Origin of the sequence: Gilvibacter sp. (assembly GCF_965601605.1) — a bacterium.
Taxonomy (GTDB): domain Bacteria; phylum Bacteroidota; class Bacteroidia; order Flavobacteriales; family Flavobacteriaceae; genus Gilvibacter.
The window spans coordinates 1-55,149 of sequence record NZ_CBFCWJ010000020.1 but is presented as its reverse complement, the minus strand read 5'-3'; the positions used below and the strand labels follow the sequence as shown (position 1 = coordinate 55,149).

Annotated in this window: 61 protein-coding genes (1 of these 61 only partly in view); 36 read left to right on the top strand and 25 right to left on the bottom strand. The window is 43.8% G+C overall.

The window, feature by feature from the left end:
• The 6 genes from ACSLP7_RS05675 to ACSLP7_RS05650 all read left to right on the top strand — a co-directional run.
• Positions 1–135, top strand: the 3' portion of a protein-coding gene (locus ACSLP7_RS05675) for a thiamine-binding protein (protein ID WP_291186227.1). Its footprint begins 126 nt before the window's first position; only the last 135 of its 261 coding nucleotides appear in the window; the start codon falls outside the window, past its left edge; the stop codon is at positions 133–135.
• A complete protein-coding gene (gene pnuC / locus ACSLP7_RS05670; protein ID WP_435578411.1) occupies positions 119–748 on the top strand; it encodes a nicotinamide riboside transporter PnuC in 630 nt (209 codons plus the stop codon). Before ACSLP7_RS05675 ends, pnuC begins: the two co-directional genes overlap by 17 nt.
• Positions 712–1,284, top strand: a complete 573-nt coding sequence (locus ACSLP7_RS05665) for an AAA family ATPase (protein WP_435578410.1) — start codon at positions 712–714, stop codon at positions 1,282–1,284. The genes pnuC and ACSLP7_RS05665 overlap by 37 nt, the downstream gene beginning before the upstream one ends.
• Positions 1,244–2,806, top strand: coding sequence for a DUF4301 family protein (locus ACSLP7_RS05660; RefSeq protein WP_435578409.1), 1,563 nt, complete (start codon positions 1,244–1,246; stop codon positions 2,804–2,806). The genes ACSLP7_RS05665 and ACSLP7_RS05660 overlap by 41 nt, the downstream gene beginning before the upstream one ends.
• Entirely contained in the window at positions 2,806–3,216 is a 411-nt protein-coding gene (locus ACSLP7_RS05655) for a peptide chain release factor-like protein (RefSeq protein WP_435578408.1), read from the top strand. Before ACSLP7_RS05660 ends, ACSLP7_RS05655 begins: the two co-directional genes overlap by 1 nt.
• A 482-nt stretch (positions 3,217–3,698) precedes the next feature.
• Complete coding sequence (locus ACSLP7_RS05650; protein WP_435578407.1) at positions 3,699–5,873, top strand: TonB-dependent receptor; 2,175 nt, start codon at positions 3,699–3,701, stop codon at positions 5,871–5,873.
• Here the strand turns inward: ACSLP7_RS05650 and ACSLP7_RS05645 are convergent.
• Positions 5,870–6,307 (bottom strand): Rieske (2Fe-2S) protein, encoded by a 438-nt coding sequence (locus tag ACSLP7_RS05645; protein ID WP_435578406.1) that lies wholly within the window; start codon positions 6,305–6,307, stop codon positions 5,870–5,872. The genes ACSLP7_RS05650 and ACSLP7_RS05645 overlap by 4 nt on opposite strands.
• 177 nt (positions 6,308–6,484) lie before the next feature.
• On the opposite strand from ACSLP7_RS05645, the gene greA reads away from it, so the two are divergent.
• Both greA and ACSLP7_RS05635 read left to right on the top strand, forming a co-directional pair.
• A complete protein-coding gene (gene greA, locus ACSLP7_RS05640; protein ID WP_272831339.1) occupies positions 6,485–6,964 on the top strand; it encodes a transcription elongation factor GreA in 480 nt (159 codons plus the stop codon).
• A gap of 83 nt (positions 6,965–7,047) precedes the next feature.
• Positions 7,048–7,440 carry an HIT family protein gene (locus ACSLP7_RS05635; protein ID WP_435578405.1) on the top strand — a complete coding sequence of 131 codons (393 nt, stop codon included), beginning with the start codon at positions 7,048–7,050 and terminating at the stop codon, positions 7,438–7,440.
• Here ACSLP7_RS05635 and ACSLP7_RS05630 read toward each other — a convergent pair.
• Positions 7,428–7,778 (bottom strand): hypothetical protein, encoded by a 351-nt coding sequence (locus ACSLP7_RS05630; protein WP_435578404.1) that lies wholly within the window; start codon positions 7,776–7,778, stop codon positions 7,428–7,430. The two genes, ACSLP7_RS05635 and ACSLP7_RS05630, sit on opposite strands and share 13 nt — an antisense overlap.
• Before the next feature lie 11 nt (positions 7,779–7,789).
• A complete protein-coding gene (locus ACSLP7_RS05625; RefSeq protein ID WP_435578403.1) occupies positions 7,790–8,944 on the bottom strand; it encodes a sensor histidine kinase in 1,155 nt (384 codons plus the stop codon).
• Between the two features lie 108 nt (positions 8,945–9,052).
• Here ACSLP7_RS05625 and ACSLP7_RS05620 point away from each other — a divergent pair, with 108 nt between their 5' ends.
• From ACSLP7_RS05620 to ACSLP7_RS05595, 6 genes are all read left to right on the top strand, one after another.
• The gene (locus ACSLP7_RS05620) at positions 9,053–9,919 is read left to right on the top strand and encodes a flavin reductase family protein (RefSeq protein ID WP_435578402.1); all 867 of its coding nucleotides are present in this window, start codon (positions 9,053–9,055) and stop codon (positions 9,917–9,919) included.
• A 4-nt stretch (positions 9,920–9,923) separates the two neighbouring features.
• Positions 9,924–10,298: a DUF3127 domain-containing protein gene (locus ACSLP7_RS05615; protein WP_272831344.1), complete on the top strand. Its 375-nt coding sequence runs from the start codon at positions 9,924–9,926 to the stop codon at positions 10,296–10,298.
• Between the two features lie 16 nt (positions 10,299–10,314).
• Complete coding sequence (locus ACSLP7_RS05610; protein WP_435578401.1) at positions 10,315–11,691, top strand: short-chain fatty acid transporter; 1,377 nt, start codon at positions 10,315–10,317, stop codon at positions 11,689–11,691.
• Between the two features lie 155 nt (positions 11,692–11,846).
• Positions 11,847–12,494, top strand: a complete 648-nt coding sequence (gene aat / locus ACSLP7_RS05605; protein ID WP_435578400.1) for a leucyl/phenylalanyl-tRNA--protein transferase — start codon at positions 11,847–11,849, stop codon at positions 12,492–12,494.
• Positions 12,495–12,549: 55 nt separating this feature from the next.
• A complete protein-coding gene (locus ACSLP7_RS05600) occupies positions 12,550–14,292 on the top strand; it encodes an agmatine deiminase family protein (protein ID WP_435578399.1) in 1,743 nt (580 codons plus the stop codon).
• Positions 14,293–14,489: 197 nt separating this feature from the next.
• Positions 14,490–14,849, top strand: coding sequence for a hypothetical protein (locus ACSLP7_RS05595; protein ID WP_435578398.1), 360 nt, complete (start codon positions 14,490–14,492; stop codon positions 14,847–14,849).
• Here the strand turns inward: ACSLP7_RS05595 and ACSLP7_RS05590 are convergent.
• Positions 14,833–15,420 carry a DNA-3-methyladenine glycosylase I gene (locus ACSLP7_RS05590; protein WP_435578397.1) on the bottom strand — a complete coding sequence of 196 codons (588 nt, stop codon included), beginning with the start codon at positions 15,418–15,420 and terminating at the stop codon, positions 14,833–14,835. The genes ACSLP7_RS05595 and ACSLP7_RS05590 overlap by 17 nt on opposite strands.
• Positions 15,421–15,494: 74 nt before the next feature.
• Between ACSLP7_RS05590 and ACSLP7_RS05585 the strand changes: the two genes are divergently transcribed.
• Positions 15,495–16,109 carry a thioredoxin family protein gene (locus tag ACSLP7_RS05585; protein ID WP_435578396.1) on the top strand — a complete coding sequence of 205 codons (615 nt, stop codon included), beginning with the start codon at positions 15,495–15,497 and terminating at the stop codon, positions 16,107–16,109.
• On the opposite strand, the gene ACSLP7_RS05580 is transcribed toward ACSLP7_RS05585, so the two are convergent.
• Genes ACSLP7_RS05580 through ACSLP7_RS05555 form a run of 6 tightly spaced genes read right to left on the bottom strand, consistent with a single transcriptional unit; the run spans position 16,106 to position 19,826 of the window.
• Positions 16,106–16,783, bottom strand: coding sequence for an energy transducer TonB family protein (locus ACSLP7_RS05580; protein ID WP_435578395.1), 678 nt, complete (start codon positions 16,781–16,783; stop codon positions 16,106–16,108). The two genes, ACSLP7_RS05585 and ACSLP7_RS05580, sit on opposite strands and share 4 nt — an antisense overlap.
• A gap of 51 nt (positions 16,784–16,834) precedes the next feature.
• On the bottom strand, positions 16,835–17,527 hold the full coding sequence (truB, locus tag ACSLP7_RS05575) for a tRNA pseudouridine(55) synthase TruB (RefSeq protein ID WP_435578394.1): 693 nt from the start codon (positions 17,525–17,527) through the stop codon (positions 16,835–16,837).
• Between the two features lies 1 nt (position 17,528).
• Positions 17,529–18,320: an undecaprenyl-diphosphate phosphatase gene (locus ACSLP7_RS05570; protein ID WP_435578393.1), complete on the bottom strand. Its 792-nt coding sequence runs from the start codon at positions 18,318–18,320 to the stop codon at positions 17,529–17,531.
• A gap of 3 nt (positions 18,321–18,323) precedes the next feature.
• Positions 18,324–18,581: a DUF3098 domain-containing protein gene (locus ACSLP7_RS05565; protein ID WP_435578392.1), complete on the bottom strand. Its 258-nt coding sequence runs from the start codon at positions 18,579–18,581 to the stop codon at positions 18,324–18,326.
• Positions 18,582–18,938: a hypothetical protein gene (locus ACSLP7_RS05560; protein WP_435578391.1), complete on the bottom strand. Its 357-nt coding sequence runs from the start codon at positions 18,936–18,938 to the stop codon at positions 18,582–18,584.
• A 9-nt stretch (positions 18,939–18,947) separates the two neighbouring features.
• Entirely contained in the window at positions 18,948–19,826 is an 879-nt protein-coding gene (locus ACSLP7_RS05555; RefSeq protein WP_291182799.1) for a cell division protein FtsX, read from the bottom strand.
• A 206-nt stretch (positions 19,827–20,032) separates the two neighbouring features.
• Between ACSLP7_RS05555 and leuS the strand changes: the two genes are divergently transcribed.
• The 3 genes from leuS (at position 20,033) to ACSLP7_RS05540 (ending at position 24,170) form a co-directional block, all read left to right on the top strand.
• Positions 20,033–22,870 carry a leucine--tRNA ligase gene (gene leuS / locus ACSLP7_RS05550; protein WP_435578390.1) on the top strand — a complete coding sequence of 946 codons (2,838 nt, stop codon included), beginning with the start codon at positions 20,033–20,035 and terminating at the stop codon, positions 22,868–22,870.
• Positions 22,870–23,394: a hypothetical protein gene (locus ACSLP7_RS05545; RefSeq protein ID WP_435578389.1), complete on the top strand. Its 525-nt coding sequence runs from the start codon at positions 22,870–22,872 to the stop codon at positions 23,392–23,394. Before leuS ends, ACSLP7_RS05545 begins: the two co-directional genes overlap by 1 nt.
• A gap of 83 nt (positions 23,395–23,477) precedes the next feature.
• Positions 23,478–24,170: a zinc metallopeptidase gene (locus ACSLP7_RS05540; RefSeq protein ID WP_291182805.1), complete on the top strand. Its 693-nt coding sequence runs from the start codon at positions 23,478–23,480 to the stop codon at positions 24,168–24,170.
• On the opposite strand, the gene ACSLP7_RS05535 is transcribed toward ACSLP7_RS05540, so the two are convergent.
• Positions 24,167–25,537 carry a saccharopine dehydrogenase family protein gene (locus ACSLP7_RS05535; protein ID WP_435578388.1) on the bottom strand — a complete coding sequence of 457 codons (1,371 nt, stop codon included), beginning with the start codon at positions 25,535–25,537 and terminating at the stop codon, positions 24,167–24,169. The two genes, ACSLP7_RS05540 and ACSLP7_RS05535, sit on opposite strands and share 4 nt — an antisense overlap.
• A 59-nt stretch (positions 25,538–25,596) precedes the next feature.
• Between ACSLP7_RS05535 and ACSLP7_RS05530 the strand changes: the two genes are divergently transcribed.
• Positions 25,597–25,989, top strand: a complete 393-nt coding sequence (locus tag ACSLP7_RS05530; protein ID WP_435578387.1) for a DUF423 domain-containing protein — start codon at positions 25,597–25,599, stop codon at positions 25,987–25,989.
• A gap of 82 nt (positions 25,990–26,071) precedes the next feature.
• Positions 26,072–27,679, top strand: coding sequence for a phosphoenolpyruvate carboxykinase (ATP) (pckA, locus tag ACSLP7_RS05525; RefSeq protein WP_435578386.1), 1,608 nt, complete (start codon positions 26,072–26,074; stop codon positions 27,677–27,679).
• A 48-nt stretch (positions 27,680–27,727) separates the two neighbouring features.
• Here the strand turns inward: pckA and ACSLP7_RS05520 are convergent, their stop codons facing one another.
• Positions 27,728–28,477, bottom strand: coding sequence for a uroporphyrinogen-III synthase (locus ACSLP7_RS05520; protein WP_272831364.1), 750 nt, complete (start codon positions 28,475–28,477; stop codon positions 27,728–27,730).
• A gap of 26 nt (positions 28,478–28,503) precedes the next feature.
• Positions 28,504–29,163, bottom strand: a complete 660-nt coding sequence (locus ACSLP7_RS05515; protein ID WP_435578385.1) for a DUF4271 domain-containing protein — start codon at positions 29,161–29,163, stop codon at positions 28,504–28,506.
• Between the two features lie 101 nt (positions 29,164–29,264).
• Between ACSLP7_RS05515 and ACSLP7_RS05510 the strand changes: the two genes are divergently transcribed.
• From ACSLP7_RS05510 to ACSLP7_RS05500, 3 genes are read left to right on the top strand one after another with little or no spacing between them, the layout of a single operon-like run.
• Positions 29,265–29,996, top strand: coding sequence for a polyprenol monophosphomannose synthase (locus tag ACSLP7_RS05510; protein ID WP_435578384.1), 732 nt, complete (start codon positions 29,265–29,267; stop codon positions 29,994–29,996).
• Between the two features lie 23 nt (positions 29,997–30,019).
• On the top strand, positions 30,020–31,360 hold the full coding sequence (locus ACSLP7_RS05505; RefSeq protein ID WP_435578383.1) for a dihydroorotase: 1,341 nt from the start codon (positions 30,020–30,022) through the stop codon (positions 31,358–31,360).
• Complete coding sequence (locus tag ACSLP7_RS05500) at positions 31,360–31,914, top strand: DUF4296 domain-containing protein (protein WP_435578382.1); 555 nt, start codon at positions 31,360–31,362, stop codon at positions 31,912–31,914. Before ACSLP7_RS05505 ends, ACSLP7_RS05500 begins: the two co-directional genes overlap by 1 nt.
• Here the strand turns inward: ACSLP7_RS05500 and ACSLP7_RS05495 are convergent.
• Positions 31,892–32,905, bottom strand: coding sequence for an NAD-dependent epimerase/dehydratase family protein (locus ACSLP7_RS05495; protein ID WP_435578381.1), 1,014 nt, complete (start codon positions 32,903–32,905; stop codon positions 31,892–31,894). The genes ACSLP7_RS05500 and ACSLP7_RS05495 overlap by 23 nt on opposite strands.
• 99 nt (positions 32,906–33,004) lie before the next feature.
• Between ACSLP7_RS05495 and tyrS the strand changes: the two genes are divergently transcribed.
• Positions 33,005–34,303 carry a tyrosine--tRNA ligase gene (gene tyrS, locus ACSLP7_RS05490; RefSeq protein WP_435578380.1) on the top strand — a complete coding sequence of 433 codons (1,299 nt, stop codon included), beginning with the start codon at positions 33,005–33,007 and terminating at the stop codon, positions 34,301–34,303.
• 165 nt (positions 34,304–34,468) lie between these two features.
• On the opposite strand, the gene ACSLP7_RS05485 is transcribed toward tyrS, so the two are convergent.
• From ACSLP7_RS05485 to ACSLP7_RS05470, 4 genes are all read right to left on the bottom strand, one after another.
• Positions 34,469–34,981: a DUF350 domain-containing protein gene (locus ACSLP7_RS05485; RefSeq protein WP_291182827.1), complete on the bottom strand. Its 513-nt coding sequence runs from the start codon at positions 34,979–34,981 to the stop codon at positions 34,469–34,471.
• A gap of 6 nt (positions 34,982–34,987) precedes the next feature.
• Complete coding sequence (locus ACSLP7_RS05480; protein WP_435578379.1) at positions 34,988–36,031, bottom strand: hypothetical protein; 1,044 nt, start codon at positions 36,029–36,031, stop codon at positions 34,988–34,990.
• Positions 36,032–37,006 (bottom strand): acyl transferase, encoded by a 975-nt coding sequence (locus ACSLP7_RS05475; protein ID WP_435578378.1) that lies wholly within the window; start codon positions 37,004–37,006, stop codon positions 36,032–36,034.
• An 88-nt stretch (positions 37,007–37,094) separates the two neighbouring features.
• Positions 37,095–38,051, bottom strand: a complete 957-nt coding sequence (locus ACSLP7_RS05470; RefSeq protein ID WP_435578377.1) for a T9SS type A sorting domain-containing protein — start codon at positions 38,049–38,051, stop codon at positions 37,095–37,097.
• A 314-nt stretch (positions 38,052–38,365) separates the two neighbouring features.
• Between ACSLP7_RS05470 and ACSLP7_RS05465 the strand changes: the two genes are divergently transcribed.
• Positions 38,366–39,049, top strand: a complete 684-nt coding sequence (locus tag ACSLP7_RS05465) for a response regulator transcription factor (protein ID WP_435578376.1) — start codon at positions 38,366–38,368, stop codon at positions 39,047–39,049.
• Between the two features lie 9 nt (positions 39,050–39,058).
• The gene (locus ACSLP7_RS05460; RefSeq protein WP_435578375.1) at positions 39,059–40,105 is read left to right on the top strand and encodes a sensor histidine kinase; all 1,047 of its coding nucleotides are present in this window, start codon (positions 39,059–39,061) and stop codon (positions 40,103–40,105) included.
• Here ACSLP7_RS05460 and ACSLP7_RS05455 read toward each other — a convergent pair.
• Complete coding sequence (locus ACSLP7_RS05455; protein WP_435578374.1) at positions 40,088–41,140, bottom strand: glycosyltransferase; 1,053 nt, start codon at positions 41,138–41,140, stop codon at positions 40,088–40,090. The two genes, ACSLP7_RS05460 and ACSLP7_RS05455, sit on opposite strands and share 18 nt — an antisense overlap.
• A gap of 76 nt (positions 41,141–41,216) precedes the next feature.
• Between ACSLP7_RS05455 and trmB the strand changes: the two genes are divergently transcribed.
• From trmB to ACSLP7_RS05420, 7 genes are all read left to right on the top strand, one after another.
• Entirely contained in the window at positions 41,217–41,894 is a 678-nt protein-coding gene (trmB, locus tag ACSLP7_RS05450; protein WP_435578373.1) for a tRNA (guanosine(46)-N7)-methyltransferase TrmB, read from the top strand.
• A gap of 31 nt (positions 41,895–41,925) precedes the next feature.
• The gene (locus tag ACSLP7_RS05445; RefSeq protein ID WP_435578372.1) at positions 41,926–42,555 is read left to right on the top strand and encodes a lysine transporter LysE; all 630 of its coding nucleotides are present in this window, start codon (positions 41,926–41,928) and stop codon (positions 42,553–42,555) included.
• On the top strand, positions 42,555–42,890 hold the full coding sequence (locus ACSLP7_RS05440; RefSeq protein ID WP_435578371.1) for an MGMT family protein: 336 nt from the start codon (positions 42,555–42,557) through the stop codon (positions 42,888–42,890). Before ACSLP7_RS05445 ends, ACSLP7_RS05440 begins: the two co-directional genes overlap by 1 nt.
• A 115-nt stretch (positions 42,891–43,005) precedes the next feature.
• Complete coding sequence (locus ACSLP7_RS05435; RefSeq protein WP_435578370.1) at positions 43,006–44,145, top strand: P-loop NTPase; 1,140 nt, start codon at positions 43,006–43,008, stop codon at positions 44,143–44,145.
• Between the two features lie 2 nt (positions 44,146–44,147).
• Positions 44,148–44,384, top strand: coding sequence for a NifU family protein (locus ACSLP7_RS05430; protein WP_272831382.1), 237 nt, complete (start codon positions 44,148–44,150; stop codon positions 44,382–44,384).
• Between the two features lie 71 nt (positions 44,385–44,455).
• Positions 44,456–45,514, top strand: coding sequence for an NAD(P)/FAD-dependent oxidoreductase (locus ACSLP7_RS05425; protein ID WP_435578369.1), 1,059 nt, complete (start codon positions 44,456–44,458; stop codon positions 45,512–45,514).
• Between the two features lie 4 nt (positions 45,515–45,518).
• Complete coding sequence (locus ACSLP7_RS05420) at positions 45,519–45,851, top strand: ferredoxin (RefSeq protein WP_435578368.1); 333 nt, start codon at positions 45,519–45,521, stop codon at positions 45,849–45,851.
• On the opposite strand, the gene ACSLP7_RS05415 is transcribed toward ACSLP7_RS05420, so the two are convergent.
• From ACSLP7_RS05415 to ACSLP7_RS05405, 3 genes are all read right to left on the bottom strand, one after another.
• Positions 45,848–46,744, bottom strand: coding sequence for a serine/threonine protein phosphatase (locus tag ACSLP7_RS05415; RefSeq protein WP_435578367.1), 897 nt, complete (start codon positions 46,742–46,744; stop codon positions 45,848–45,850). The genes ACSLP7_RS05420 and ACSLP7_RS05415 overlap by 4 nt on opposite strands.
• An 85-nt stretch (positions 46,745–46,829) precedes the next feature.
• A complete protein-coding gene (locus ACSLP7_RS05410) occupies positions 46,830–48,008 on the bottom strand; it encodes an acyl-CoA dehydrogenase family protein (RefSeq protein WP_272831386.1) in 1,179 nt (392 codons plus the stop codon).
• Between the two features lie 86 nt (positions 48,009–48,094).
• Positions 48,095–49,186, bottom strand: coding sequence for an aromatic ring-hydroxylating oxygenase subunit alpha (locus ACSLP7_RS05405; RefSeq protein WP_435578366.1), 1,092 nt, complete (start codon positions 49,184–49,186; stop codon positions 48,095–48,097).
• A gap of 99 nt (positions 49,187–49,285) precedes the next feature.
• Here ACSLP7_RS05405 and ACSLP7_RS05400 point away from each other — a divergent pair, with 99 nt between their 5' ends.
• Positions 49,286–50,569, top strand: coding sequence for an amino acid permease (locus tag ACSLP7_RS05400; protein WP_435578365.1), 1,284 nt, complete (start codon positions 49,286–49,288; stop codon positions 50,567–50,569).
• A 2-nt stretch (positions 50,570–50,571) separates the two neighbouring features.
• On the opposite strand, the gene ACSLP7_RS05395 is transcribed toward ACSLP7_RS05400, so the two are convergent.
• From ACSLP7_RS05395 to ACSLP7_RS05385, 3 genes are read right to left on the bottom strand one after another with little or no spacing between them, the layout of a single operon-like run.
• On the bottom strand, positions 50,572–51,282 hold the full coding sequence (locus tag ACSLP7_RS05395; RefSeq protein ID WP_435578364.1) for a tRNA1(Val) (adenine(37)-N6)-methyltransferase: 711 nt from the start codon (positions 51,280–51,282) through the stop codon (positions 50,572–50,574).
• The gene (gene rimM, locus ACSLP7_RS05390; RefSeq protein ID WP_435578363.1) at positions 51,282–51,812 is read right to left on the bottom strand and encodes a ribosome maturation factor RimM; all 531 of its coding nucleotides are present in this window, start codon (positions 51,810–51,812) and stop codon (positions 51,282–51,284) included. The genes ACSLP7_RS05395 and rimM overlap by 1 nt, the downstream gene beginning before the upstream one ends.
• Before the next feature lie 19 nt (positions 51,813–51,831).
• Positions 51,832–52,344, bottom strand: coding sequence for a 30S ribosomal protein S16 (locus tag ACSLP7_RS05385; protein WP_435578362.1), 513 nt, complete (start codon positions 52,342–52,344; stop codon positions 51,832–51,834).
• 128 nt (positions 52,345–52,472) lie between these two features.
• Between ACSLP7_RS05385 and ACSLP7_RS05380 the strand changes: the two genes are divergently transcribed.
• Both ACSLP7_RS05380 and ACSLP7_RS05375 read left to right on the top strand, forming a co-directional pair.
• Positions 52,473–53,285: a DUF6252 family protein gene (locus ACSLP7_RS05380; RefSeq protein WP_435578361.1), complete on the top strand. Its 813-nt coding sequence runs from the start codon at positions 52,473–52,475 to the stop codon at positions 53,283–53,285.
• 136 nt (positions 53,286–53,421) lie between these two features.
• Positions 53,422–55,149: PHP domain-containing protein (locus ACSLP7_RS05375; RefSeq protein WP_435578360.1), on the top strand; the 1,728-nt coding region annotated here is incomplete at its 3' end.

Genomic DNA, 55,149 nt, shown 5'->3' with positions numbered 1-55,149 from the left:
GTTTACGGTCCTTATGATGAGGTCATGGAGCTTTTAAATGGAGCCATTAAGGATGCTTTTATAGATCTGAATCAGGTGGTGCTTTATTTGAAAATGGTAAAAACGGATCGCAGCGATTATGAACCCCATTTTTGATTTTTTCCTTTCGCCTTATTACGAGCGCGAACCCTATTTGATCGTCTTAGAGGCCATTGCCTTTGTCTTCGGGATAGCCAGTGTGGTCTATGCCAAACGCCGAAATATATTGGTCTATCCTACCGGCTTGGTCGCTACGGTGATCACCGTTTATATCTTCTTGCAAGACGAGCTTTTGGGAGACATGATGATGAACTTCTACTATTCTGCCATGAGTATTTACGGTTGGTGGAACTGGGCGCGGCGTAAAGATGATGCGTTGGTGGTTCAGGTGAGCAGAACCAATTCTAGAGAGAAATGGATCGGTGTAGGACTTTGTTTTTTGACCATGGGAATTACATATGGAGTCTACAATCTGGCGGGAACCGCCATTGACACCTCCAACTATATAGACATCTTTACCTCAGGGCTCTTTTTTACCGCCATGTGGTATATGGCTACTAAGAAAATTGAGAATTGGACCCTTTGGATCATTGCTGATATAATCAGTGTTCCGTTATACGCATACCGCGGATGGGGAATGTTGGCATTGCAGTATTTAATCTTTACCTTCTTGGCTATTCAAGGCTATCACGCGTGGAAAAACTATTTAGACAAGAGCAAAGCGAGCTGATTAAAATCGCCATTGTAGGGCCAGAGTCTACCGGTAAGACTACTTTGGCTAGAGCTTTAGCGAGCCATTTTGGGACCACTCTTGTGCCAGAATTCATGCGTACTTATTATGAGGAACTCGTGGTCCGGGATCCTTTTTATTCAGAAATTGAGGATATTTTGCCCATAGCTCAAGGCCAAATTAAGGCGGAAAACGCCGCCCTGAAAACCGCTTCCGAACTGTTGATATGCGATACCAATCTGTTAGAGGTTGCCTGTTATTCTCAGTATTATTTTGATGAAATTCCCCCGCTTTTAGAGGCCAGTTTAACCCATATGCATTACGACCTGTGTTTATTGACCTACATCGATGTGCCTTGGGAAAACGACCCCTTAAGAGATCGACCTTTCGATAGACAAAAACTATTTTCTATTTTTGAGGAACGATTGAATGCACAAGATACTCCCCATCTCGTGCTCAAAGGTGATGAACAGGCAAGGTTGCAAACCGCGATCCATGCCATTGAAAAATATCGTGAAGGACAGCATGGAATTTAACCAGCAAGATGAAGCACAGATTGAAGAACACGACCTAAGCATGGCGCAAGTTCTCGGTCAATTGGAAATGTTTAAAAGGGGATTTCCACCTACAAGGATCAACACTCCAGCGGTGATTGGAAATGGAATCAGCAACTTTAGCGCTGATGAAAAGAAAAAGTACATTCAGTACTTTGACAGCCACAAGAACAAAGCAGACATCGTCAAATTTGTGCCGGCTTCTGGAGCTGCGACACGTATGTTTCAAAGCTTAAACAGCTTACTTACGCATTACGATCCGCAGCGCGAAAAACTCAAAGACTTCATTGCCCATCACCGATTGAACAACTTGGAAGAATTCTTGAATTCTTTTTCTGACTTTGCCTTTGCTAACCATTTGCGCAAAGCTGTTCGAGAGCAATATCCAGACTATAAATTCAAGACTCGTGGAGAGCGAGCCCTCATTGTTGCTGAGGTTTTGTTGTCTCCAGAAGGGTTAAATTTCGGAAGACTGCCCAAAGGGCTTATACCATTCCATAAATACAACAAACACTTCACGACGGCTTTTGAAGAGCAGCTTTTTGAAGGTTGCTACTATGCTGCCAATAGAGATGAGGTGTTTGTACACTTTACCTTTGCGCCTGTGCATGTGGAATACTTCAAGGCAGCCTTTGAGAGTATTAAGAATCGGGTGCAGAAAAAGACCAAAAAAGAGGTTCATGTATCTTACTCGTTTCAAAAGAGTGCTACGGATACCATTGCTGTAAACAGTGAGAACCAACCTGTACGAGATAAAGCAGGGAAATTGGTGTTTCGACCAGCAGGTCATGGAGCGCTTTTGGAAAACCTCAATGAGATAGATGCGGATTTGGTATTTATCAAAAATATTGACAACGTAATTGCTGAAGAGTACGTTGAGGAGATATCCTCTTACAAAAAAATGCTCGGTGGAAAATTGTTGTGGTTGCAGCACAAGATCCATCATTATGTAAAAGAACTCAGACAGGAAGAAATTGATCCGGAACTGGTCACAGAGGTTAAGTCATTCATGTGGAACGAACTCAACATTAAAGATGTTAGCAACAGCATCCTTCACCTATTGAGTCTTTTGAATCGTCCAACCCGCGTTTGCGGCATGGTTAAAAACACGGGCGCTCCGGGAGGAGGACCGTTTTGGGTTGTTGATGCAGAAGGAACTCAGTCGCTTCAAATTGTGGAATCGGCCCAGATCGATCTTAAAGACCCTTCACAACGCAATGTTTTTAGTGAATCAACACACTTTAACCCTGTAGATCTTGTTTGCGGAGTTCGTGACTACAAAGGAGATAAGTTTGACTTGAGCGCTTTTACAGATCCCAATACGGGCTTCATCACCCAAAAAGATAAAGATGGCAACATCATTAAAGCTTTAGAACTTCCCGGACTGTGGAACGGATCTATGGCGCAGTGGAACACGGTTTTTGTAGAAGTTCCGCTGATCACCTTTAATCCGGTGAAAACAGTCAACGACCTCTTGCAGCGCGAGCATCGCCCCAATATGTAATGGACAGACCTCAGTTACTTAGTGAGTTGCACTTTAAAATGGCCCGATCTAGCGGGTCTGGAGGACAGCACGTCAATAAAGTAGCGACCAAGGTAGTTCTCAGTTTTAATCTTCCAGATTCTCAAGGTTTATCTGATCAGCAGAAGGAACTACTCAGTCAACGTCTTGCGAGCCGACTAACTAGCAGCGGGTATTTGCAATTGCATTGTGGAGAAACGCGGAGCCAACTGCGCAATAAACGCTTGGTCATCCAACGCTTTTTTGCACTTTTAGAACAAGGTCTCAAGCAGGATAAAGTGCGCAAGCCTACACGTATTCCTAAAGGGGTTTTGAAAAAAACGTCGGGAAGACAAAAGACGGCAATCTCAAAAAAAAAGCCAATCGGAAGCCGCCTCAGTTCTAGAATTTAGTCCTTATCTTTGCACCAATCTCAACAAAGGGGTGCTTTGTACTAGTACAAGGCTGAGATTATACCCATTGAACCTGGAACGGGTAATGCCGTTTAGGAAAGCAAGCGTCAAAATTTGTCCAGTGGACAAATTTAGCGCGCTTTAGGCCTGCCGCGCTGGAAGTTTCAGCTCAGTTAAAATTAAATGGTCTAGAGTGTTGACTTGCGCAGATTATACCTGCTGCTCAATAAGTAAAAGGAAAGAAATATAGTTCTGGAGTACTTTTAGTCTGGTAGCCTTGGTCTGCTGCGCGTGACATGATCTGCTAATTGGTCTTAATTAAGACGGACTGTTGATCCTCATTGCTTTTGTTGAAGCCCACTGTGCTTTTTTCCAGTGTCACCTTCTACTTCAATGGACTGCATTCGCAGTAAACACTTTTAACCAACATCGAATAATTACCTCTTTTTATTCCTCTAAAACGGATAGATATCCACAGACGAATGAAACGTTTAATGGTCGTGCTAATCGCAGGAATGACTACCTGGATGGCACAAGCGCAAACAGTAATTGACACAACCAAAGTAGAGGCTCTTGATGAGGTTCTTGTAAAATCTGTACGTGTAGAGGCAGACTCGCCAATCACGCACAGCAATGTCACCAAAGAGGAACTTGCTCCGAGAAACTTAGGGCAAGACATCCCAATTTTATTGAATTATTTGCCAGGTGTAGTCACCAATAGTGACGCCGGAGCCGGAGTCGGTTATACGGGTATTCGCGTGCGTGGTAGCGATGCTTCTCGCGTGAATGTTACCCTTAACGGTATTCCTTTTAACGATGCGGAGAGTCAAGGAACCTTTTGGGTGAACCTCCCTGATTTTGCATCTTCCGTAGAAAATCTACAGCTACAACGTGGAGTAGGAACATCTACTAACGGTTCGGGAGCATTTGGAGCGAGTTTGAACATTTTGACCGATGCAGTCTCTGAGGAGGCTAACGGAGAATTTGCAAACTCTTATGGGTCATTCAACACCCGCAAACACACTTTGAAATTCTCAACTGGCTTGCTCAATGGCAAGTGGGAGATCGCAGGACGTTTGTCTAATATTACCTCAGACGGCTATATTGATCGCGCCACTTCTGATCTAAAGTCTTACTTCCTTCAAGCTGCTTATGTAGGTGAGAATACCTTGGTAAAAGCAATCGCTTTCGGAGGTCGTGAATTGACCTATCAAGCGTACTTTGGTATTGATAGAGAAACTTTGGAAACAGATAGAACCTTTAACCCTGTGGGTCAGTTCACTGACGCCGACGGAAACATTCAGTTCTATGATAACGAGGTTGACGACTACGCTCAAGACCACTATCAATTGCACTGGAACCAACGTTTTGACAACAACTGGTCTGCAAATGTTGGTTTGAACTACACTTACGGTCGCGGTTTCTTTGAGCAGTATCGTGAGGATGAAGACTTTGAAACTTACGGATTCACTCCTATTGAATTGGGTGGTGAGGTGATAAACACCACAGATTTGGTGCGTCGCCGTTGGTTGGATAACGACTACTATGTGGTCAATACTTCTGTAAACTACAAAGACAATACAGTCGATGTTATTGGAGGTTTCTTTTACAGCTACTACGGAGGAGATCACTTTGGAGAAGTGATTTGGGCTCAGAATGCCGGAGGTTCTCAAATTCGTGATCGTTATTACTTCGGAACAGGAACTAAGAATGAATTCACCACTTTCGCCAAAGCGACTTACAGAGTGAATGATCAGTGGACGGTATTTGCAGATCTTCAAGGAAGATTTTTAAAATACGATGCAGACGGAACTACTTCAGACTTGGTTGAGCTCAATGTTGATGATAGTTTTAACTTCTTCAACCCAAAAGCTGGAGCGAGTTATAAGCTCAACAGTAACAACCAGCTTTATGCTTCTTATGGACGTGCGAATCGTGAGCCGCGTCGTGCGGATTATGAAAACGGAGTGACTACTGCAGAGACCCTTGACGATTTTGAATTGGGATGGCGTCATACGGCAACTAAGAACAGTTTTAGCGCCAATGCATATTTTATGAATTACCGCAACCAGTTGGTATTGACTGGAGCTTTGGATGACGTAGGGCAGCCTATTCGTGCAACCAGTGGTAAGAGTTATCGTTTAGGTTTGGAAGTGGAAGCCAATTTGCAAATTGCTCCTAAACTTAACTGGCGTCCTAACATTGCCTTGAGTAGCAACAAGAACCAAGACTTTACAACTTCTAGAGACGGAGAGCTGGTAAACCTAGGAACTACAAACATCTCCTTCTCTCCAGAATTGATTGCTGGAAGTATTTTGACCTATATGCCTCAAGAGGATCTGCAGATCAGTTTCTTGTCTAAGTATGTAAGCGAGCAATACATGGGCAACATTGATAGTGAAGCTTCTTTGTTAGATTCTTTCTTTGTTAACGACTTAAACATCAGTTACAGCTGGGAAACGGCTCCACTTGTGGAGCGAATCGTTTTCAGCGGTTTGGTAAACAATATATTCAACGTGGAGTACGTATCGAACGGATACTTCTTCACTTTCGATGATGACTTTAGTAATCCCGGAACCGTGACTACCATTGAAGGGGCTGGATTTTTCCCCCAGGCAACCATTAATTTCTTAGTGGGTGCTAGTATTCAGTTCTAATTATTGATGGTAAGTTGATCTCCGGATCTTGAAATACGGTAGGCGAGCATAGGGTATTGCCCTTCGCCTGCCGTTATTTGACCTGTAATGATATTGTACTGATTCCCGTTGCACGGACAGGTTGCAGTAATTCCTTCCACAGTCATTAAGGAACAATCGCTCACAGGAGTGTTCGGGCACGCAATTTCAAAAGCAGTATACTGGCTGTTGTCAATATTGTAGATCACAATACCACGAACCCCTTGGAGTTGGGTCACAAAGGCGTTACCCGGGAAATTCAGCGGGTTGTACTGTGGTAAATTCAAGTCTAAAGTCAGGTTGACGTTGAGGTTTGGTAGGTTTGGATTCGCGCGAATTGGGCCATCATCGCCACTGCATCCAGCACTTATCAATCCAACAACCATCATATATAAAGCAAGTCGCAATACCTTCATTTTCTTTATAACATTTAATCGAGCTCTATTAATTAACTCTAGGGAGCGCAAATTAGTGTATTCTGAGTGAAAATTTAAAAATTTAGTATCTTTACCGACGAAATCCCGTGCTGCATGGGATTTTTTGTGTTTTTTGAACAGGCGCCCTCATTTACAGGGCGTTAAAAGAATGAAGTTATGAGTAATGTATCCTATTACACCGCAGAAGGATTAAAGAAATTACGCGAGGAGCTCAATCAGCTTAAAGATGTAGAGCGTCCGAAAGCCTCTCAGGCCATTGCAGAAGCCCGAGATAAGGGAGATCTTTCTGAGAATGCCGAATATGACGCAGCCAAAGAAGCACAAGGCTTGTTGGAAATGCGTATTTCTAAATTGGAAGAAACTCTTGCCGGAGCGCGTCTCATTGATGAGTCTCAGCTTGACACCTCTAAGGTATTGGTGCATTCTACAGTGACCATTAAGAATACAGCCAACAATGCAAAAATGACCTATAAATTGGTTGCCCAAAGTGAAGCCGATCTCAAATCTGGAAAGATCTCTGTAGATTCTCCTATTGGTAAAGGCTTGTTGGGGAAAGAAGTTGGAGACCTTGCTGAAGTGCAGGTTCCAAACGGTGTGGTGAAGTTCGAGATTATGGAGATCACCCGCGGCGAATAACCTTGACTATAAGAAATTACTAGCCCTGCCTGTCCGGCGGGGCTTTTTTATTTCTTATTTTTAGTACTTCTAAACGAATCCCTATGGCCAGTATTTTCACCAAGATCGTAAACGGGGAGATCCCTTCCTATAAAGTTGCAGAGACTAACGAATTCTATGCCTTTTTAGACATCAATCCCAACGCCAAAGGACATACTTTGTGTATCCCTAAGAAAGAGGTGAATCGATTGTTTGATCTCGATAAAGAAACCTATGACGGCCTGATGGAATTCTCTAGAACAGTCGCCCTCGGGCTTCGTGAAGCAATTCCCTGTAATCGCGTAGGAATGTCCGTAATTGGGCTGGAAGTTCCGCACGTTCATGTGCATTTGATTCCGTTAAATCACATGGGAGAAATGACTTTTCAAGAAAAGGTGAGTTTAAGCCCAGAGGAGTTTGAAGCCACTGCTGCGGCAATTCGAGCTCAACTCAAATAATTCACTCCAAAGATCGCCACCGCTGCGATTAGAGCAATTCCCACTAACATCAATATGAGCGCCAAAGGCTTCCAATGTCTTTTGGAGGATCGCATATTGGTGCTTTTGCGGTGGTAATCATAGACCCTTTCAATATCTGGAGTCCAAGAAACCGGGAAGATCTCGGTGCCACATTTGGTGCAATGCATCTTTGAGCTCAGTTCTGCTAAGAATCTTTTGTACCAACGGCTATTGACATAAGGTTGGTAAAACTCTACCTGCAAGCCATCAGTGGTGTAACACTCAGGGCAATTGGTCTTGAGTTCGGCTTTTCGAATCAGTTTTGGTGTCGTTGTCATGGGGCGGTTGATTAAAGACGTTTGAGTTGGATCTCCATGGTAGTGCCAACATTAAGGGTACTTTTAAGCACTTTAATGTTGCCTTCATGGTACTCTTCTATAATGCGTTTAGCCAAAGACAATCCCAAGCCCCATCCGCGTTTTTTGGTCGTAAAACCTGGGGTGAATATCTTTTTAAAATCGCGCTTGGGAATTCCTTTTCCCGTATCGGTGACATGAATGGTAACCGTTTTGGACTGTTCGGTGATCTTTATGCTGATCTTACCCTTACCCTTCATAGCGTCTATACCGTTCTTTACCAGGTTTTCAACGGTCCATCCAAAGAGCTGCTCGTTGAGCATCACTGGGATCTTTTTCTCTGGCAACTCCAACTCAAAATGGATCAACTTAGAGGTTCTGGCTTTGAGGTAATCATAGGCCAACTGCGTTTCGCGGACCACATCACGTTCTTCCAATTTGGGTTTAGAGCCTACCTTAGAGAAGCGTTCCGTAATGGTTTGCAATCTGGAAATATCTTTTTCTATTTCGGAGATATAAGCTGGATTGGTGTTTTCAGCTTTAAGTATTTCTGTCCAACCCACTAATGAGGACAAAGGAGTTCCAATTTGATGCGCAGTCTCCTTTGCCATCCCTGCCCAGAGCTTGTTTTGCTCTGCGGATTTGGTGGTCTGATAAAAGAAATAAATGAAGCCCACAAACAACATAATTACCAACAGTATGGCCGCTGGATAGTATTTTACCTTGGTTATAATTGGCGCGTTTCCGTAGTAAATGATGTTGAGTACATCGCCTTCATAACGCGTCTCAATAGGTGGATTGGTTTGCTTGAAAGCTTCCACCATATCTTCAATTTCTTCCCTGCTGAGTTGATCCCCATTGGGAATATTACTCAGGTCATAAGAATCTCCTTTAAGGGTGTGTAAGATCAAAGGGGTGGTGGTATTGCTGCGGATCACCTCAATGATAAGCGGACTCTCATCCAAGCCTAATTCACTGTTACTGGTTTCTGCCATCTCCCCAAGGGCTTTGGAAAAGATTTCCATCTTATCGCGTTCGTTCTCTTTGAGCTGATTGTAGAACAGGTAGGTGTTGTAGCCCACAAGTCCAATAATGAACATGCTAAAGACAATGATTAGTGTGCGTGTTAAACGAGTGTTGATCTCCATATAAAAGGCAGTCGCTGCGCTAAATATAATGCAATTAAGTTAATATTATTGTGCGGATTCTGCCCCCTTTTTTATGATTCCCTTGGTAGAATAATTACCTTTGTAGCTATGCTCACTATACATCCGGAAAACACTTCTACAGGCAAATTGCACGGCTATCTATTGGCTTCGGTTTCGCCGCGACCAATCGCCTTTGCAAGTACTGTAAACAAAGAAGGTCAGGTCAATTTATCGCCCTACAGTTTTTTCAATGTGTTTAGTGCAAATCCACCGGTGGTGATCTTCTCACCGGCGAGACGTGTACGTGACAATACCGTGAAGCACACCCTAGAAAATGTGCTTGAAGTACCTGAGGTAGTGATCAATATTGTGAACTACAATATGGTGCAGCAAATGTCGCTTTCCTCAACAGAATACCCCAAGGGTGTCAACGAATTTGTCAAAGCCGGTTTGACGGAATTGCCTTCAGAAGTTGTGACGCCGCCGCGCGTTGCTGAGGCGCCAGTTCAATTGGAATGTAAAGTGCTTAACGTAGTAGCGCTTGGAGAAGAGGGAGGTGCAGGAAATCTGGTGATCGCCCAAGTGGTTCGTATGCACATTCAAGAAGATATTCTTGATGCTGAAGGACGTATCGACGCCGCCAAGATTGACACTGTGGCTCGCATGGGAGGCAATTGGTACAGCCGTGCCAAAACGGGCATGTTTGAGGTGCCAAAACCCTTGAGTACTTTGGGAATTGGAGTGGATCAGATTCCAGAACCGATCAAACTAAGCACGGTACTCACAGGGAATGATCTCGGACAATTGGGCAATGTGGAAAGTTTACCATCGGAAGTTGAATGCGCCAGTTTTATGGAGGCCTTTCATCCGGAGGTGCTCCTCCAAGGAGATCAACAACAAAAACATCAACTAGCAAAAAATTATATCGCCAAAGGAGCCGTTTCAGATGCCTGGAAGGTGCTCTTATCAAAGTAATCTTATGGAAGTACAAGGAACTTTAAAACTCATAGACGAAACTAAAACTTACGGCTCAAACGGCTTTAGAAAGCGCGAAGTAGTGGTTACTACTGAAGAGCAATATCCACAACACATTATGATCGAGTTCATTCAGGACAAGACCGATCTATTGAACAACTTCAAGGTTGGGGAATCTGTAAAGATCAGCATCAACCTAAGAGGTCGTGAGTGGGTGAATCCACAAGGAGAAACCAAGTATTTCAACTCTATTCAAGGGTGGAGAATTGAGCGTATGGATGCGGATCTACCTGCAGACATGCCACCAATTCCTCCTGCGGACGCTTTTGAGCCGACTAGCGAGTTCAGTGAAGAAGATCACGACGACCTGCCGTTCTAGGACGCCTAAAAGTTAGATGGGCTTTACTCGAACCATAGAGGTAGTTTTTAAGCGATTTTTGCCGGCACCTTTTACCATTGCCGTGCTGCTAACGCTTCTAACTCTGGTTTTAGCCTTACTCACAACAAACCCTCCTGCCGAGGGCTCACATATCTTACAACTGCTTTCCTATTGGGAAAACGGAATTTGGAATAAGGATCTACTGGTATTTGGTTACCAAATGATGCTTATTCTTGTTTTGGGACATATTCTGGTGCTCAGTGGTCCGATGAATCGATTGATTCAACGCCTAACGAGTTTGGTCAATAATACCAGTCAGGCAGTAATCTTGGTTAGCGTCAGTACCCTGATAGTTTCCTTTTTCAATTGGGGTCTAGGACTCATCTTTGGGGCCATCATGGCCCGCAAGGTAGCAGAAGCTTCTCAAGAGCGTGGATTTAGTATAAATTATCCGCTTGTTGGAGCTGCTGGTTACTGCGGATTGATGATCTGGCACGGTGGTATTAGCGGTTCTGCGCCTTTAAAAGTAGCGGAATCTGGCCACCTACAGCAGATCATGGCTGGTATCTCAGATCCCGGTTTGTTGGCTCAATTGCCCGATACCATTCCGGGGAGTGCGACTATTTTCAGTTGGTGGAATTTACTGCTGTTCGGCATCCTATTAATTTTGATTCCATGGGTGTTTTATCGCTTGTCCAAAAAAGCGGAATCAACCCCGGTCAATTTAACGCCTTATGCTCCAAAATCAAGTTCTGCCGCTCCCGATGGCGCTGCGGAACGTTTGGACGATTCGCCTTGGTTTGGGCGCGGGGTAGGTTTATTAATGCTCCTTACGTTCATCGTGCAATACGGCGATAAACTTTTAGGCTTGACCCTGACGCCAAACATGCTCAATTTCTTTATGTTGGGTATGGCCCTGCTTTTACACGGTTCTTTCCGTTCTTTCTTGGCGGCTGTTGAAGAGGCCATCAAAGGAGCCGCAGGTATTCTCATACAGTTTCCCTTGTATTTTGGGATCATGGGTATCATGGCAGAAAGCGGAATGGTACAGCAAATTGCAGATTTCTTTGTGTCAATTGCTAACGAAACCACTTTGCCGATCTACACCTTTTTCAGCGCGGGTCTGGTAAATATTTTTGTACCGAGCGGTGGTGGACAATGGGCGGTTCAAGGCCCTATTGTTATTGAATCAGCCATGCAATTAGGAGTTCCTTTGCCCAAGGCTGTCATGGCTTTGTCTTATGGTGATCAGATCACCAATATGCTGCAACCGTTTTGGGCCTTACCACTTTTGGGTATCACAAAGCTCAAAGCCAAGGAGATTTTGCCGTATACCTTGATCATTATGCTGGTGGGGAGTGCAGTTTTTATTTGTGGATTACTCCTGCTGTAAAATAAAACAACCCCGCTAGGAGCAGGGTTAGTTTCGTCGGTTTTAGGTTACTAAAATGGCAAACTCAAATAAATTAAAAAAACCCACCACTTTAGCTTTTGTAAAGGTCAGAAAAAATTATAACATTCGCAATATCCGCGAGTTAGAACCGAAAAATGCTTTATTTTCTTGACGACACCCTTAGTTTCCCTCAGCCGGATCAGGCCCGTTCAGACGGTTTATTGGCGGTGGGAGGAGACTTGACTGCGGAGCGTTTATTGCTTGCGTATCGCTCCGGAATATTCCCGTGGTTTTCTGACGGCGACCCTATACTTTGGTGGAGTCCAGATCCGCGAATGGTGATGGTTCCTTGGGAATTTAAACGATCCAAGAGTTTGAGAAAGTCCATCCGCACTAAAGGATTTAAAATTACCCAAAACACCCAGTTTGAAAAGGTAATTCGTGCTTGTGCTTCTGCACCGAGACCCGATCAATTAGGAACTTGGATCACCGAAGAAATGGTTCAGGCTTATTTACAATTGAATCAACTAGGCCATGCGCAAAGTGTAGAAGTTTGGTCAGAAGATGAGCTTGTTGGCGGGCTGTATGGAATTGACCTGCCTGAGTTTAAAGTCTTTTGTGGAGAAAGCATGTTTTCCAGAGTTTCTGATGCCTCTAAGGTCGGATTCAGTTTTTTGGTAGATCAACTAATCGCTAAGAATTATAAGCTCATTGATTGTCAAATGTATACCGATCACTTGGCCAGTTTAGGAGCGAGAGAAATAGCGCGAAATGCCTTTTTGGAGTTTTTGAAACCGGTCTAATTCTCAATTTTCCGCTGAAAATCAGTATATTCGAGTCCTACTAAAACCAAAAGCTATGACCCCAATCAAGAAAAGCCTGGCCTTATTGGCCTTAGGTTTGATGCCATTTCTAGGACTTTCTCAGTCTGATGGACCTATTCCAAATTACGCTACAGAGTCAGAATCTCTACTGGTCAGTGAGATGACCTTTACCAGTGCGATTCCTACTCCGCCACCAACGAGTTCAGTAAGAACCATGGCTGAATGGGAGGAAGTGGAATACCTGGTTGTTACCTGGGAACCCGCTTTCCCGAATATCCTAAGACAGATCGTTGCTGCGGCCGTGGAAGAAGCCAAAGTGATCATTGTAACTCAAAACGAGACTTCGGTATCCTCATATTTATCTTCTAATGGAGTTCCGTTAGATAACGTGATTTTCTTGGACGAACCATGGAACTCTATTTGGATTCGTGATTATGCTGGAAACACCGTATATACAGATGACGTCGGAGAACGCGCCCTAGTGGATTGGATCTACAACAGACCGCGTCCCTTGGATAATGTGATCCCGTCTGCGCATGCCAGTTATATTGGGAGTCCTATTTACATCACCGACTCAGGAACTAATGATTTGGTGAACACCGGAGGAAATTTCATGAGTGATGGTCTTGGAAACGGATTTGCTTCGGATTTGATCTTGGAAGAGAACGAGCCAGGGAATCCTTATGGAGTTAGTGCCAAAACTGAGGCTCAGATCGATGATATCATGCTCAACTACATGGGAATCTCTAATTACATCAAAATGGAGAAACTGCAGTATGACCTGATCCATCACATTGACATGCACATGAAACTGCTGGATGAAGAAACTCTTTTGGTAAGCAAATACCCAGAAGGCGTGGCAGACGGACCGCAGATTGAAGAGAATATTGATTATGTATTGAGTAACTTCAATTCGCCATTCGGCACCCCTTACAAAGTCGAGTGGATAGATGCACCGCCAAGTGTTGGTGGGAATTACCCAGATACTGGTGGCTATTACAGAACGTATTCTAACTCTGTATTTGTGAATGGAACTGTTTTGGTGCCAACCTACCGCCCAGAGGTAGACGGGCCGGCTTTGGCCAAATACCAAGAGCTACTACCGGGTTATAATGTAGTTGGAATTGACGTAGATAATGGTGGAGAGAACTTGATCGCTCTTTTTGGAGCTATTCACTGTATTACGCATTCTATTGGTGTTTCAGATCCTTTGTGGATTGTTCACCAACCTGTTGCAGAAGCTACAGAAGGTCTAAACGTTAGTTTTGATGCCATGATCAAGCACAATTCCGGAGTGAGTCAAGCCAAGTTATTTTGGAGAGAGGTTGGTGCTGGATCTTATAACGAGATCGATATGACTGCTGCAGGTGGAGACGATTGGACAGCGAGTTTGACCATCCCATCAGACCTAGATATTGAATACTATATTTGGGCGGAAGCCAATTCTGGAAAGGAAATTACACGACCTATCGTGGCACCAGAAGGATATTGGACCATTGACGTTAGCACCTTGTCTACTTCAGAATGGGCAGAGAACAACATCATTGGACCATACCCAAACCCTGCAGATGATCGTGTGAACTTCAGATTGAACAATATTGGTGGTCCTGTTACCGTAGAGATCCACAATATTTACGGACAGCGTTTGTACACAACTCAAGTACAAAACAGCAACGGTGTGATTCAACTGGATCTAAACCCAATTTGGAGCGGAACATTGATCGTTAGTTTTAAAGGCGATTTTGGTTCTGTGCAACGTAAGCTCATCAAGCAATAACATACTTTTTAACCGTTGAGGCCCTTTGTATTAGGCTCAGGGCCTACGGTTTTCCCGTAATTAATAGCAGGCGAGTACTCCGAGGATTTTTGAATAAAATTCATATATTGCAGAAAATTCCTACAAAACTGTTCTGAGAACGTTTTGTTATGGCTTTCTGAGATAGATGCTGGAATTTTGTTTAAAATTCATCCCCGATGCAAAAGTACTTGTGTATTCTAGCCCTCTCCCTGATGGCTTTCAGTGGAGCGGCTCAAACCAGCGACCGCGCTTTTGCCGTAAATTCAAATGTACAGATTGATGTTTTAGCTGTCTATGAGGACGTAGTAGCTCAGGGTTATCATTCTGCCCAGGTGTACCGTAAATTAGCTAATGGACGTTATTTGGAACAGAAATTTGACGAGGCCAAAAAGTGGTATTCCAAACTTTTTGAGATGGATGAAACTCCAGAGGCTATAGAATATTTACGTTATGCGGAGACCCTTGAGGCCTTGGAGGAATTTGACTTGGCGCAAACCTACAAAGCGCAATACGATCAACTCAAAGATCAGGACTAAGCTCTAACAACTCTTTATACCGGAAACAAGAAGTGATGTGGTCATTGACCATGCCAGTGGCTTGCATATGGGCATAAACTACAGTGGTGCCCGCAAATTTAAATCCGCGTTTCTTTAGATCCTTACTTATTTTATCACTGAGTGGTGTGTTGGCGGGAACCTCACTCAATTTTTCAAAGCTGTTTACTATTGGTTTGCCTCCAGTAAACCCCCAAATGTATTTGCTAAAACTACCGAATTCCTCCTGCACTTTCATAAAAGCCTGAGCGTTACTGACCGTAGCCCGAACTTTCAATTTATTGCGGATGATACCTGAATCCAGCAGTAATTCTTGAATCTTGGCCTCCTTGTATTGCGCAATCTTTTTGTAATCAAAATTGTCAAAAGCCCGCCTGAAGTTTTCGCGCTTGCGCAACACAGTGATCCAACTCAGTCCGGCTTGGAAGGTCTCCAAGATCAGAAATTCAAACAAGGTGGGGTCGTCATAAACGGGTGTTCCCCATTCTTTATCGTGATAGTCGACATAAAGCGGATCACCTCCGCACCAAGAACACCTATTGATTTTATCCATGCTGCAATAATTAAGGAATTTCCTATGCAGCTTCAAGGTAGTAAGTTTTTTGTTTTATTTGCGTCTTAAAGGCTATGGAAACAATTATGGAAACCCCAACACTAAATTTGATCAAAGAAGGTCTTCAAGAGGCCATGTCTTATCAAGAATATAAAGAACTGGTTGATAAACACGCTGCTGAAGGATCAAACACCGGCCCTGAAGTAACGGAAGCCTTGGCGCAGTACACGCTGCTTAATCAACGCCGAATGAAACGTTGGGCCAAGACCTTCAAATTGGACCCTGCCGCTCAAGAGGCCATCGCTAATCACAAACAACCTTTAACTTGGTTGGTACTCACGGAAAGCTGGTGTGGAGACGCTGCTCACGCTACCCCTATCATGGATGCCTTTGCTCAGATTAATCCCAATATTGAGCTTAAGGTCTTATTGCGCGATGAGCATTTGCCGCTTATGGATGCCTTTTTGACCAATGGAGCTCGTTCTATTCCAAAGCTGATTGCTTTTGATCCCGAGCAAGAAACAGTCGTTGGGACTTGGGGGCCTAGACCTACTCCAGCCACCGCTATGGTGAATACCTATAAGGCAGAACACGGAAAACTTACTCCAGAGTTTAAACAAGATCTTCAGGTTTGGTACAACAAGGATAAAGGAAAGGCTATTGCTGCTGACCTTTTAGAATTGCTTTAACCCTGTCCGGGAAAATAGTAGGTAATACTTCCCAATTGAGAAGCGCGTTGTGCTTTTGAAAAGCGCGTTTGAGAGGCGTATTCCAAAGCTGCATCCCAAAGACAACCGTCAGTTGTTGTACTTGAGTTTTGGTTGATCTCTTGACCGATTACACGGCCTTGATTGTTTACGGTAATATTAACTACCACAGTTCCTGAACCCGCACAGGTATAGACTGGATTTGCGACATAGTTTGCGCTTCTATCCACTAAGCGATAGCGTATACTGGTATTGCTGTCGTTGCCATCAACGGCCTTTTGCTCTGGTGCTTCATAAGGGTCCGCTTTGTCAATGCTTGGATTGTCCTTGGCCGTTTCAACATCCTTAATGGCTTCATCTAAGGCTTTAAGTCTCTGATCAAAGTCATCTTGATCTTCTTGACTCTCATTGTTTAGCGCAGTAAGTTCTTTGCGAGTTTCGTTAAAGGCTTTGTGTGTGGAGGTTTGTGAGCTGCTTTTTGCTAACTCTTCTTGCAGTTCTTCTTCGAGCAGGTCTGCGAGTACTTCAATGTCGTACTCAGTTTCTGTTTCTACCGTTTCCCTTTTGCGGATCTGGTATCCCCAAAGTAGTAAGGCCAAATTCCCAGTAATGAGAAATGACAAAATAAATGCTTTTATGGAGGCATTGAATTTCATGGGGCTGAATTACTTGTGCTAATATACGCTCAAATCAGGATAAAAACCTAATTACAAGCCTTTTATGAAGGCTTCAAAAGTATTGATGTCCATTGCATCTTCAACGCTGTAGTCTCCTATTTTAGTGCGTCGTAGGGCAGAAAGATAGGCGCCGTTTTCCAAAGCTTTTCCAAAGTCATTGGCCAAGGAGCGAATGTAGGTTCCTTTGCTGCAGGCTACTAGAAAGTCTACCTCAGGCAGTTCAATACGCGTGAGTTCAAACTTTAAAATGTTCACCTGTCGGGATTTGATCTCGGTTTGTTGTCCTTTGCGCGCCAATTCGTAAAGGCGTTTTCCGTCTTGTTTTACGGCGGAGAAGATCGGTGGGTATTGAGTGATCTCGCCTTGAAATTGTTTTGTGGCCTCTTCAATAGCAGTGGCAGTCAATTCGTTGAGGTCAAACTCTTGATCAATTTCAGTTTCCATATCAAAACTTGGACGCGTAGCACCCAAGGTGAAGGTCCCAGTATATTCCTTATGCTGTGCCTGAAACTCGTTGATGCGTTTGGTGAACTTTCCAGTGCAGATCAATAGCAATCCTGTGGCCAATGGGTCTAGGGTTCCGGCATGTCCCACTTTAATCTTTTTAAACCCGAATTGTTTCTTGATGAGCCAGCGCACCTTATTGACGGCCTGAAAGGAGCTCCACTCCAAAGGCTTGTCAATAAGCAATAATTGTCCGTCTAAAAAGTCTTGTCCTGTCATTTTAGAAGTAGCTTACCGCTATGGCAATAAGACCCACGATCAAGCAGTAAATTGCAAAATAGGATAGCTTGGATTTTTTGACCAATTGAATCATCCAAGTACAGGCAATGATTCCACATATAAAGGCGGTTATGAATCCAGCACTAAGCGGTATTATCGGTGTGTCTGGACTGCTTAAAGCACCGTCCAGGATGTCCTTAGCGATCTTTCCAAAGATCAGGGGAATCACCATTAAAAATGAAAAGCGCGCGGCTTTTCCTTTATCGTTTCCAAGAAGAACGGAGGTTGCAATCGTAGAGCCAGATCGAGATATTCCCGGCAACATAGCCACGGCTTGGGCCACTCCAATAACAAAGGCGTTGCTGTAAGAGACTGGCTTTAGGGTGTTCTTGGCTCTATCGGCGAACCAGAGTAGAGCCGCTGTACATATCAGCATGGCTCCTACAAAGGCAATACTTCCGCCAAAGAACGCTTCCAATTCGGACTCAAAGAAAAACCCGATCAAAGCCGCTGGGATCATGGAGATCACAATTTTTAAAGAAAACTGAGTCTGCTCGTTCCACTTAAAACTCAACAAGCCTTTAATGATCTCTAAAATGTCTTTTCTAAATACTACAATAGTACTCAGAGCTGTAGCAAAATGAAGCACGACTGTAAAAAGGAGGCTCTCTTCAGGAACAGCATTGCCGCCCAAGATGGCTTTCCCTAATTCTAAATGTCCACTGGAAGAAACGGGTAGAAATTCTGTAAATCCTTGAATGATACCCAGAAGTATCGCATCGAGAAGCTCCATGGTTTATTGCTTCTTGTCTGTTTTGAGTAAGATGGCGTAAACTTCTATTCCGAAGCCTAGCAGCACTAAGAACGGTGCCAAGCGAATACGGCGCCAGTGGTAGATGTCTGGGTTAAAAACGTTCGGGTCGTCACTGCCTCCGCCGGCCATTAGAATAAACCCTAAGGCAATGCAGGCAAGACCGATCAGCATAAAGCGATAGTTCTTCTTGTTAAACACAAACTGAGGCTTGGACTGTTGTTTTCGTTTTTGTTCTCCCATCTAATCGAATTCGGTAAAAATAATAGAATCTCCAACCTGCAATTGTGCAATATGATTGGATACACCTACGGCAAATTTAGCTAAATGTACGCTAGCGGTCCGATTCAAGGCCATCTTTTTCAAAGAATTTAACGTCAATCCCTGTTCCAGCCCACGATTGATGTAGTATCGCTCTCCACTATCCGTCGTAAAAAATATGTCATAACTGCTGCCCTCATCAATGGCTGTGATCTTAATTTCTTTGACCACGCAGTCTTCAGGCTGGGTGTCTTCTATCACAAATAGTTTTAAAGCCAAGTAGCCCAAAAGAATCAAAAGGGCAAAGAATCCGAGGAGTATCAGTAAGGTCTTTCGCATCTCAAAAAGTTAATTGTATAACTCATCGATGCGTAAATTCAAAAAGCGTTGCGTTGCAAAATAGGTGCTGGCCCAGGAAATCAAGAACCCAAAGAGTAGTACACCAGCAAATAATCCACCCAGTAGAACCTTGTCATCCAAGAGATTCAGCTCTGCAAAACTCTTCTGTAAATAATACAGTACTCCAACCATGCCTCCCATAGCTAAAAGGGCACTGAGCAATCCCAGTTTTATATTTTGCCATATGAACGGACGGCGAATAAAGGCCTTAGTAGCCCCTACCATTTGCATGGTTTTAATGGTAAAACGCTTTGCATAAACAGAAAGTCTGATGGAACTGTTGATCAGCAGCACTGCAATTACTAAGAAGATTCCAGTTATAACCAGCATCCACAGACTGATCCGTTTTACATTGCTCTCCAGCTTTTCAACTAAGGGCTTATCGTATTCCACCTCTTCAACAAAAGGTTTGTCCAAAAGTTCGTTGGTGATCTCTTCAAAAGTGTCTGCAGTTACATAATCCGCATTGAGGTATACATCAATACTGTTTTGTAAAGGGTTATAGCCCAAATAGTCCATAAAGTCTTCCCCAATGGCTTCTGAGTGGGCCTCGGCTGCTTGTTGCTTAGAGACATAGGTGGCAGATTTTACGTAATCTGCCATAGCTAAACCTTGGCGAAGTTGAGTCACATCAGCTTCTTTGGCATCGTCCTTTAAATAAACCGAGAAAGGGATCTGTTCCTTAAAGTAATCGCCAACCTGTTTAGAATTCAAAACGATCAATCCCAACATACCCAAAAGGAAAAGAACTAAAGTGATACTCAATACCACAGAGAAGTAGGAGGAGATCAGGCGTCTTTTTTGAAACTTTTCGTACTTGGAACTCATAAATGATCGGCTTTGCAAGGATAAAAATACACCCTTTTTTGTGTTGTGCCTTAATAACGTCCAAAGAATTGATTTTCGTCTGTTTAATTTTCAAATAGCGCAATATTGTTGCTCACCCGCTATAGCCTATTGGCACAATAATTTTTACCTTTGCGGCTGTTGTTTACACAACGTTCAGAATACAAATCAGTCCACAGAATCAGGCAATGAGCAGTTATCATTTTAATGCTATTGAGAAAAAATGGCAAGACTATTGGGCCACCGAGCAGTCCTTTAAGGCTTCTAACAATTCAGAAGATCCCAAATACTATGTGTTGGATATGTTTCCTTACCCTTCTGGGGCGGGACTTCACGTAGGACACCCGCTAGGCTATATTGCCAGTGATATCTACTCGCGTTATAAAAGACATCAAGGTTTCAATGTCTTGCATCCTCAAGGGTATGATTCCTTCGGATTGCCAGCAGAGCAGTACGCCATACAGACAGGGCAGCATCCTGCCATAACTACCAAGGATAATATTGCGCGTTACCGCGAGCAATTGGACAAAATGGGCTTCTCTTTTGATTGGTCACGAGAGGTGCGTACTTCAGATCCGGAGTACTACCGTTGGACCCAATGGATCTTCCAACAGTTGTATGAAAGCTGGTATTGTGAAGCTCATGAGCAGGCTTATGGTATTGCAGAACTGGTTAAAGTATTTGAAGAAGAAGGAAATTCTGGGATCAACGCCCGTTGTGATAGTGAAGTGGTGCCTTTTACCGCTGAGACCTGGAACAACTACAGCGACGAGCGCAAACAAAAGGTTCTTTTACAGTACCGCTTGGCCTATTTGGCAGAGACTGAAGTAAACTGGTGTCCGGGCTTAGGAACTGTTTTGGCCAATGATGAGATTGTCAATGGAGTGAGCGAGCGCGGCGGATTCCCGGTGATCCGTAAAAAGATGCTCCAATGGAGTATGCGCATCTCTGCCTACGCGGAGCGCTTATTGCAAGGGTTGGAGACCATTGATTGGACGGATTCTCTTAAAGAATCGCAGCGCAATTGGATCGGTAAATCTGTTGGAGCTTCCGTGATCTTTAAAGTGATCTCTGAGGATGTCAACATTGCTGGTGCGCCTATTGAAGTGTTTACTACGCGTCCTGATACCATTTTTGGAGCCACTTTTGTCACCTTGGCGCCAGAGCATGATTTGGTTGGAAAGATCACCACTCATCAGCAGCGCAAGGCCGTTGCAGAATATATTGAGGCTACTGCCAAGCGCTCCGAGCGCGACCGTATGGCCGATGTAAAAAATATTACTGGTGTATTTACGGGAGCTTATGCAAAGCATCCGTTGACCGAGGAGCCAGTTCCGATCTGGATTGGAGATTACGTTCTGGCAGGTTACGGGACTGGAGCGGTTATGGCCGTTCCTTGTGGAGACCAGCGTGATTGGGATTTTGCTCGTCACTTTGATATCCCAATTACGAATATCTTTGAAGGGGTTGACATCTCGGAAGAAGCACATACCGACAAAGAAGGTACTGTGATTGCCAATAGCGACTTTGTGAGCGGGATGCCTTATAAAGAAGCCTTTAATGCAGTTATAGAAAAATTGGAAGCTTTGGGTAGCGGGAAACGCAAGGTAAACTACCGTCTGCGTGATGCCGTTTTCTCCAGACAGCGTTATTGGGGAGAGCCATTCCCGGTATATTATGTAAAAGGATTGCCACAGATGATCCCAAGTGAGCATTTGCCACTCGCATTGCCTGAGGTTGAAAAATATTTACCCACAGAAGATGGAGACCCGCCATTAGGCCGTGCAGACATCTGGGCTTGGGATACGGAAAACAATACCGTAGTTCCGAATGACAAGGTTGATCATATGACGGTCTTTCCTTTGGAATTGAATACCATGCCTGGTTGGGCTGGCAGTAGCTGGTACTTCTTCCGTTATATGGATGCTCAAAATTCAGGAGCCTTTGCCAGCGAAGAAGCACTAGACTATTGGCAAAACGTGGACCTCTACATTGGAGGGAGCGAGCATGCTACAGGTCACTTGCTCTACAGTCGTTTTTGGGTGAAATTCTTGTATGATCGCGGTTTCATTAAAGTAGATGAGCCTTTTAAAAAGCTGATCAATCAGGGGATGATCTTGGGGACAAGTGCCTTGGTTTATCGTAAAAAAGGAACCAACACTTATTTGTCTGCAGGTTTGGCCAAAGAGGCCGATACGGATGCCCTGCGCGTAGATGTTAATCTGGTCAATGCTTCAGACGAATTGGACGTAGAAGCTTTGAAGAAGTGGCAGCCGCAGTTCCAGGATGCCGAATTTGTGTTAGAGGATGGTAAATATGTGGTTGGACGTGAAGTAGAGAAAATGTCCAAACGTTGGTTCAACGTAGTTAACCCAGACGATATCTGCGAACAGTACGGAGCCGATACGCTGCGTATGTATGAAATGTTCTTAGGACCGTTGGAACAAGCCAAGCCATGGAACACCGCTGGGATCACTGGAGTGCACAGTTTCTTGAAAAAGCTCTGGAAACTATATCACTCTGGACCAGAAGGCAGTTTCAATGCTACAGATGCAGAACCAACTGCAGAGCAGCTCAAGACCTTGCATAAAACCATCAAAAAAGTAACAGAGGATATTGAGGCCTTTAGCTTTAATACCTCGGTCTCTACTTTTATGATTGCCGTGAATGAACTGACTGCTTCTAAATGCAACAGCCGCGCAATTTTGGAACCATTGGCCGTATTGATCTCGCCTTATGCGCCGCATATTGCGGAGGAGCTTTGGGAGAAATTAGGTCACCAAGGCGGAGTTTCTAAAGTCAAGTATCCAGAATTCAAGCCGGAGTATTTGGTGGAGAGCACTAAGGCGTATCCTATTTCCTTTAACGGAAAGATGCGTTTTACTATGGAGTTGCCAATGGATATGGACAAGGCGGAGATTGAAGCTACCGTTTTGGCTGATGAAAAAACACAACAGTATTTGGAAGGGCGCACACCTAAGCGTGTGATTGTAGTACCTGGAAAGATCGTTAACATAGTGGGATAATGAGAATCTTGTTTTTCTTTTTGCTGATCAGTTCTATTGCTTTTGGACAAGACCAGTCTGCGGATTCTGTGGTATTTCCGGACGACTTTTTTGGTCGATATACGGGAAAGCTAACCATTGATAATGGTTCCAATGTTCAAGAGATCGACATGACTTTTGAACTCTCTGCCACGGATCAAGAAGGCGTTTATAACTACGTATTGGGATACCAAGGACAGCCAGCGCGCCAATATTTGCTCAAAACAGTGAATGCAGAGAAGGGCTTGTATCAGGTAGATGAGCAGAATGACATCATCTTGGACGCTCGACTAAGCGGTTGGACCCTGACAAGTATTTTTGAAGTACAGGGCAATTTGATCACCACTCGGGAAGAGTTCTTTACCGATGGCAGAATGATCTTTGAGATCACGATGGTTCAAACTGCCGCTCCCGTTTTGACCGGAGGAACTTCTGACGAGATTCCAGAAGTCAAGAGCTATCCGATCCGCGTGGTACAAAAAGCATATCTGACGCGTCGCGACTAAAAATCTGACAAAATTTCCCCTTTTTTATTTGGCAGACATTTTGCGGTCTCTTTGTATATTTAAATAGTTAAAAAAGACAACAGATGTTTGGATACTATATATTGGGTGGAATCATCTTCTTGGTGAGTGCCTATGTGAGCAACACCCTCAAAAGCAAATTCAAGAAATACTCTAAGGTTCGTTTGCAAAATGGCATGAGTGGAGCGGAGATCGCTCAAAAGATGCTCGATGACCACGGCATTCGAGATGTTGAGGTAATTTCTACCCCTGGAATGCTAACGGATCATTACAATCCAATGAAGAAAACAGTAAACCTCAGTGAAGGGGTATACAGTCAGCGTAACGCGGCTGCAGCAGCAGTGGCTGCCCATGAGGTGGGTCACGCCGTGCAACATGCCACAGCCTACTCTTGGCTTACCATGCGCTCTAAAATTGTCCCTGCCGTGGGGATTGCCAGTAAGCTTTCCAATATTGTGATCATTGCGGGACTTGTTTTGGCTTCTATGGGTAATGCATTAGGCACGCCAGTTTTTGGAATTGGAATTGGCCTCTTTGCGGTAACTACAATTTTCGCTTTTATCACTTTACCTGTTGAGTTTGACGCCTCAAACCGCGCTTTGGCTTGGTTGGAACGTGAAAACATGGTAACCCAACAAGAATATGCAGGTTCTAAGGACGCTTTAAAATGGGCTGCGCGCACCTATGTGGTAGCTGCGCTTGGATCATTAGCGACCTTGGTGTACTTTATTATGATGTTTATGGGAAGTAGAGACTAACCGATGATATTGTCTGGGTTGTATCCCAGATAATCGGCAAAGTTCTCCTTAAAGATGATCCCGTAATCCTCCAGCTCTTTCAGAATAGGTTCATAGACTTCCTTGGCGATGGGAATTTGAACTCCTGGAGTGGTAATCTCACCATTTAAGATCTTTAAAGCGGCTATGGCTACAGGCAGTCCCACTGTTTTGGCCATGGCCGTTTCTACAGTATCCTCTCCTATAATAACCATATTGGAATCGATCTGTTTGCGTTTGCCATTGAGTTCGTAACCAAACTTGTGGTACATCACAATCATGTCCTTGTCATTTTCATCCAAGGTCCATTTGTCCATTAAGATCTTTTGAAGCGCCTGTGCAGGAGTAGCATTTTCAATGCCGATGGTCTTTTGATTGTTGAACAGATCCAGTTCCATGAGTTTGTCCCACATCACATCGTCTTGATCAATTTTCAAATTGTGACGCATTTTGAGTTCCACGGAATCCGTGGGCGAGTAGGGTAGAAAACAGTTCACGAATTCACGATAGGTCATATCCTCCGTGTTTTGCAAATGATAACTATCGTCCGTCATTCCCAACTGCACAAACATATTCCAAGCGCGTGAGTAGCCCACACGTCTTATGGTTCCTCGGTATAGGGTTAATACATCTTCCAAACCATAGGCCTCCCGATACTTTAGTGAATTTCGGTTTGCATAAGCTTCAAAGCGTCCGTAACCTTCAATATCTAAGAATTCAGTTCTTCTAAACAAACGGTGGTAAGGAATGTATTTATAAGTGCCTTCCTGAATAAACTCCGCAGCGCCTCCCTGACCCGCTACAACCACATTGCGCGGATTCCAGGTGAATTTATAATGCCAAAGGTTGTTGTCGCTCTCTGGGGCGATCAATCCACCAGTAAAGGATTCAAACAAAAGCATCTTTCCACCACCATCTCTAATACGATCAATGACCTGCATGGCACTCATATGATCAATCCCTGGGTCCAATCCAATCTCATTCATAAAGACCAAACCTTTGGATTTTACCTTGGTGTCTAAGCTCAACATTTCATCACTCACATAAGATGCAGTGACCATGTGTTTTCCAAATTCCAAGCAGTCTTTAGCCACTTCAATATGGAAGCGAGCCGGTAACATAGAAATCACAAGATCGGCACTCTCCACGGCTGTTCTGCGGTCTTTTTCATTAAAAACATCGAGCAGGATTGCACGAGCATTTGGATGCCCCTCGGTAAACTTCTGAGCCGCTTGAATAGACTGATCGCCTATAGTTATGCTTAAATTTTCTGAGGCTGATTTATCCAGCAAATAGTTGATCAAACTGCTGGCAGAACGACCAGCTCCAATAATTAAAATTTCACGCATGGCGGCTTAATTTTGTACCTTCGTAGTGGTGCGAAAATACAAATTGTACCTCTTAGCTCATGCGCATTGAACACAAAAATTTTGCTCTCGCGGGAATAATCTTCACCGCCCTTTCGATTGTTTTAGGTGCCTTTGGAGCGCATGCCCTTGAGGCTGTGCTCTCTGCTGAAAAGTTGGCGAATTTTGAGGTCGGTGTACGTTATCAAGTGTATCAAGGATTGGCTATGTTGTGGCTTTCTTTAGTGACCCTTAAGAATACCAAAGCCCAAAAGCAGGTGTATTGGCTTTGGGTCATCGGGGTTATTTTCTTCTCGGGATCCTTATACATCCTAGCCATGAATGAGTATTGGGATTTTAAGCCCGGTCCCTTGGTCTTTATTACCCCTTTGGGCGGCACCTTGTTAATTATCGGCTGGCTGCGACTACTGTTTGCAGTATGGCGTAAATCCTAAGTAAAAAGGCAGATTTCGTGCCTTGTTTGCGCATTAATTTCTATTTTTGTAATCGAATTAGACATCTAATAAATTAAAAATAATGGTCGACAACACTCCTTCCACGAAAACGATTTCGTTAGACAACTACGGAATAAAGAACGCGAAGGTTAACTACCAACTAACGCCAAAACAATTACACGACATTACCATTGCCAAGGGCATGGGTCGCGAAGCCTACAACGGCGCACTTGCGGTAAATACAGGAGAATTCACAGGACGGTCCCCCATGGACCGTTTTATCGTTAAAGACGATATCACCCGCGATAAGATCTGGTGGGGTCCTATCAATATTCCCTTTGATTCCGATAAGTTTGATGCGCTCTACGATAAGCTTGCAGCCTATTTGAGCGACAAGGAAATCTATGTGCGTGATTGTTATGCTTGTGCAGATCCGAACTACCGAACAGACATCCGTGTGATCAATGAATATCCATGGTCCAATATGTTTGTGTACAATATGTTTTTACGTCCTGAGGCGAATGAGCTTGAAGGCTTTACTCCAGAATGGACGGTGATCAATGCTCCTGGATTCATGGCAGAAGCAGAACTGGACGGAACCCGTCAGCATAACTTTGCCATTTTGAACTTTACTAGAAAGACTGCCATTGTTGGTGGTACTGCTTATACTGGAGAGATCAAAAAAGGTATTTTCAGTTCCTTGAATTTTACACTGCCTGTTTTTGAGAATACCTTGCCAATGCACTGTTCTGCAAACGTTGGGAAAGATGGAGATACTTCTATTTTCTTCGGACTTTCGGGTACCGGAAAAACAACTTTATCTGCAGATCCGAACAGAAAACTCATCGGTGACGATGAGCACGGTTGGACCGCTGAGAATACCATTTTCAACTTTGAGGGTGGGTGCTACGCTAAGGTGATCAATATGTCTCGCGAAAGTGAACCAGAGATCTACGATGCGATCAAAAAAGGAGCGATCCTCGAGAACGTGATCATGGACGATGAAGGAGTTGTGGACTACACGGACTCTTCGATTACACAGAACACGCGCGTAAGCTATCCGATCTATCATATTGAGAATATTCAAGTGCCTTCCATCGGGAAGAATCCTAAGAACATCTTCTTTTTAACGGCGGATGCTTTTGGCGTACTGCCTCCAATCTCAAAACTGACTCCAGGCCAAGCAGCGTATCACTTCATTAGTGGATATACTGCAAAGGTTGCTGGTACAGAAGCTGGAATTGATGAGCCTGTTCCGAGTTTCTCAGCTTGTTTTGGAGCGCCGTTTATGCCTTTGCACCCAACCAAATACGCAGAAATGCTGAGCAAGAAAATGCAAGAAGCCGGTGTAAATGTTTGGTTGGTCAATACAGGATGGACCGGAGGACCTTATGGTGTAGGTAAGCGTATGAAGCTCAAGTACACCCGTGCAATGATCACTGCGGCTATGGACGGAAGCTTAGAAGCGGCCAATAAGGACAACTATCACATTCACTCTGTATTTGGAGTGCATCAGCCAAGAACTTGTCCAAATGTTCCAGATGAGGTATTAAGCCCGCGTAAGACTTGGAACAATGATGAAGGTTATTATAAAACAGCGGCTAAGCTGACCACAAGCTTTAGAGAGAACTTTAAGCAGTTTGAAGATATGGCGAGTGAAGAAATTCTAGCTGGAGGTCCTTTGAAATAATCAAAGACTTATATAAAACAAAAAAGCTCCGCATTTGCGGAGCTTTTTTTATTTCTTCTTGTTGACTTCGGCGATGTACTTTTCAAGCGCCATAGTCATGGAAGGCGTTTCTGGAGTCGGGGCTTGGATGTTGATGTCCAATCCGCGTTCTGAAGCCGCTTTCACTGTAGTATTACCAAATACGGCAATACGAGTATCGTTTTGTTCAAAGTCTGGGAAGTTCTCAAAGAGTGACTTAATTCCACTGGGACTAAAGAACACTAAAATGTCGTAGTATACATTGCGCAGGTCTGAAAGATCACTCACTACCGTTTTGTAAAAAGTAGCTTGCTTCCAGGTCACTCCAAGATCGTTAAGCAAAGCAGGAACCGTTGGCTTCAGCATATCTGATGAAGGCAATAGGAAAGATTCGTTCTTATACTTTTTGATCAGCGGAGTCAATTCTGCAAAGGTTCGTTTACCGACATAGATTTTACGCTTGCGGTAAACAACATATTTTTGAAGGTAGTAGGCAACAGCTTCAGACTGGCAGAAGTACTTTAGTGTGTCTGGCACTTTAAAGCGCATTTCTTCAGCAATTCTAAAGAAATGATCTACCGCATTACGGCTGGTCAATATAATTGCAGTATAACTGGCAAGATCTACCTTTTGGGAGCGTACGTCTTTGGCAGATACACCTTCAACGTGAATGAAGGGTCTAAAGTCGATCTTTACCTTATGCTTATCAACCAAGTTGAAGTAAGGAGAATTCTCCACTTTAGGCTCTGGTTGAGACACCAAAATTGTTTTCACTTTCATATCCCCGTTTTTTCTTTTTCGTCCCTTTAATTCAGCGCTTTAAACAGCAGAATAAAGGGTGAAATTTCAAGTGCGCAAAGATATAAAATAAAATAGAAGAAATTGCGAAAAATAAGGTTTTCGTTGTTTTTGTAGCTGTAAATCAGCCCCATGAGGTAACCCAGTGTGGCCAGCCCACTAGCAATATATAAGACCCAAGGATTCTTCAAGGGGCCAAAATAGTAGACAACACTGGCCAGCAAAAGGCCAAGTCCAATCAGATTCAGGAAGTTTAAATTTTCAAAAACATAGGCCTGAACCAAATTTTCAAGTTTAAAAACGATCCCGATCAAACGCGTTAGAATAAGTTTGGCACTAAAAAAGGCGAAGATTCCCGCAGTCAATTGCAAAAACAGTGCAATTTCAAGTGTTTTTTCCGGTTGAATCCCTTGGGACAACAATGCCAAAAACAATCCGGCTCCGATCAAGCCAACAATAAACAAAAGCAAACTAAAGGGGTTAGCCGTGTTTTGATGCTTCCCAGATAGGATGAAGTATCTGTTGGTATAAGGCAATTGCAAGAAGCTTCTAAAACTCTCGCGATAATTATAGGCTGCAACCGACATCACGATCAAACACCCGACAATCAGGCTGATGATCCAAGTGTCGGAATTGATTTCGCGAAGATTAAGTTGGCTTATTTCCACGAGTTAAAGGTAGGTTAAATGCGGCTTTTACAGGACTAATCAATTACAAAAATCTTCACATTTCTTTAGTCGAAAACAACTACATTTGCCTCAAAACAGGCATGTCAGACGGACTTGTAGTCATACCCACTTATAATGAGGCAGAGAATATCTCTCGCCTGCTGCGCAATGTGTTCTCGTTGCAGCGAGCACTGGATGTATTGGTGGTAGATGATAATTCTCCAGACGGTACGGCTCAGATTGTAAAAGACCTGCAAAAGGAATATGCAGGTCGGTTATTCTTGGAGCAGCGTGAAGGCAAACAAGGTTTGGGAACTGCCTATATCCACGGCTTTAAATGGGCGTTGTCTCGTGATTACGGGTATATCTTTGAAATGGATGCCGATTTCTCCCACAATCCCAACGATCTATTACGCCTGTACAATGCCTGCGCTAAACAAGGAGCTGATCTAGCTGTTGGATCTCGTTATAAAACGGGAGTAAATGTGGTCAATTGGCCCATGAGTCGCGTGCTTTTAAGCTGGATTGCTTCTAAATACGTAAGATTCATTACCCGAATGAAAGTCTGCGATACCACTGCTGGATTTGTGTGTTATAAGCGTGAAGTCTTGGAAGCAATACAATTGGACAAAATACGCTTTGTTGGCTATGCGTTTCAGATAGAAATGAAGTACAAAGCCTATTTATTAAATTTTAAAATCACAGAGGTTCCCGTTATCTTTACCGACCGAACTCAGGGGGAGTCTAAGATGAGTAAGGGAATCATATCCGAAGCCATATTTGGCGTGATAGGAATGCGGATCAAACGCCTATTTGGACGTTTGGAGCTCTAGTCGCCCCTCTGTAATACCAAACAATGAGAGATATACTGATAAAGAACGCCCAAATTGTCAATGAAGGGCAGGTGAGCAAAGGAGATGTACTCATAAGCGGTGAGCGAATTGCTGAGGTTGCCGATAGCATAAGTGTAAAATCTGCGGATACTAAAGTGATTGATGCAGACGGTTCCTACCTGATCCCGGGTATGATTGATGATCAGGTGCATTTTAGAGAGCCTGGACTTACCCATAAAGCTGATATTGAAAGTGAATCTAAAGCCGCTGTTGCGGGGGGAATCACCACTTTTATAGAACAACCCAATACCATCCCACAAGCAACTACCATTAAGTTGTTGGAAGAGAAATTCAGCCGAGCGTCTGAGGTGTCTTGGGCCAACTACTCTTTTATGTTTGGCGGTACCAATGACAATTTGGAAGAATTGAAGCAAGTGGATCCACAAAAAGTGGCGGGGATAAAACTCTTTTTAGGTTCTTCTACTGGAAATATGTTGGTAGATGATCCAGAGGTGTTAGAGGCGATTTTCTCTAGTACCAGCCTTAGAATTTCTGTACACTGTGAGGACGAGCAAACCATTCGTGAGAACTTGGCCAAGCACAAGGAGATCTACGGAGACGATATTCCAATGGAATTACACCCTGTAATCCGAAGTGAAGAGGCTTGTTATATTTCTTCAAGTCAGGCAGTTGCTTTGGCTAAGAAGACCGGAGCGCGTTTGCATGTATTCCATCTTTCCACAGCCAAAGAGACCAAACTCTTTAGCAATAAAAAGGCCTTAAAGGATAAACAAATTACTGCTGAGGTTTGTGTGCACCACCTGCACTTTACAGACGCAGATTATAAGACCAAAGGTTCTAAGATCAAATGGAACCCTGCGGTAAAGACTGCTAAGGACAAAGAAGGACTTTGGAAAGCTTTACTCAACGATAAGATTGACGTGATCGCTACAGACCACGCACCGCATACGGTAGAAGAAAAGGCCAACCCCTACACTTCTGCACCATCTGGTGGACCTCTTGTGCAGCACGCTGTTGTAGCACTTATGGAATATGTGCATCAAGGAGTGATCTCAGTAGAGAAGTTGGTGGAGAAAATGTGTCACAACCCTGCTATCCTTTTTGAAATCGCAGATCGTGGTTACATCCGCGAGGGTTATAAAGCGGATTTGGTTTTGATCGATCCTAGTGCTCCATGGACGGTGAACAAGGACAATATCATGTACAAATGCGGATGGTCTCCTTTTGAAGGAACCAGCTTTAAGTCTCGCGTGACGCACACCTTTGTCAATGGTACTTTGGCCTATGAGAATTTTAATCTTTTGGAGAAACCCAAAGCAGAGCGTTTGACCTTTAATCGTTAATGAAGCAGATCGGATACATAGCAATGGCTTTACTTTTATGGCAGTGTCAGGATATCCGATATCCAGAGGCTCCGGACAACCTCATTGATCGGGCGACCATGATCGAGGTCTATACCGATGCTTATTTGGCCAATGCTTCTAAGAATTTCAACCGAACCGTCTTACTAAGAGAACAGGTCGCGCTAACAGAATACGTCTACAAAAAGTACGGGATTGACAGTTTGCAATACGAGCAAAGCAATGCCTATTACAGTGCAGATCTGGATAATTACAAAAAGATGTTTGAGCAGGTTCAACTGAACATCAATGAACGCTTTGCTGTAGTAGATTCCATAGTTACCCTGGAAGAGGAACGCAAGAAACGCGAACGCGATTCCATGCGCGAGGTCAATAAGCGCCGCAGAGATAGTTTAGGTTTAGGCGGGAAGGACAGTTTGGACGTAGAATTGGACGAGCCAGAACATCCTGCAGATTCTATAACAAAACCTGAGGCTCCAAAACGTACACTACAAGGAGAGATCACACCGCGATCTAAGGACGATTCTCAGCGGTAAACGCCGCACAAATTCGATCTAGACTTTCTTCAATAGGTGTAAAATTGAAATCCAATTCTGCTTTTATCTTTTCACTGGAATAATTGGAAACTGAGTACAGGGAAGGTATTAGTGAATAAGACAGCTTTTGTTCTGTTCCAAGCAGACGGCTTTTGATTGCGTCTAGGAACGCAAGGACGTACATCACAAATTTTGGGACTAGACGTTTTGGCGGTTTTTTGCCAAGTCGACTTCCAAGTAAACCAAAAAGCTCTTTATACTCGAGGTTTTTAGTTGCAAGCAGGTACTTCTGCCCATTGGCTTTTGGGTCATTGGCCACTAAAATGCTGGCCCGTACCACGTCTTTAACATCGACAAAACCAGAACCTCCCGGCGTGTAAAACGGAACGCCCTTTGCTGCTCGCTTGATTATGCTTCCGCTGGCGGAGTCCCAATGGCCTTCTCCTAAAATAACAGCTGGGAGCAGCATACTTACTTGCAGTCCTTCTTGCCCGCCTCGCCAAACTTCCATTTCGGCTCCGTATTTAGAAATGGCGTAAACGCTTCCGGGTTGCTGCGGATTCCATTCGGTTTTCTCAGTAGTAGGTTGATCTCCTAAGGGAGTGCCCAAGGTCGCTACCGAACTTATATGACACAGTTTCTTTACTCCTGCGCCTAATGCGACATTGACCAAATTGGCGGTACCTTCAATATTGATCTTTCGGAGTTTTTTGCGTTGCCGCGGATCAAAACTGATAAAGGCCGCACAATGATAGATCTGTGAAATGTCTTTACAGGCTTTTTCTAAGGAGGTCAGATCGAGCAGGTCTGCTTGAACCCATTCCAGTTTGTGCTGTTGGGCTTTGGCAGCTTCGTTTTTGCTGAGTAAATCCAAAACACGATTTTGGCCTGCCTGATCACGATAAATGGCGCGTACTGCTTCTTGCTGCTTCAACAATTGACACAGCAAGTGACTCCCAACCAAACCTGTAGCTCCTGTCACTAGAATCATATTGCGAATTTACTGTAATATGGCCGAATACCGCTAAAAATGCGGTTGTGACTTTCATATTGAAAAGTGGACGGCTATCTTTGCCCAAAATTTAACGCGATGCCGAGCAATTTTGTAGAAGAACTGCAATGGAGAGGGATGATCCACGATGTGATGCCCGATACAGAAGAACACCTTAATGAGGCTATGAGAGCGGCCTACGTAGGCTTTGATCCTACCGCAGATTCGCTGCATATTGGAAACTTGGTGCCCATTATGCTCTTGGCACACTTTCAACGTGCAGGACACAAACCGGTAGCTTTAGTTGGAGGTGCGACAGGAATGATTGGTGATCCATCTGGAAAGTCCAGTGAGCGTAACTTGCTTGATGAGGCTACGCTACGTCACAATCAAGAATGTGTACGCGCTCAATTGTCGCACTTTTTGGACTTTGATTCCGGAGCTGAGAATCAGGCGGTGATGGTAAACAACTACGACTGGATGAAAGAATTCTCCTTTTTGGATTTCATCCGCGATGTTGGAAAGCACATCACTGTAAACTATATGATGGCCAAAGATTCTGTGAAGAATCGTCTCACGGGAGAAGGCGCCCAAGGAATGTCCTTTACCGAGTTCACGTATCAGCTTGTTCAAGGTTATGACTTTTTACACCTCTATCAGAACGAAGATTGCACCTTGCAAATGGGCGGTAGTGATCAGTGGGGAAATATCACCACGGGAACGGAATTGATCCGTAGAATCGGTGGTGGAAAAGGCTTTGCCTTGACCTGTCCGTTGATCACAAAAAGTGATGGAAGCAAATTTGGGAAGAGTGAAGGCGGAAACGTTTGGTTGGATCCAAAGAGAACTTCACCATATAAATTCTATCAGTACTGGATCAACTCCGCAGACGAGGACGCAGAAAAATACATCAAGATCTTTACTTTCTTGGATCAGCAGACGGTGGAATCTTTAATTGCTGAGCATAAAGAGCAGCCGCATATGCGTTTGTTACAAAAGCGTTTGGCAGAAGAGGTGACCACTACCGTTCACGGCAAAGAAGCCTTAGAGCAAGCCGTTGCAGCATCAAACATACTTTTTGGAAAATCTACGGCAGATAGTCTTCGTGCTTTGGATGAACAAACCTTTTTGGATGTGTTCTCTGGAGTGCCTCAAGCTGAACTTTCTCGTGCCAGTTTAGAAGAAGGGGTGGATATGATCGCAGCTTTGGTAGAGCACTCAGGCTTTCTAAAATCCAACGGTGAGGCCCGACGTGCCCTTAAGGAAAACTCTATTTCTTTGAACAAGGAAAAGGTGAATGAATCCAAGACCTTAAACGCATCGGATTTAATAAACAACAAGTTTATACTGCTGCAACGCGGAAAGAAAAACTATCTGGTCTATAAGATCAACGACTAATAAGAAAAGCCCGCTCCTAACGAAGCGGGCTTTTTTCTAACCAACTAATTAACTAACCAAATTATGAAGATTAACTTTTCTTTCTCATATGAAACGCGTTTTAGCAGCGCGATTAAAAAGTTACTTTCTCATTCTTGGGTATTCAGTCGGATATAATTTAATTCCTTACAAAAAATTTGAAACCTCTGGAAAAGGGACCATTGTACTGATCAAAACAGCAATGGAATTTTTCACAATAAGGGTAATGGATACCAGTAAACTCGCCACCATGGTTGCTACGGAGGCGTTGTTGTTTTTAATGGATTCGAACTCATTGATGCCTTTAGTCAAGGCAGAAAACAAGAGGAACACAGCCCCGTTGATCAAGACTGCAATGATAAAACCTACCGTCAAACTCAATCCTGCATAGGTCAAAACCTGTCCGGTGCTCAGGCCTGGGTCTTGGACAACTGCCGTTCGTATTACATTGGTAATGGAAGGAACCAACTCGCTCAGAATTAATCCGATGGAAATAAAGATCCCCGCACAGAAAATAGCAAAGGCCTGATTGGAAGCTTCCAAGGCTTCATTGCGAAAGAAAAACAGTTTGAGCAGTTTAAAGCTCATAAAAAAGATACCTACAGAGAGGATTAGACCAATAACGATCTCTAAAACGGATAGATAAAACAAGTTGTCCATAACCAATTATTTACTTCTTAATACGATGTTCCAATGCGAAAGGTCATTCATGCTTGCGCCCATTTGACCAATTCGGAAATATTTTGAGGTGGTCTCCCACACATAATAGCGTTTGCCACGCCAGACCTTGTATTGACCACTGGCGGGGATGTTTAATCCAAGCACAGAGTGACGGTAAAAATTACTGTTCAAGATCGCCACGTCATAGTCAAAGTGTTTGAGTACACTGTAGATCAAAACGGTACGTGTGTCACAATCCCCTTTTAGTGTTGCGATAAATTCCACCGGAGCCTGAATGCCATATTGTTTATTGCCAATACAACATTCCGGGCAGTTTTCAAGTACTTCAGATATAGTCTCATCACTGTACTGATCTGCCGGGAGGCAAGCTCCAGAAAAGACCAGAGCATACGGGATGTCCTGGATGCAAGTGGTAACCATCTGCGCAAATTCCATTTGATTGAGCTGGTGCTCCTGTTGTAAAAGCGCAAAGGTTTCAAAGAGTAGCTCCAAACTGTCTTCATTGCGACTTTCTAAAAAAGCATAGAGTTCTCCCCAAAAGAGCTCCGGATCCCCGCGATGTTGGTACTGAGCAGAGATGTCTTTGAGGCGGGCGTAATCTTCTTGGGTAACACGCAATGGGCCTTCATAAGCGTTCCCGGCATTGTCCTTCCAACTTCTGTAAGAGCTCCAAATAGGCACCGCTTGCTCATTGACGTAAAGGGTGTCTGCCGAAACTACGTTTTCCTCTGAGTAATCAAAGCTATAGGTTTGGGTGTGTTCTGCAACCTTGTTGAGAAAACCCGCAAAACAAAACACCACCACCAAGATGAAAATGAGTCTGTAGCGGATCCGTGAATTAAGACCTAGTTCTTCTTTGGGTTTAAGCATTTGCTTAACCAACCAACTACAAGCCACAACGGCAATAAAGTAAATTATGCCAGGGCGCACACCAAAGGCGTACAGAAAGCCAAAGACGGCCACTGTAATTAGTAGTAAAAGTACGAGCCACAAACAGCCTCTAGCTAGATTGTCGCTTGTTTTACTCATTTAAAGAACCATTAGATTGCATCCGCGTAGATCGCTTTGATCAAATCTACCTAAAATTTCGAAACTGCCATCAGTTTGAATTTTACCCAAATCCTGTGTGGCCAAAAAGCTGCAGGAATAATAGTTGGCCAGATCAATGATAGAGATGCCACCAGTGGCTCCTTGAGTGTATTCAAAAGGATCGTTCGGTTGCCGCGTCAGTACCTTCATCCAAGGCGGGGTAGAAAATCTGCCAGTCTCTCCTGCATAGGCTTGAGAAAGGAGTTCGGTCATGCCGTATTCTGAATGGATGGCCTTAGCGCCAAAAGAGGCTTTTAGTTCTGTGTGAAGTTCACTGCGGATGAGTTCCTTACGGCGTCCTTTCATACCTCCAGTTTCAATGACTATGCCGTGTTGAATTGAGAGCGGCCCAAGGCTTGCCAAGTCTAATAGGGCAAAAGAAACTCCAATGAGCACATATTTTTGCGCTTTGGATTCAAGACCTTCAATGGTTGAACGCAACTTCTCAAGATCATCGAGATAGAAACCGCTTTCAGCATTTCCGCTTTTTTTGATCCAATGATCAACCATATAGACTAGTGAGGCGTCTTTGCGCTCCAAATAACTCGGCAATAATCCCAGAATGACATAATCCTCTAAAGGACCGTAGGAGCGTTCAAAACCTTCATTGAAGCTCAGTTCATAAAGACTGGGATCTGCCACATAATGTGTGCTGGGAACACTTCCTGTGGTTCCGCTGCTCCTAAAGATGAGTTCGGGAGATTTTTCTGAGGCGATCAGTTTATGATCTTTAAAAAGGGAAACGGGTAAAAATGGCAGGTCCTCCAATTTTTGAACATTGGAAGGATCTCGCTTTAAGTGATTGCAAAATTCTCGGTAGGGAGTACAATGCTCATATTGGTATGCAAAGACCTGTAAGGCCGATTCCAAAAAGTTGGAGGCTGTGGTATTTAACAACAGTTCTTTGGGATTCATACCGGCGGATTTGCTCGGTAAAATTAGGCAAAAAAAAAGCGCTTCCCCAAGGAGAAGCGCCATTCATATTTAATGAAAAAAGCTCGAATTAACGAACCACTAATTTCTTAGTAGAAGTGAATCCATTCTCAGTTACTTGAACCAAGTAGATTCCTGAGCTAAGCGCTCCGATGTTCAAACGTGAGTTGGTCACTTGAGACTGCAATACGCGCTGTCCAAGTACGTCGTATACAACAACGTCTTTGGTTTGGTTTGTAGCAGAAACAATGTTAAGTACGTCTCCGTTTGCAGGGTTTGGATACATGCTAAATCCGTTGTTGTCTTGAGTGTCAACACCCAATACTTCTTCTCCTTCTACAAGGACATTGTCAATGAACATAGCCTCAGAACCAGAGTTAGAACGGAATTCAATAACCAATTGGATAGTAGATCCTGCAGGTACACTTGCAGATCCGTTGATCCAAGAACCTTCAATACCAAGGTCGTTGATGTCACTTCCAAAAGTATTAAGGATATCGATCTCAGAAGATCCTGTGATGTCTCTTACAAAGATGCGGATCACATCATTACCACTGCTATTAGCACCATCAGAATACTCATAACCAGTTTCCTGAATCCAGTAGTCTAGACTTACTGTTACGTTTTCAAAATCAGTTAGGTCAATCTCTTCAAACTCAACGATCATGTTTCCGTCAGAATCTTGGAATTGATACCCCTGAACTCCATCAGTATAGGCTCCGACAGTTCCAGTAAAGTTAGTTACTCCGACAAAATCACCATCTGTTAAACCAGAACCTGGCTCATCATACGGCTCGTAACGAGCATTAACTTCCATCTCTGTTCCGCCAAATTGGTCTACTGGAGTTTCTCCAGCGTTGTTGATAAGGTCGTGAGCGGTATTAGCGTCACCAGTGTCGTTGTACTGACCGTCGTTAACTCCGGCTTCAATCACTTCCTCTTCAAAACTTGTACTTGAAATTACTACCGTCTGCGCCTGCATCATTCCAGCTAGCATAAGGGTTGCAATAAGTGTAATTTTCTTCATTAGAATTTAGTTAAAATTGATTGTGACAAAGATACAAAGTTTGCAAAAACGGCTTCTTAAATAATCTCTAAATATCACCTCTTAACCATATAATAACACGGGCTTTAATGCTTCTCACAGAGTCAATTAGGCCGAAGATGCTATGTTAACCGAATGTTTTGATTGCTTTACATAAAGTTTATATCTTGTAATCAAGCTAGAGAAGCGCATTTAAATAACATTATCTTTGGGTCAACCAGATATGTTTAAATTGTTTCTGGCTACTGAATGAGCGTCAAGACCATTGTGTCCTTTGGCTGAAAAATTTGAAATCGATGAAAAAAAAGGATATGAAGATCCTCCTGGTTGACGACGAGCCAGACATCTTAGAAATCGTTGGGTATAACCTTTCCAATGAAGGATATCAATTGACCACCGCAGAAAACGGACTAGAGGCCATTGAAGTGGCCAAAAAGATCAATCCGCATTTGATCATCCTCGATGTAATGATGCCAGAAATGGACGGCATGGAAGCTTGTGAGAAATTGCGCGCTATTCCGGCCCTTTCAGACACTATCATTACCTTTTTGACCGCTCGTGGAGAAGACTATTCTCAAGTTGCCGGTTTTGAGGCTGGTGCTGACGACTATATCACCAAACCCATCAAACCAAAAGTATTGGTTAGTAAAGTAAAAGCTTTGTTGCGTCGTTTTAAGGATGCTGACGAATCTAGTGCTGCTGTGAGTCTAGGTGATTTGGTGATCAACCGTGAAGAATACAAGATCATTAAAAAAGGCAAAGAGCTGTTCTTGCCGCGCAAAGAGTTTGAACTCTTGGCGCTATTGGCTTCTAAACCGGGAAAAGTCTTTAAACGTGAAGAGATCTTAGAGAAGGTTTGGGGTAATGAAGTGATTGTTGGTGGTAGAACCATTGATGTGCACATAAGAAAGCTCCGTGAAAAAATAGGAGATAACAGCTTTAAAACAGTCAAGGGTGTAGGCTATAAGTTTATTGTCTAAATCCTATCTTTGGCTGTGTCCAAGTCTGATTCAAAATATTCATTTGCCGTAGTTTCTGCGCTTTACTTATCTATCGCAGTAAGCTCCGGCTTTTTTCTTTTCTTAAAGTTTACGGATCAGCTCAACCTCTGGTATGTGCTTATTGCCTTTGTTTCGGTATGGCTTGTTGGGATCATTGTAGTAGAACTGCGGACGAGAAAGTTCATCCTGCGTCAGATCAAAAACATCTATGACGAGGTAAATTCGCTAGAAGAGACCACCTTAGAAAACGACAGCATTACAACAGATCTCGCCACCTTTTCCAAAAGCGTGGAACGCTTTACACGCGAGAAGCGTTTAGAGATCGAAGCCATGCAGATCCGAGAGAATTACAGAAAGGAATTCATGGGTAATGTTTCTCACGAACTCAAAACACCGCTGTTTACAGTTCAAAGTTATATCCTGACCTTGTTGGATGGTGCTTTGAAGGACAAAAGCGTTCGCAAAAAGTATTTGGAACGCGCCAGCAAAGGGGTAGAACGACTCATTGTAATTGTACAAGACTTGGATATGATCTCAAAATTAGAGGTGGGAGATTTAAACTTGCACAAAGAGAATTTTGACATCATAGAGCTCTTGCAGAACGTATTTGATCTCTTTGAGATGCGCGCTCAGAAAAAAGGAATCACCCTAACTTTTGACACTCAATATGCTAAACCGATCATGGTCTATGCAGATCGAGAGCGCATCCAACAGGTAATAACAAATCTGATTGTAAACTCCATTAAATACGGTCAGCAAGACGGTACCACAGAGGTAAGTGTGGAGGATCTCATCCAGAATAAGGTGATTATTCGAGTGACGGACAACGGTGAAGGGATCGAACAAGAAAATCTCACCAGACTCTTTGAACGCTTCTTTAGGGTGGACAAAAGTGGTTCTCGAAAAGAAGGTGGCTCCGGACTCGGTTTGGCTATTGTAAAACACATTTTAGAAGCCCATGGAGAAAAGATCTACGTAGAAAGTGAGTTGGGTGTGGGTTCTGAATTCTCCTTTACCCTAGAAATGAGCGAATAGCTCCTTGAGGTCCACGGTCTCATGTCCTAAACGCAATCCTGAGTACAAAGGTACTTTTCCCAAAGCCTGCAAATTAAAACGATGCTGCGTGACATATGGCACCAAGCCTTGGGCAGATAATTTTTTCGCCAAATATTCCTGTTCGTATTGGCCTGGTGTTGGAATGAATAATGCTTTCTTTTCCAAGGCTGCAAGATCCATGATCGTGGTATAGCCTGATCTTGAAATTACTAGCTCGCTGCTGTTTATGGTCGCTTCTAGTTCGTTGGAGGTCATAAAGCTCACTACTTCTATATTTCCCTGTTTGTAGCGAGTTTGCGGTTGATCTGTTTTTCCTAAAACACACAAAACTCTCTTGTCAGTATCTGCAAAGGATTCAAGCAGTATTTCTTCTAAGAGAGTGCGTTGAGGTTCTGGTCCTGACAGTAAAATGAGGTAATCATAGATGACGGGAACCTCCTTTTTTTCAAAGCGACTCAGGGCCCCAATATAGGTCGTGTTTTTGGGTGGCTTCGCCGGATGTCCTAATCTTCCTGAAAGATTGGGTTTGGCTTTGTGATCTGGTACCCAACAGGCATCAAATCGTTTGATGATCTGCTTGTGAAGCTTAGAGCTGATCCCGGTAGTGGTACCGCTTAACACTTCCAATTGATGCGTGATAAAAACCGAATACACCTTTTTACTTCGCACTCCTAAACGATTGTCTGAGATGATCCCATCCACCAAGCCTTCAGAAACCCATTGATCTACAAGCTTGCGTTCTTGTTTTGCTGCTTTGAGCATACGTGGACTTTGCAAAAGCATTTGCGCTTTAAAAAGGTGCTTCTTTTTGGAGTAGCTAATGTTGTATCCGGGGAGTTCTTTAAAAGGAAGGTCTGGAAACTCCTCTTTAAGCAAGGACAGCGCAACTCCGTCACTCGCGATCAAAACATTGTAATTGCTTTCTAAAAGTGCTTTAATGATAGGTATGCAGCGCGTGGCGTGACCTAATCCCCAGTTCAGGGGTGCAACTAGTATGGTTTTGTTTGGTTTCATTGGGGGTAATAATGTGCAAAAATAGCAATATGGAGGCGGATTTTATTTCCTTAATTTTACCAAAAATTAAAATTCATTGGGCAGCAAGAATAAACTGAAACGATTCCGGGAGAACGAAACCTTTGAAAACGTGATCCAACCCACCCGAGAAGAGGTCATCAACGACAGCTTAAAACTCAAGGGAAATTGGAATTCAAAGGTCTTTAAAAACGACAAGCCTTTGGTGCTGGAGCTGGGTTGTGGTAAGGGCGAATACAGTGTGGGTCTAGCACAAGCCAATCCAGACAAGAACTTTATTGGGATCGATATTAAAGGTGCTCGTTTTTGGAGAGGTGCTAAAACAGCCTTAGAAGAAGGTTTGCCCAATGTTCGTTTTTTGCGGACTCAGATCGAATTGATCAATTACCTATTTGATACCGATGAGGTCTCCGAGATCTGGATCACTTTTCCAGATCCACAGCTCAAATACAAGCGCACCAAACACCGCATGACTAATCCAGAATTCTTGGATAAATACCGTAAGATTCTTGGAAATCCTGGATTCTTGCACCTAAAAACCGATTCGGAATTCATGCATGGCTATACCCTAGGTTTACTCCAAGGAATAGGGGCAGATATCGTTTATGCCCATCACGATGTTTACGGCAATGAATACACTCCTAAGGAAGTCACCGCCATTCAAACCTATTACGAGAAGCAGTATTTGGAGCAGGGCAAAAAGATTACTTACCTCAAATGTCATTTGGGGGAATAATTTTTTATCTTCCCTGATGTAAAGAAGCTGTATGGGGCTATTTCCACATTTGATCTTTGGTTTTGTCGCGGCCTTTATTGGCGTGATTCCTCCTGGTTTATTGAACATTTCTGCGGCTAAGATCAGCATGCATGAAGGGCGCAAAAGTGCAGCCACCTTTGCAGTTGGTGTTGGAATTACCGTTTTGATCCAGACTTATATAGCACTCTTATTTGCACGCTATTTGGAGATGCATCCCGAGATCATTCAGCTCTTGCGCCAAATTGGTTTAGGCATCTTTATTTGCTTGACGATCTATTTCTTTTTTATTGCTAAAGATTCCAGAAGAAAACCGGCGGACGAGGTCACTAAAACTGGCAAGAATCGCTTCTTTTTGGGGATGCTTTTGGCGGCTTTGAATCTGTTGCCGCTGCCGTATTGGGTCTATATCAGCATTACTTTTAATGCCTTCGGATGGTTTGAGTTCAGCCCGAATGCAATTTTGCTTTGTGTGATCGGATCGGTTTTAGGGACTTTAGCCATGCTGGGTATTTACATACAATTCTTTAAACACCTCAAGAAAAAGCAAGGGGCATCTAAAGTAAATATGAACTACGTTATTGGAGGTATTACTGGGATTGTCTCCATATTGACCTTGATTAAAATCCTAAACAATCTCTAATGAGTGAAGCTTCTTTTTTTGATCGAGTCTACGATGTGGTGCGTCAAATTCCAGACGGTCGTGTGACCAGTTATGGTGCTATTGCTAAGTACCTCGCAGCTCCGCGCAGTGCGCGTATGGTGGGATGGGCCATGAATGCTTCTCATGGGAAAGATGTTCCGGCGCATCGCGTGGTGAATCGGAAAGGCTTACTCACCGGGAAACATCATTTTCAAGGAACCAATTTGATGCAACAACTTTTGGAGAATGAAGGCGTTGTGATCATTGACAATCAGATTCAAGAACTCGAGAAGCACTTTTGGGATCCGCAGCAAGAGTTACCTCCTCCCTTTTAGGGCACTATTCAAAGCCCTGATTTTCACATCAATCATTTTGATGACGGCCTTTTATTTTATGGGCCTTTAGTGGTATCTTTGTATTACAGAAAGTTTCTAAAAACGGAACTGTTTCATGAAGATAAAAAAACAAGACGTACTGGATGCCTTAGCAACAATTTCTGTTGCGGGTGCCGGTCAAAATATGGTAGAGAGCGGAGCAGTCAAAAACGTGATTGTCTTTGCAGATGAGGTCGTTGTTGATTTACTGCTCACCACACCTGCCATGCATATAAAGAAGCGCGCTGAGGCAGACGTGATCAAAACCATTCAGGAAAAGGTCAGTGCAGACGCCAAGGTGCAAGTGAATATTAAGGTTGAGGCTCCGGTGCAAACCCAAAAGCCCAATTTGATCAAAGGAAAACCAATTCCGGGAATTCAGAACATCGTTGCGGTGGCTTCCGGAAAAGGTGGAGTTGGAAAATCTACTGTAACAGCTAATATCGCTGTAAGCCTGCAAAAAATGGGCTTTAAGGTGGGTATTTTAGATGCAGATATCTACGGACCTTCTATTCCCATTATGTTTGATGTGGCTGAAGAGCGTCCGCTTTCTGTCAATGTAGATGGTAAGAGTAAAATGCGCCCCGTAGAGAGTTATGGCGTGAAGATCCTTTCTATTGGGTTCTTTACGCAGCCTAATCAAGCGGTGATCTGGAGAGGTCCTATGGCCGCCAAAGCACTCAATCAATTGATCTTTGATGCAGCTTGGGGTGATCTGGATTTTATGCTGATTGATCTTCCTCCGGGAACGGGAGACATTCACTTGAGTATTATGCAGAGTTTGCCTATCACTGGTGCTGTGGTAGTAAGTACGCCACAAAATGTCGCTCTAGCAGATGCTCGCAAAGGGGTGGCTATGTTCCAACAGGAAAATATCGACGTTCCCGTATTGGGAATCGTTGAAAATATGGCCTATTTCACTCCGGCAGAACTACCTGATAACAAATACTATATCTTTGGAGATTCTGGAGCTAAGCATTTAGCAGAGGACTTGGATGTACCTCTATTGGGAGAAATTCCTTTGGTACAAGGCATCAGAGAAGCTGGAGATGTTGGACGCCCTGCGGCCCTACAGGCAGAAACAGCAACAGAGCAGGCTTTTGAGGCGCTTACCCGAAATGTGGTAGAGCAGACTGTAAAGCGCAATGAAAGTTTACCGCCAACTGAGGCGATTAAGATTACGACTATGGCTGGATGTTCAGCTGTAAACAAATAAAAATGACACAAGCAGAGGTAAAACAGAATGTAGAAAAGGCTTTGGATGAGATCCGTCCTTTTCTGGTAAGTGATGGAGGAGATATCTCCTTGATCGAAATTGCAGACGATATCGTTACTGTGAAGCTTCACGGAAACTGTGTGGCCTGTAGTGTGAACCAAATGACCTTGAAAAGCGGCGTAGAAATGACCATCAAAAAGTACGTGCCGCAAATACAAAAAGTGGTAAACATCGATTAAAATGATAAGGGTCATGGCCTGAGTGTCTTTTGCCCTTTAAATTTGACCGCCAGAAGTAGCACATTCGATTTATGATAAAAACCGATATACTGATCATAGGAGCCGGCCCCACCGGATTGTTCGCAGTTTTTGAGGCGGGTTTGCTCAAGCTAAAGTGTCACTTGATAGATGCACTGCCACAACCTGGCGGACAATGTGCAGAGATCTATCCCAAAAAACCCATCTACGACATTCCTGCTTTTCCGGAAGTACTCGCTGGAGACTTAGTAGATAATTTGATGAAGCAGATCGAGCCGTTTCAGCCTGGATTTACATTAGGTGAGCGCGCCGATACCATTGAAAAGCAAGAAGATGGAAGCTTCATTGTAACGACAAACAAGGGCACCAAACACCATGCGCCCATTGTTGCAATTGCTGGTGGTTTGGGAAGTTTTGAGCCTCGTAAACCTATCTTGGAAGGTTTAGAGACCTTTGAGGATAACGGCATTGCCTATATCATTCGCGATCCTGAGGTGTATCGAGATAAAAAAGTATTGATCGCTGGTGGAGGAGACTCTGCTTTGGATTGGAGTATTTTTCTAACAGATGTAGCTTCTGAGGTGACCTTGGTTCACCGCCGTAATGAATTCCGAGGCGCTTTGGATTCTGTAGAGAAAGTACAGGAATTGAAGAACCAAGGGAAGATCAAGCTCATCACTCCTGCAGAGGTAACTGCCTTACACGGTACGGAGACGCTAGAAGCGGTGACCGTGACCAATTCCAGTACAAAAGAAGAAACCAAGATTGACATTGACAATTTCATCCCGCTATTTGGGTTGTCTCCTAAATTAGGGCCAATTGCCAATTGGGGCTTGGAGATTGAAAAGAATGCCATCAAAGTAGATAACTCTTTAGACTATCAAACCAATATTCCAGGCATCTATGCTATTGGTGATGTCAACACCTATCCCGGAAAACTCAAATTGATCCTTTGTGGTTTCCATGAAGCCACCTTGATGTGTCAAAGCGCTTACAAACGCATCTTCCCAGATAAGCGTTATGTGATGAAATACACGACGGTAGGAGGAGTTGAAGGTTTTGATGGTACCAAAAAAGAAGCGCCAAAGGCAGTCGTAAAAGCGATTGAATAACATCATGAGTGATATTACTCTTCATATTACCGATCGTGATGGAACCACGCATGAAGTGCAGGCTCCAACGGATATGAACATGAACCTTATGGAAGTGGTCAGATCTTATGAGCTCGCTCCAGAAGGAACTATTGGTATTTGTGGAGGAATGGCCATGTGTGCCTCTTGTCAGTGTTATATTGAGAGTGATCACGAGCTTTCAGAAATGGGTGACGATGAAGACGCCATGCTGGGTCAAGCCTATTTTGTGCAAGACAACAGCCGTTTGGGCTGTCAGCTGCATATTCATCCTGATATGGACGGTTTGGCGGTGACTTTAGCTCCTGAAGAGCCTTAGGCTTTCATATAATCTGTAAGTTTTTGCGGACCTTCTAGCAATACCCTTTCAATTTTTAATACGCCGGTTTCATCTGTGGCAAGTTGCCATTTGATGAGCGATATGCTCCCGTTTTCAATCTCAATTCCTGTAATACTGCGTGGGTGCACGCAGCTGCCGTCATTGAAGTAGGGCGTCTCGCCAGGTTCTGGAAATCTGGGTCTGTGGGTGTGTCCGCAAATGGTCATTAAATTGTCCTTTTCACGAATCCATTTTTTGGTGCGCTTTTCTACTTTGATCAGCTCCTTGTAATTTTTTGCTGGACTCGTTGGGTCATAAATACCAACCACTTGCAAAGGCTTCCAAAGCACACGAACCAAGAAGCGACCCCATTTCCAAAACAGATAATTCCACCAATCGGCTTGATGTCCATGGGCCATAAAGATCTCCTGCCCTGTAGTCTCATGTTTTAGAATGATGGCTTCGTGATAAGTGATCCCAGGGAACAAAGGCACTTCCTCTCCGGTTTTAGGATCAAAATAGTGGGAGAGGTGCTTTTCTACATAACTCTTGTTCTTGTAGACCATGTCGTGGTTCCCATAAATCGGGTGGAAACGACACTCCTTGTGCATTTCTTTGAGCAGTTTATAGACGTTGGTGTGGGCAGGATAGATGTCCTCAAACTGTCGGTTCTCCCAAAGCTCATCGCCATCACCTAATTCACAATAGCTGAATCCACTTTTGTAGTAGTGTTTCATGGCATGGAAATACATATGCCTGTTACGTGCAAAATCGTCTGCAAAACTATTGTCTCCACGGTGGCAATCGCTAAATAGAATGAATTTGGAAGTATCGTCAAAAGGAATGACTAGAGCATTCTTGTAGGCGCGATCAAATCGGGTTTTGGTAGACATAGTTTTTTTCTCTCGAATAAATATCCACAAAAAAACCGAGGAATTAAAAACTCCTCGGTCTCGATATATTAAAGTCGCTTCTTTTTTATTTGAAAGCGTTCTCTCCGGTAATGTCTAAACCAGTGATCAATAGGTGGATGTCGTGTGTTCCTTCATAAGTGATCACACTCTCCAAGTTCATGGAGTGACGCATGATGCTGTACTCTCCAGTGATACCCATTCCACCGAGCATTTGACGTGCTTCTCGTGCAATATTGATGGCCATGTCCACATTGTTTCTTTTCGCCATAGAGATCTGGGCAGAAGTAGCTCTTCCTTCATTTCTCAAAACACCTAGACGCCACGTTAAAAGTTGTGCTTTGGTGATCTCAGTGATCATTTCTGCTAGTTTCTTTTGTTGCAATTGGAAAGCGGCAATTGGCTTCCCGAATTGAATGCGCTCTTTGGAATAACGAAGCGCCGTGTCATAACAATCCATTGCAGCTCCAATAGCGCCCCAAGCGATTCCGTAACGCGCAGAGTCCAAACATCCAAGTGGTGCTCCAAGTCCTGTTTTGTTTGGCAACAGGTTTTCTTTAGGCACTTTTACGTTGTCAAAGATCAATTCTCCGGTAGCACTGGCTCTTAGAGACCATTTGTTGTGCGTTTCTGGAGTACTGAACCCTTCCATACCACGCTCTACGATCAATCCGTGGATGCGGCCTTCTTCATTCTTAGCCCAAACTACAGCTACATCTGCAAAAGGAGCATTAGAGATCCACATTTTAGCTCCGTTGAGCAGGTAGTGGTCTCCCATGTCTTTATAGTTGGTGGTCATGCCGCCTGGGTTGGAACCGTGATCTGGCTCAGTCAATCCAAAACAGCCCATGAATTCTCCCGAGGCCAATTTTGGCAAATACTTTTTGCGTTGCTCCTCTGTTCCGTATTTGAAGATCGGATACATCACCAGTGATGATTGAACAGATGCCGTAGAGCGTACTCCACTATCACCGCGTTCGATCTCCTGCATGATCAAACCGTAAGAGATCTGATCCAAGCCGGCTCCGCCGTATTCTTCAGGAATATAAGGGCCAAAGGCTCCAATTTCTGCCAAACCGCCAATGATCTGGTTTGGGAACTCAGCGCGCTGAGCGTAATCCTCAATAATTGGTGAAACATCGCGCTTAACCCACTCGCGGGCCGCGTCACGTACAAGCTTGTGCTCTTCCGTTAATAAATCGTCGATTTGATAATAATCCGGAGCTTCAAAAAGATCGGGCTTCATTGCTTTGAATTTGGTTGTGCCAAAGTTAATTATTGCCCCGCAGAAGCGAAAAGGATTTCGATAAAAATTAAGAGGCTAAAATTGAGTTATTTCCGAGAGAGAAAATCAGCCAACAAACGGTGAAAATGATGAACTCCTTGTTCTCTTGTTGGAGAGAAACGACCGGCTTTGTAGAATTTAGATCTCAGGCCGTTGTGGACGTTTTCAACCACAAATTCGTCTTCGCGTTCTACTTTTTCCAATTCGGCTCCAGCACCTTTATTGAGTTTTGATGGATCCCAAACATAGCTGATAAAGGAGACCTTGGTTCTGTTGTCACTAATAGGTTTTACCACATTTACCGAACAGCCCCAAGGATAAAAGTTGAACATCATATTAGGAAATACCCAGTAATAGTAGGCTGCCACCTTTTTACCGTGATCTATGTGTCCTTCAGGCAGATCAAAGACCTCTGTAGCTTCATCCGTATAGCCGATCTGTAAGTTGCAATGTTCGTAACAAATGGTTTTATAAGTTCCGTAGTCCAACACTTCATTGAGTCCCTGATGTACAAAGGGAATATGAAATCCTTCTAGGTAATTGTCACAGTACAAGGCCCAGTGTGCGTGTACTAAAAAGTCTTTGGATAGGGTGGGGTCAAACTTGAATTCGTTCAGCGGCAAAAATCCAACCCGTTCATTCATGACATCGATAACATCTTGAATGTCAAAGCTAGGATCCAATCCTCCAAATAAAAAGGGTCCCCATTGCTTGAGTGGAAAACGATGCAGATTGTCACAGGGTCTGGGGAAGTCTTCCGTCTGCTCAAATTCTGGCATATGCTCAAAATTCCCGCCCAGATCAAATCGGCGTCCGTGATAAAAACAGCTTAGCTTTTTGGCTTTACCAGGATGCAATGCTACCAGGTTGCCCCGATGCGTGCATACATTGCTCAGCAAATGAAGTTCTTCATTGCCGTCTTTGGTCAGCACCATGGGTTCGGTCAAGAAGCCATCCAATAGCACAAAAGGATAAACCGACTGTGGCAAGGCAACCAAGGAAGTGTCCCCTAACCATTGCCAGCCTTTATAAAAGACCTGTTCTTTTAAAGCCTCAAAAACCGCCGGATCCTTATAAAAGGATGCGGGCAGCGTTTCTGCTTTTCTTATATCCGGATCTACGTGAAAATTAAATGCCACAATTGTGTATCTTGACCTTTATACGCTCTAATGTAAGGATTTAAAAGCAACTGCCCTTAGCGCATATTCTCTATGGCCTCATCTTCCCAAAAAATTGGATTGATAACAACTACTGCTTTAGTGGTGGGTAATATGATCGGATCTGGCATATTTGTCCTGCCGGCTACCCTTGCCAAATACGGCAGCATTAGTTTGTTGGGTTGGATCTTTACAGCAGCTGGAGCTTTAGTTTTAGCCAAGATCTTTGCCAACCTGAGTAAAATAGTTCACAACAAGAGTGGTGGACCTTATGTTTTTGCGCGGGCCGGATTCGGAGATTTTATTGGCTTTTTGGTCGCTTGGGGGTATTGGATATCTGTTTGGGTGGTCAATGCTGGAATCGCCGTTGCGATTATTGGAGCGCTGTCAGTATTCTTTCCTTCTTTAGAAGACAATGCGATGGTTTCTGTGACGATTGGATTGGCTTTTATCTGGTTTTTTACTTGGGTCAATATAAGAGGGATCAAGCTCTCGGGTAAGTTTGCAGTCATCACTACAGCATTTAAACTCTTGCCTTTGGTCTCTATAATTCTGGTTGGTATTTTCTTTTTTGATGCCGACAATTTTCCTGCTTTTAACAGCTCTGCAGCAAGTGATTTTGATGCCTTTTCTGCTGTGGCTACCTTAACACTTTTCGCCTTTTTAGGCATAGAGACCGCAACGATACCTGCGGAGAATATCAAGCAGCCGCAGAAGACCATCTCTAGAGCAACCATGCTGGGAACTGTCATAGCAACTTTGGTCTACGTACTTAGTACGGTAGTTTTATTTGGTCTGTTGCCTGTGGAGCAATTGGCCAGTTCTCCTGCGCCTTTCGCTGAAGCTGGAGCCGTCATTGCAGGAACCAATGGGTCTTACTTCATTGCTGCTGGAGCCTTAGTGGCGGCCATTGGAGCCTTGAATGGTTGGACATTGGTAGTAGGTCAATTGCCCATGGCTATGGCTAGAGATCAAGTGTTTCCCGCGAGTTTTGCGCTCAAAAACAAACAAGATGCTCCTTTCTTGGGACTGCTCTTAGGAGGAATTTTGAGCTCTGGAATTATGCTGATGAATTTCACAGACTCCTTAGTGGACCAGTTTGAATTCATCGCCTTGTTGACCACACTGTGCTGTCTAGTGCCTTATCTGTTTGTAGCGGCCGCCTATGTATTGATCACTCGTGAAAAAGGGGTATTCAGCAATCGGAAGGTTCAGATTACCGCCTTGTCCGCGCTTGGAGTAATCTATTCCATTTGGGCTATTTATGGCTCCGGAGCAGAAACGGTCCTTTACGGAACGTTTTTGCTATTTGCCGGTTTGCCGCTCTTTGCCTGGATGAAATATCAGCAAAAACGCAAACGCTAGGGTTACATTTTGAGGTAGAAATCTTGGACTAATTCTGTGTACTGCGGAGTGTATTGATGCCTTGCTGTTTCAATGATCAGAGTTTGAGTTTCCAATTTCTGCTCCTTTTTAGAGAATTGAAGTAAACTTCTTTTTGCAGCAACTTCCGGCCGACCTTTAACGTCACAACGTCTAAATGGGAACAAGCCTACCTGCTCAGCAAGCTCGATAAACTCATCTGCAGCATCATAAGGGACAATCACTGCCAAGCTTCCATTTTCAGCTAAGAGTTTGGCTGCACAGACTACTAAATGCTCAAAAGGCAAAGCATCTTCAAAACGTGCCTGATCACGCTGGGAATCTCCTGATTTGAAATCTGCGGTATAGAAAGGTGGATTGCTTACCAGAAGTTCATATTCATCGTCGATCTCTTGAGCAAACTCTAACAAACCGGCGTGATAGCAAAACAATCGGTCTGCCCAAGGGGAAGCTTCAAAGTTCTCTGTACACTGCTCATAAGCTTCTGCGTCAATCTCAAGAGCATCAATGGTCATAGCTGCGGAGCGCTGGGCCATTTGCAAGGCGATGACTCCTGTTCCGGCTCCGATGTCTAAAATGGTATCCACCTCTGGATCTATCTGTGCCCAAGCTCCTAAAAGCACGCCATCGGTTCCAATTTTCATGGCCGCACGGTCTTGAGCTACGCTAAAATGTTTGAATTGGAAGGGTTGCATCAGCCTTCTAAATAAAGATCGATGAGCCCAGGAGGAGTCTCCAAAAGAATAAATTGCTGCTCACGGTTCACTTCCTTAATAAAGGTGTCGTTGATTGGTATCAAAACCTCTGTGCCATCAGCGTCAATAATAAAAAGATCCTGAGCCGTTTGGTCATTCACCGCGGTGATCTTTCCAACTTCGCCGTGGTTCATGTCTTTAATAGTAAAACCAATGATCTCGTGGAAATAGAATTTATTGCCCTCAAGTGGTGGAAGTAAGTCCAATGGAAGGTATAGCTCGCATCCTAAGAGTGCATCAGCTTCCTCTTCACTATAACAGTCTTCAAATTGAATGCGCAGCATTCTGGATTTATGCAAACTGATGGACTCAATAAAAAATGGAACCAGATTGTGGTTAATTTCCACAAATACTGATTCCATTTGAGTATACGTTTCGGGTTCGTCGGTGTCTAAAGTGACTAAGAGCTCGCCCTTAAAACTGTATTTTTTTACGATTTTACCGAGAAAGAAGCAGTCTTCCTTGTGCATCTCGTAAAATTAAGAAGGTTTACTCTTCTTCTTTAGCAGCGTCGGCTTCTGCAGCAGCCTCTTCGGCAGCTTCTTCACCTTCTACTTCTGCAGAGGCAGCAATACGAGCTTCGTTCACTGCTTTTTCAGCAGCAAGTGCTTCTGCTTTGGCTTTTGCCTTAGCGTCTGCAATGTTAGCTTCCTTCTGGCTTACAGCTTTTGCTTTTTCTTCCAACCAAGCGTTGAATTTAGCTTCTGCTTGCTCTTCAGTCAAAGCGCCTTTAGTTACACCACCCATAAGGTGATTCTTAAGCATAGCGCCTTTGTAAGAAAGAATAGCACGTGCCGTATCGGTTGGTTGAGCACCGTTCTGCAACCACTGTACAGCTCCATCAACATTAAGGTTGATCTCTGCAGGGTTTACATTAGGGTTGTAAGTTCCCAACTTCTCCAAAAAACGTCCGTCTCTTTTTGCGCGAGAATCCGCGGCTACGATCCAGTAAAAAGGCTTTCCTTTCTTACCGTGTCTCTGTAATCTGATTTTAACAGGCATAAAAATTAATTTTTGAGGTTCACGACCTCGGTTAAAATTAAGGGCGCAAAGATAGGATAAATTTTAGTTGAAACTCAAGAGATTATATTTTTTCTTTTACATTTGTGCAAATGCTAAAAACGCCTACTATGCAAAGGATTGCCCTATTCGCCCTGCTGGTTTTCGCTCTTTTTTCATGTGAAGACGTACAGGACAACAATGCCATCATCCAAGGAAATGCCAATGACGTCTTTTTAAAAGGAGGAGCAGTTGCTACTCGTTTTGATGACGGAACCGTGGTGATCAATGGATCTTCTGATGGTGAAGAACTCACAATAACCTTGACTTCTGCTGCTGTTGGAACCTATGCTTTTGGTCCTGGAAGCGCGAACGCTGCTTTGTTTACAGACGCTAGTGGAGAGTCATACTCAACCGCGACCTCTTTAGGTAACGGTGAAGCTAATATTTCTGAAAGCAGTTCGACAGACAATACTATTTCAGGTACTTTCAATTTCAATGCGCATACCTTTGCGCTTCAAGACACTTTGAATTTTGCCCGTGGCGTGTTTTTTAAAGTGCCCGTTATTGGCGGGACAGGAACTGTAGATGATCCTAGCTTTTCTCAAGGAATGTCGGCTACCGTTGATGGTGCTTCCTTTGAAGCAGTAACCATTGAAGGGATCAACGTAACAGGAAACATTGTGGTAACCGGAGTGGATGGTACCAGAACCATCAATATGCGATTCCCGAACACCGTAACTCCAGGAGATTATGATTTGGCCCTTGGAGAATTTGAAGCGACTTATGGAATTGATGGAGTGGCTACAGCTGGTACTAGCGGAACATTGACCATCATTTCAAACAATGTGGGAACCGGAGAGATTCAAGGAACTTTCTCTTACTCTGGGGATGCTTTTGAGATCACCGATGAGCCTTTGCAGTCATCTACTAAGAACACCTGACAAACGAATTTGAGGCCCGCTTTTTGCGGGTCTTTTTTTGTCCACAATTTTGGCTTTAGTGTTGATAAGTTCGGCAGCTATTTCAAGGGAAATTGTGTACTTTTAAAATTCACTTTTTGAGCGTTCAAGCAACCTTATGTATTTAATATTTGACACGGAAACCACTGGTCTTCCCAAGCGTTGGGATGCACCTGTAAGTGACTCTGACAACTGGCCAAGAGCCATTCAGATCGCTTGGCAGCTGCACGATGCTATGGGTAATCTCATCGAGCAGAAAGATTATCTGATCAATCCAGAGGGTTTTAATATTCCTTTTGAAGCGGAATCTATTCACGGGATCTCCACGGAATTGGCTACGGCGGACGGCGTGTCTTTAGATCAGGTTCTTGAAGAGTTCAATGACGTTTTGGCACGATCTCAATTTGTGGTTGGGCAGAACGTCGGCTTTGACTTGAACATCATGGGGGCAGAATTCTACCGCAGATCGGTAGATACATCCCTGCTTTCTTTGCCCGTCTTGGACACCTGTACGGAAACCACGGCAGAATTGTGTAAAATACCAGGAGGTCGTGGAGGTAAATTTAAGCTGCCTACATTAACGGAGCTTCACGAACACCTCTTTGGTGATGGATTTGCGGAGGCGCACAACGCTACTGCGGACGTTGAAGCCACCACGCGTTGTTTCTTGGAGTTGTTACGTCAGGGAATTTACAGCACCACTGAGCTCAAGGCTCAGCCGGATTATATTGAAGAGTTCAAAAAGGTCAATCAGTCTCCTATTCAGGTAATTGGCCTGCAGCATGTCAACCTTAAAGAAGCTTCTGCAAAGTTAAGAGCGCAAAAGCAAGAGGAGCAGACCTCCATAAGTACGGAGGAGCAAAATCAGAACATTTCGGCACTCGCTGAGGTGCCTTTTGCTCATCTGCACAACCACAGTCAGTTTTCCGTACTCCAATCCACTGCATCTATTCAAGATCTGGTGAATGCTGCGGCCAAGCATGAGATGAATGCAGTGGCCTTGACCGATCGCGGAAACATGATGGGGGCTTTTCACTTTGTAAGTGCGGTAGAAAAGTTCAACAAATCCTTAGAGGAAGATCAGCAGGATAAAAAGATCAAGCCTATTATTGGGTGTGAATTCTTTGTTTGTGAGGATCGACTGAACAAATCTCAAAAAGACAACGGATATCAGGTGGTCTTTTTGGCTAAGAATAAAGCGGGTTACCACAATCTGGCCAAAATGGCGAGTATTGCCTACACCGAAGGCTTTTATTACGTTCCGCGGATTGATAAGGCCGTGGTGCAACAGTACAAGGACGATCTGATTGTGCTCACAGGAAACCTCTACGGAGAAGTTCCAAACAAATTGCTCAACGTCGGTGAAAAGCAAGCAGAAGAGGCCCTGTTGTGGTGGAAGCAAGAATTTCCGAACGATCTTTATGTTGAAGTGGTTCGTCACGGGCAGGAAGATGAAGATCGCGTGAATCCTGATCTGATTGCTTTGGCGCGCAAACACGATTTGCCTTTGGTTGCTTGTAATGACACCTATTATATCGATCAGGAAGATGCCAATGCGCACGATATCCTCCTTTGTGTAAAGGACGGAGAAAAGCAAGCCACGCCAATTGGTCGTGGTCGTGGTTATCGTTATGGTTTGCCTAATCAGGAGTACTTTTTTAAGGATGCGGAGGCCATGAAATCCCTCTTTGCTGATCTGCCCGAGGCTATTGAAAATGTGGCGAAGATCGTTGATCAAATTGAGCCTTATACCTTGGCTCGTGAGGTATTGCTACCCAAATTTGATATCCCGGAGCAGTTTCAGGTTACTGAAGACGACACGGATGGTGGTAAACGCGGGGAGAAC

Excerpts from the sequence above, each read along its gene's own strand:
- pnuC (WP_435578411.1), top strand. The coding sequence starts at position 119 with ATGAACCCCATTTTTGATTTTTTCCTTTCGCCTTATTACGAGCGCGAA.
- ACSLP7_RS05660 (WP_435578409.1), top strand. The coding sequence starts at position 1,244 with ATGCCATTGAAAAATATCGTGAAGGACAGCATGGAATTTAACCAGCAA.
- ACSLP7_RS05655 (WP_435578408.1), top strand. The coding sequence starts at position 2,806 with ATGGACAGACCTCAGTTACTTAGTGAGTTGCACTTTAAAATGGCCCGA.
- ACSLP7_RS05650 (WP_435578407.1), top strand. The coding sequence starts at position 3,699 with ATGAAACGTTTAATGGTCGTGCTAATCGCAGGAATGACTACCTGGATG.
- ACSLP7_RS05645 (WP_435578406.1), bottom strand. The coding sequence starts at position 6,307 with ATGAAGGTATTGCGACTTGCTTTATATATGATGGTTGTTGGATTGATA.
- greA (WP_272831339.1), top strand. The coding sequence starts at position 6,485 with ATGAGTAATGTATCCTATTACACCGCAGAAGGATTAAAGAAATTACGC.
- ACSLP7_RS05635 (WP_435578405.1), top strand. The coding sequence starts at position 7,048 with ATGGCCAGTATTTTCACCAAGATCGTAAACGGGGAGATCCCTTCCTAT.
- ACSLP7_RS05630 (WP_435578404.1), bottom strand. The coding sequence starts at position 7,778 with ATGACAACGACACCAAAACTGATTCGAAAAGCCGAACTCAAGACCAAT.
- ACSLP7_RS05625 (WP_435578403.1), bottom strand. The coding sequence starts at position 8,944 with ATGGAGATCAACACTCGTTTAACACGCACACTAATCATTGTCTTTAGC.
- ACSLP7_RS05620 (WP_435578402.1), top strand. The coding sequence starts at position 9,053 with ATGCTCACTATACATCCGGAAAACACTTCTACAGGCAAATTGCACGGC.
- ACSLP7_RS05615 (WP_272831344.1), top strand. The coding sequence starts at position 9,924 with ATGGAAGTACAAGGAACTTTAAAACTCATAGACGAAACTAAAACTTAC.
- ACSLP7_RS05610 (WP_435578401.1), top strand. The coding sequence starts at position 10,315 with ATGGGCTTTACTCGAACCATAGAGGTAGTTTTTAAGCGATTTTTGCCG.
- aat (WP_435578400.1), top strand. The coding sequence starts at position 11,847 with ATGCTTTATTTTCTTGACGACACCCTTAGTTTCCCTCAGCCGGATCAG.
- ACSLP7_RS05600 (WP_435578399.1), top strand. The coding sequence starts at position 12,550 with ATGACCCCAATCAAGAAAAGCCTGGCCTTATTGGCCTTAGGTTTGATG.
- ACSLP7_RS05595 (WP_435578398.1), top strand. The coding sequence starts at position 14,490 with ATGCAAAAGTACTTGTGTATTCTAGCCCTCTCCCTGATGGCTTTCAGT.
- ACSLP7_RS05590 (WP_435578397.1), bottom strand. The coding sequence starts at position 15,420 with ATGGATAAAATCAATAGGTGTTCTTGGTGCGGAGGTGATCCGCTTTAT.
- ACSLP7_RS05585 (WP_435578396.1), top strand. The coding sequence starts at position 15,495 with ATGGAAACAATTATGGAAACCCCAACACTAAATTTGATCAAAGAAGGT.
- ACSLP7_RS05580 (WP_435578395.1), bottom strand. The coding sequence starts at position 16,783 with ATGAAATTCAATGCCTCCATAAAAGCATTTATTTTGTCATTTCTCATT.
- truB (WP_435578394.1), bottom strand. The coding sequence starts at position 17,527 with ATGACAGGACAAGACTTTTTAGACGGACAATTATTGCTTATTGACAAG.
- ACSLP7_RS05570 (WP_435578393.1), bottom strand. The coding sequence starts at position 18,320 with ATGGAGCTTCTCGATGCGATACTTCTGGGTATCATTCAAGGATTTACA.
- ACSLP7_RS05565 (WP_435578392.1), bottom strand. The coding sequence starts at position 18,581 with ATGGGAGAACAAAAACGAAAACAACAGTCCAAGCCTCAGTTTGTGTTT.
- ACSLP7_RS05560 (WP_435578391.1), bottom strand. The coding sequence starts at position 18,938 with ATGCGAAAGACCTTACTGATACTCCTCGGATTCTTTGCCCTTTTGATT.
- ACSLP7_RS05555 (WP_291182799.1), bottom strand. The coding sequence starts at position 19,826 with ATGAGTTCCAAGTACGAAAAGTTTCAAAAAAGACGCCTGATCTCCTCC.
- leuS (WP_435578390.1), top strand. The coding sequence starts at position 20,033 with ATGAGCAGTTATCATTTTAATGCTATTGAGAAAAAATGGCAAGACTAT.
- ACSLP7_RS05545 (WP_435578389.1), top strand. The coding sequence starts at position 22,870 with ATGAGAATCTTGTTTTTCTTTTTGCTGATCAGTTCTATTGCTTTTGGA.
- ACSLP7_RS05540 (WP_291182805.1), top strand. The coding sequence starts at position 23,478 with ATGTTTGGATACTATATATTGGGTGGAATCATCTTCTTGGTGAGTGCC.
- ACSLP7_RS05535 (WP_435578388.1), bottom strand. The coding sequence starts at position 25,537 with ATGCGTGAAATTTTAATTATTGGAGCTGGTCGTTCTGCCAGCAGTTTG.
- ACSLP7_RS05530 (WP_435578387.1), top strand. The coding sequence starts at position 25,597 with ATGCGCATTGAACACAAAAATTTTGCTCTCGCGGGAATAATCTTCACC.
- pckA (WP_435578386.1), top strand. The coding sequence starts at position 26,072 with ATGGTCGACAACACTCCTTCCACGAAAACGATTTCGTTAGACAACTAC.
- ACSLP7_RS05520 (WP_272831364.1), bottom strand. The coding sequence starts at position 28,477 with ATGAAAGTGAAAACAATTTTGGTGTCTCAACCAGAGCCTAAAGTGGAG.
- ACSLP7_RS05510 (WP_435578384.1), top strand. The coding sequence starts at position 29,265 with ATGTCAGACGGACTTGTAGTCATACCCACTTATAATGAGGCAGAGAAT.
- ACSLP7_RS05505 (WP_435578383.1), top strand. The coding sequence starts at position 30,020 with ATGAGAGATATACTGATAAAGAACGCCCAAATTGTCAATGAAGGGCAG.
- ACSLP7_RS05500 (WP_435578382.1), top strand. The coding sequence starts at position 31,360 with ATGAAGCAGATCGGATACATAGCAATGGCTTTACTTTTATGGCAGTGT.
- ACSLP7_RS05495 (WP_435578381.1), bottom strand. The coding sequence starts at position 32,905 with ATGATTCTAGTGACAGGAGCTACAGGTTTGGTTGGGAGTCACTTGCTG.
- tyrS (WP_435578380.1), top strand. The coding sequence starts at position 33,005 with ATGCCGAGCAATTTTGTAGAAGAACTGCAATGGAGAGGGATGATCCAC.
- ACSLP7_RS05485 (WP_291182827.1), bottom strand. The coding sequence starts at position 34,981 with ATGGACAACTTGTTTTATCTATCCGTTTTAGAGATCGTTATTGGTCTA.
- ACSLP7_RS05480 (WP_435578379.1), bottom strand. The coding sequence starts at position 36,031 with ATGAGTAAAACAAGCGACAATCTAGCTAGAGGCTGTTTGTGGCTCGTA.
- ACSLP7_RS05475 (WP_435578378.1), bottom strand. The coding sequence starts at position 37,006 with ATGAATCCCAAAGAACTGTTGTTAAATACCACAGCCTCCAACTTTTTG.
- ACSLP7_RS05470 (WP_435578377.1), bottom strand. The coding sequence starts at position 38,051 with ATGAAGAAAATTACACTTATTGCAACCCTTATGCTAGCTGGAATGATG.
- ACSLP7_RS05465 (WP_435578376.1), top strand. The coding sequence starts at position 38,366 with ATGAAAAAAAAGGATATGAAGATCCTCCTGGTTGACGACGAGCCAGAC.
- ACSLP7_RS05455 (WP_435578374.1), bottom strand. The coding sequence starts at position 41,140 with ATGAAACCAAACAAAACCATACTAGTTGCACCCCTGAACTGGGGATTA.
- ACSLP7_RS05445 (WP_435578372.1), top strand. The coding sequence starts at position 41,926 with ATGGGGCTATTTCCACATTTGATCTTTGGTTTTGTCGCGGCCTTTATT.
- ACSLP7_RS05440 (WP_435578371.1), top strand. The coding sequence starts at position 42,555 with ATGAGTGAAGCTTCTTTTTTTGATCGAGTCTACGATGTGGTGCGTCAA.
- ACSLP7_RS05435 (WP_435578370.1), top strand. The coding sequence starts at position 43,006 with ATGAAGATAAAAAAACAAGACGTACTGGATGCCTTAGCAACAATTTCT.
- ACSLP7_RS05430 (WP_272831382.1), top strand. The coding sequence starts at position 44,148 with ATGACACAAGCAGAGGTAAAACAGAATGTAGAAAAGGCTTTGGATGAG.
- ACSLP7_RS05425 (WP_435578369.1), top strand. The coding sequence starts at position 44,456 with ATGATAAAAACCGATATACTGATCATAGGAGCCGGCCCCACCGGATTG.
- ACSLP7_RS05420 (WP_435578368.1), top strand. The coding sequence starts at position 45,519 with ATGAGTGATATTACTCTTCATATTACCGATCGTGATGGAACCACGCAT.
- ACSLP7_RS05415 (WP_435578367.1), bottom strand. The coding sequence starts at position 46,744 with ATGTCTACCAAAACCCGATTTGATCGCGCCTACAAGAATGCTCTAGTC.
- ACSLP7_RS05410 (WP_272831386.1), bottom strand. The coding sequence starts at position 48,008 with ATGAAGCCCGATCTTTTTGAAGCTCCGGATTATTATCAAATCGACGAT.
- ACSLP7_RS05395 (WP_435578364.1), bottom strand. The coding sequence starts at position 51,282 with ATGCAACCCTTCCAATTCAAACATTTTAGCGTAGCTCAAGACCGTGCG.
- rimM (WP_435578363.1), bottom strand. The coding sequence starts at position 51,812 with ATGCACAAGGAAGACTGCTTCTTTCTCGGTAAAATCGTAAAAAAATAC.
- ACSLP7_RS05385 (WP_435578362.1), bottom strand. The coding sequence starts at position 52,344 with ATGCCTGTTAAAATCAGATTACAGAGACACGGTAAGAAAGGAAAGCCT.
- ACSLP7_RS05380 (WP_435578361.1), top strand. The coding sequence starts at position 52,473 with ATGCAAAGGATTGCCCTATTCGCCCTGCTGGTTTTCGCTCTTTTTTCA.